This is a genomic window from Acinetobacter halobius (assembly GCF_044130335.1).
In the GTDB taxonomy this organism is placed as follows: domain Bacteria; phylum Pseudomonadota; class Gammaproteobacteria; order Pseudomonadales; family Moraxellaceae; genus Acinetobacter.
In genome coordinates, this window is the sequence record NZ_JBIQOD010000010.1 from 57672 (window position 1) to 115033 (window position 57362).

Sequence of the window (57362 nt, forward strand, 5' to 3'; positions counted from 1 at the left end):
CGTCATGCTCAAATCCTGTTAGATAATATGTTCTGATTAAAGCATAAAAACTTTTACAAGGATTTGAAAAACAGCCTGATTTGTAGAAGAAATGTGAGAAATTATTTTTTAAATGCCATAACGAAAAAAGAAGGAAATCATTCCTTCTTTTTTGTCAGTAAAGCATTTAAGCTCCCTATACTTTGCCACGGGACAAGAAGCCGACAATAGCAAGTATGACTGCAATCACTAATAAAATAATTGCAAAGTCTTTCGATAAACCTGCGACACCACCAAAGCCAAGTAAACTTGCAATCAGTGCAATCACTGCAAAAATAATCGCCCAACGAAACATAGCTCTTCTCCATGGATGTTTTTATTGATTACTTATTGAGTATAAAAAGATCCTTCAAACTCACTGTGTTGCTTTTGTTTAAAAAATGTTCTGTTTTTATTTTAAGTTTATGAATATGATGTAAATCTTGAAAATGATTTGACGCTAAAAACTAAGCTGATGATCGGTTATAATAGGTCATTGAGTTTATTGGCAGCCCCCATGGCACACGAATTACGCCCAGAGTTTTGGAAGCATTATACCCTTGCTGAGTTACATCCAGCAGAGTGGGAGGCGCTGTGTGATGGTTGTGGTCTGTGTTGTTTGGTGAAACTTGAAGATGAGGAAAGTCAGGAAGTCGCCTATACCAAAGTGTCTTGTAAGCTGTTGGATTGCCAAACGGCCAGTTGTCGTGATTACCCCAACCGCAAGCAGCATGTACCCGATTGTATCCAGCTCACCCCCGAGCTTTTAGACACGATTCATTGGTTACCACCGAGCTGTGCCTATCGTCGTTTACATGAAGGTAAAAATTTACCCAGATGGCACTATCTGAACACGGGTTCACGTGAGAGCATTCTAAAAGCCAAAAAGTCTGCGGCGGGACGCTGTATTTCTGAAGATGAGATCAATCAAGAAGAGATCGAAGACTATATTGTGCGTTGGGTTCGCTAGCGGAGAAAAGCGGCGTGAAATTGCATGAAAAGCTTGTGTCATTTACCTGAATTTGCCATAACATAAGCATTCGATGAACGCATTTAAGTCTTAGTCCTATGTCCGATAGCAATATTCCACTGCCTGAACGTTTACGCCCGCGTGATTTGTCTGAAATTATTGGGCAGGATCACTTATTGGGTGAGCAGGCACCGCTCCGTCAAATGATTGATCAAGGACATTTGCCATCTATTATTTTTTGGGGACCACCTGGGGTGGGGAAAACCACGATTGCTTTACTGTTGGCACAAGCGATCGACCGACCGTTTGTCAGTCTATCTGCACTCAATACGGGGGTCAAAGAACTCCGTGAGATCATTGCCGATGGCGGGGACTTAATGCCACCCGTGGTGTTTATTGACGAAATTCATCGTTTTAACAAATCACAGCAAGACGCGCTACTGAATGCTGTGGAGAAAGGCAAAATTACCCTCATTGGCGCCACCACAGAAAATCCATCTTTTGAAGTGAACAGCGCGCTACTGTCACGTTGTCAGGTCTATACCTTAAATGCACTCGATGCTGATGCGATTCAAACTTTATTATTACAAGCGATTAAGAACGACAAATTTTTAAAAGAGCGCTACATTCAGATCGAAGAATTTGAAGCTTTGGTGCAATTTGCCGCAGGTGATGCACGTAAGGCTTTGAATCTTATTGAGTTGATTGCAGGAACTTTCGAGCCAGACGTTGAAAATATCGTGACCAATGCAATGGTGGTCAAAGTTGCACAGCAAAATATTGCCCGTTATGACAAATCGGGTGAGCAGCACTATGATTTGGTGTCGGCTTTTATCAAGTCGATTCGTGGCAGTGACCCTGATGCTACTTTATATTGGATGGCACGCATGCTCAAAGGCGGAGAAGATCCCGTTTTTATTGCACGTCGTATGTTGATTGCTGCCTCTGAGGATATTGGCAACTCAAATCCGAATGCTTTACTTCTGGCGGGCGAATGCTTCCGCTCTGTTCAAGCTGTGGGTATGCCAGAGTGCCGAATTATTTTAGGGCAGTGTGCGGTGTATTTGGCGACCAGTGCAAAAAGTAATAGTACATATCTTGCAATCAATAAAGCCTTAGATTTGGCTGAAAAAACGGCAAATTTACCTGTGCCGTTGCATTTAAGAAATGCACCAACTAAGTTGATGAAAGAGCAGGGCTATGGTGTCGACTACTTGTATCCACACAACTATCCAGAGCATTTTGTGATGCAAGAGTATTTACCACCTGAACTGAAAGGCACCAAGCTATATGAGTCAGCACGCAATAAGCGTGAGGTTGAAGGAGAGCGCTTACAACAGCGACGTTGGCAACAACAGCAGCAACAACAGTAAATATAGCCCGATTGAAAGATCGGGCTTTTTTGTTGGAGTGGTTTATGTATGCGTTGTAGCCATGTGTAGGGATTTTTATATGCTCATGGCGTTAAACTACTCATCAATCGTAATGCAGTAGGTAAAACAGAGACCAGCAAGGCAATTGCCATCGTGATATTAAAGATAAAAGCAAACTGAGGTTTGATGAGGTGCTGACGTAAGAAAAGTCCACTCACCGCCCAAATGCCAACGCAGGGAATCGAAACCAACATTAAAATCAGGGCGGCATAAATGATCTCGCTGACAGGAGGATTTAAAGCAAAATAAGTCGAGACTGTGCTGATAGAGATGATCCATGCTTTGGGATTGACCCACTGAAATAACGCACCTTGCAGGAAGCCCATGGAGGGTTTCTGCTCTAATTCGATGTTGAGTGGCCCACTAGATGCAATTTTCCATGCAAGCCAAAGAATATACATAAAACCAATAAAACCTAAAATAAATTGAAGCTGAGGCAGAGTAAGGAAAATTTGGTTCAATCCGATGCCAATGGTGAAGAGTTGTACGGCAACCCCAAAGGCAATGCCAAGAATGAGCGGTACAGTTTTATATATTCCAAATCGTGCACCAGACAGTATGACCAGTGCATTATTAGGGCCAGGTGTGCTTGTCATAACAATACAAAACAGCAGATAAGGTGCAAAGAGAGACATATTCATAATGGCTGAAAGGTCAAAATAAATATTATTTTATTGTTGATCTAGCACAATTTGATTGTATATTGATCTTTAAAAATGAATTTTATGCAATAAATGATTGAATTAGACCGCTTGGACCGAAAGATATTGTGTGAGCTTGAACGCGATGCACATTTAACCAATATTAAACTGGCAGAACGCGTGGGTTTGTCAGCCTCGGCCTGTTTACGACGCGTGCAAGAACTAGAAAAAATAGGCATTATTCGCGGATATAAAGCGGTGATTGACCGTTCGCTTTTGGGGATTGGTTTAACGGTTTATGTGACTATCGGGTTATCTTGTCACTCAAAAGAAAGTTTGGTTCAGTTTGAGGATGTGATTTCTGCTGCGGATGAAGTGACCGAGTGTCATACCATTACGGGCTCGGTTGAGTATTTACTTAGAGTGGAAGTGGCAGATATTAAAGCGTATAAAAAGTTCCATACGGATGTTTTGGGGACGATTCCTTACATTACCTCAATCACCAGTTTTTTAGTGATGGAGACCACTAAAAATCAGTATACAAATATATAACGTGTCAATAGAACACCGAATGATCTAGCGAGGTTTTTCACATGAATCGCTATTCGCGAGTTGAACTCTTTCAGTCGTGCGTTGAATGTTGAAGTATTCTTGTCTGTTTGAGTGTACCGCGATAAAACGTTAGCTATCGGCCCTATATATGCGCCAAGTTGAAAGTGTTGGTTTAGGGTTATAATAAAATGGCCCGATTAAAAAGAAAATCTCAGCCAGTAAATACGCTCCATATTCATTTCCTTAAACTTTTAGCTCCTTTTTGCTGAGCCTTAGCGTTTTTAAGTTCAATTTTCGGTCTTTGTTTTGTTTCTGATGAAGCGAGTTTTAGTAAGAAAAAATCTTGCAATGCGATGTGCTCGACCACAGAATTTGTTCAATTTATATATGTAAAACAACTTTTGCTGTAAAAGCAGTCCATTTTTAATGCTGACGACTTCGTCTTGCACCACAGATAAAAGCAATGTTTTTATTTTTGTTCGGATGGCGGATGACATTAACCAGTATTAAATAAGATCTAGAGTTTAAAAAGAAAATGCCGGTCAGTTTCGGAACTGACTGGCATTCTGTTTAAAACGGGTTTTTCTTGAATCAGGGTTTTGAGGGCTATTCAATTATTTAAAGTTACCTTCTAAAAACTGTTTGAGGCGTTCACTTTTCGGGTGAATCAAGACTTCTTTCGGGTCGCCTTGTTCTTCAATTTTACCTTGATCTAAAAATATAACATGGTTGGACACATGGCGTGCGAAGCCCATTTCATGGGTGACCACAATCATGGTTCGGCCTTCTTCAGCCAAACTTTGCATCACTTTCAACACCTCACCTACCAGCTCAGGGTCCAAAGCACTGGTTGGTTCATCAAACAACATCACCTCAGGCTCCATTGCCAAGGCACGAGCAATCGCGACACGCTGTTGCTGTCCACCAGATAGAAAAGAGGGGTATTTTGTTTCTACACTTTCTGCGAGTCCAACTTTTCTTAAATATTTACGAGCCCGTTCTTCCGCTTCACTCCGTTTTAAACCTAAAACATGAATGGGCCCTTCAACGATGTTTTCTAATACCGTCATATGTGACCATAGGTTGAAATGTTGAAACACCATCATCAGTTGGGTGCGCATTTTTTGTAGCTGTTTGGGATTAGTGGCTTTGAGATTGCCATTTTTATCCAAGCTCGTCTCTAACTGCTCACCATTGAGTTCAATGCTACCTTGGCTTGGCTGCTCTAGAAAATTGATGCAGCGAAGAAAGGTGCTTTTACCTGAACCCGAGGAACCAATAATACTAATCACATCGCCTGCATGTGCCTCAAGTGAAACCCCTTTTAAGACTTCATGATCGCCAAAGCTTTTACAAAGATCTCGAATCACCAGTTTTGCTGAATTTTCCATTTTTTCTCCTAATGATTCGATGGTTTTAAAAACGCCAGCCAGCGTTGTTCCAATTTACGAAAGATCCAAATGAGGATAAATGCCAGACAGGCATATAGCACAGCGGCAATGCCAAAGGCGTCAAAAGTGGCATAAGTGGCAGCATTGACATCTCGTGCAATTTTGAGAATATCAGGCACGGTTGCAGTGAAGGCAATGGTGGTTGCATGCAGCATCAAAATGACTTCATTGCCATAAAAAGGCAGTGCTCGGCGTAGCATAGACGGAATAATAATGCGGGTATAGCGTTTCCACGGCGACATTCCAAAGGCTTTTGCTGCCTCAATTTCACCGTAGGGAATTGAACGTATTGCGCCAGCAAAAATCTCAGTGGTATAAGCCGCTGTATTGAGTGCAAACGCTAAAATGGTGCAATTAAGCCCTTCTCTAAAGAATTCATCGAGCCGTTCATGGGCATGGACAAATTCAAGGCTATAAATTCCCGTGTAAATAATCAGCAGTTGTACATAGAGGGGTGTACCACGAAATACATAGGTGTAAAACCAAACAGGAAGACGTAAAAAAGGATTTTCTGATACGCGGGCAACCGATAGAGGTACAGCTAAAACAAAGCCAATTGCAATAGAAAGCACCAACAACCATGCGGTCATGGCAACGCCAGTCATTTGAAAACCATCGGTCCACAGGTAGGACTGCCAATATTGTTGAATAATCTCAATCATAATTGTCCCTTTTTCACACCAGCAGAATAACGACGTTCCAGCCACATGAGTATTAAATTTGAAAGGGTGGTGATGGCCAAATAAATGACTGCCGCAACGATACTAAAATAGAACACTTGCATGCTGCTTCGACCTGCATCTTGGGTAATTTTGACAATGTCGGTCAAACCAATTAAGGACACCAAAGCGGTGGCTTTGATGAGGACTTGCCAGTTGTTACCAATGCCTGGTAAGGCAAAACGCATCATTTGTGGAAAGAGGACACGCCTGAAAACTTGAAATGGGGTCATGCCGTAGGCATATGCGGCTTCAAGTTGACCTTTGGGGACGGCTTGAAATGCACCACGAAAGGTTTCAGTAAAATAGGCCCCATAAATAAATGCCAAAGTAATCACCCCCGCCACAAAGGGATTGATATCAATTTGCTCCATCTGCAAAGATTCGGTAATGGAGTTCAGTCCAAGTTGCAGGCTATAGAATAACAACAACATGATCACCAGATCGGGAACACTACGAATGAGTGTGGTATAAACAGTCGCAACATAGCGTATGATTTTAATATGGGAGAGTTTGGCACTTGCACCAAACAATCCAATCATGATCGAAAGTACAAGGGATAACAATGCAAGCTGAATGGTCATCCAAGTGCCACTGAGTAATACGGGACCATAGCCAGACAAAAACATACTCAGTTTCTCCGAGTAAAAATATAATATTTTGTAAATCAGCTATATATAAAAAGTGTCGGTATTGAACCGACACTTTATAGGTTAATAAATGCTGAAGGAGAAGTATTTTTTCTCGAGTTTTTTATAGGTGCCGTCGGCAATAATTTCAGCTAAAGCCTTATCAATATTCTTTTTCAGATCGACGTCTTCTTTACGTAAGCCGATGGCAGCCCCTACACCGAGTGTTTTGGCATCGACCACATTATTGCCTGCAAAAGCAAAGCCTTTACCTTTTGCTGATTTCAGGAAACCACCATCAACCATAATTGCATCTTGTAATGTTGCATCTAGACGCCCAGAAACCATGTCTTGATAAAGCACGTCTTGGTTTGGATAAGGAACCACATTCACACCTTTAGGTGCCCAATAAGCTTTTGCATAACTTTCTTGGATGGTCCCTTGTTGCACACCTACACGTTTTCCTTTCAAAGAAGCGGGTGTCGGAAGTAAAGGAGAGCCTTTTTTCGCGACCATGCGGGTTGGAGTATTATAAATTTTATTACTAAACGCGATTTGTTTTGAACGATCAGCCGTCACGGTCATGGATGATAAAATTCCATCAAATTTCTTGGCTTTGAGGGCAGGAATCATTCCATCAAAGGAGTTTTCTACCCAAACACATTTGGCTTTTAATTTGGCGCAAATAGCATTTCCCAAGTCGATGTCAAAACCGACCAGCTTATTGTCAGGGGTTTTATATTCAAAAGGAGCGTATGCAGATTCTGTACCAAAACGAATGGTTTTCCATTCTTTTGCTTGAACAGTGCTGCTTAGCGCAGTGAGTACGAATGTAGTGGAAAGTAGTAATTTTTTTTGCCAGTTTTTCATTTTAAATATAGCCATCCGTAAAAAAATCAAATCTAGAAAATAAGACGAAGATAGAACTTACCCGACTGAGTACTTTTAAATAAAAGCAACATCTATACCAGTTTTCTGCTCTTAGAGGATCAATGGATCTTCTCGCCATGAGAGATGAGGAAATATGGATATTTTTCGGTTGGAATAATTTTTATCTAAAGAACGTCCTGTTCATATCGTTTTATCATATTATAGAATGAGTTCAATATATAGCTGAAATACGCTTGAAATCTTGTGCGCTATGACGTACAGCGTTGTTGATTTTTTAGCAAATTTCGATGTTCCACAAAGTGTATGCTGAGTGAAACGTGGTTTGAAAACGAGCAGACTATAGATGAAGTTTAAACAAAAAAACCGAGCGTTTAAGCTCGGTTTTTTTGAATCTGTAATAGATTAGATATCAGAAAGGTCGATACCTAAACGTGCAGCAACTTCTTCGTACGCTTCAACCACACCACCTAAACCTTGACGGAAACGGTCTTTGTCGAGTTTTTTCTTGGTTTCTTTGTCCCATAGACGGCAGCCGTCTGGAGAGAACTCATCACCAAGAACAATACGGTCGTGGAATACACCAAACTCAAGTTTGAAGTCCACAAGTAGCATGCCACCTTGGTCAAATAAGTTTTTAAGCACTTCGTTCACTTGGTAAGTGAGGACTTTCATTTGCTCAAGTTGCTCAGCAGTTGCCCAACCTAAAGCAATCGCTTGAGACTCATTCACCATTGGGTCGCCAAGAGCATCATCTTTGAAGAATAATTCAAAAGTCGGCGGAGTTAATTCCTTGCCTTCTTCTACACCTAAGCGACGGCATAAAGAACCTGCTGCATAGTTACGAATCACACATTCAACAGGGATCATGCTGAGTTTTTTCACTAAAACTTCTGTTGGTGAAAGAAGTTTTTCAAAGTGAGTCTCAATGCCAGCCGCAGCCAATTTATCCATGATAAAGGCGTTAAAACGGTTGTTCACCTTACCTTTTCGATCTAGTTGTTCGATCTTTTCACCATTGAATGCCGAAGCATCGTCACGAAAGACTAAAATCAGGTGGTCTGCACTGTCTGTTTCATAGACAGATTTCGCTTTACCAGTATAGAGCAAGGTTTGTTTTAACATGAGGGAACCTTTTTCAAAAAAAAATGCCTAGTACGACTAGGCTGGCCAATTTTGGTAAATCTGAGTTAACAATTCTGTGGCTTTTTCAGGCGCTGCAAAACTGTTATCGGCATTGAACACTGCAAGGTTATTGCTTGTACCGACAGCGGTTAGTCTTAACACATAGGTCTGTTGATCGACCTTAATGGTTGCTTCATAACCATTTTTGCCTTGGCCAACGATTTGATGGTTGAGACTGCTGAGGGTGGCAAGTGTGTATTGCCAAATTGTAGCAGAATTTCCTTCAACTTTGAGCAGCGGATTCTTATTTCCGTCAATAATCAATTGAGGGCGACCTACGGCTACAGCTACGGTTTCAGTTGATTCTGTTTGGTTGGTAATTTGAGTCGATTCTGGGCGAGGCATTGCGAAACGGTTACCACGCTTGTTTTCAAGTACTGGTGCGTGTTCTAAAGCAAGTGCCTCAACCGTTGGAGCTGGATACAACGGCGTTGCAGGTCGAACCATTGAGCCTTCAGGGTATTTAAGAGGTTCCAAGCTTGCTGTTTCTTTATAGTCCAAACTACCGTTATTGACTGCAAGAGAACTACAACCCGCTAAACTGACGACTGAAAGTGCGAGGGTAAGACCTAAACGTAATTGCATATTAATGTGCTCTTTATTGAATGACACCCGCTTTTGTGAGTGCTTCACGGAGCGGTGTGCGATATTGTTCTGCAAGTGGTGTTAATGGTAAACGAATACCCGTTTCGATTAACTCCATTTCATGAAGTGCCCATTTCACAGGAATTGGGTTCGATTCGCAAAATAGAATTTCGTGTAGATTTGCAACTTGAGTATTTAAGCTTTCTGCCTTTTCAGCTTCACCTGCAAGTGCTGCTGCACAAACATCACTCATTTGTTTTGGTGCAACGTTTGCAGTCACAGAAATATTACCTTGAGCACCTGACAAGATCAGTTGGTAGGCTGTTGCATCGTCGCCTGAATACACAGTCATATCTTTGCCAGCAAGACCCTCAAGCAGAGCTTGACCACGAGCAACATCGCCTGTGGCATCTTTAATGCCTACAATTTGTGGGATATCTGCCAAACGAATAACGGTTTCATTTGTCATATCAACGCCAGTACGGCCTGGAACGTTATAAAGAATCTGAGGCAGGTCAACCGCTTCTGCAATGGCTTTATAATGTTGGTATAAGCCTTCTTGAGTCGGTTTATTATAATACGGGGTAACAAGAAGGGCAGCATCTGCACCCAGTGCTTTGGCTTCCTTGGTCAACTCAATGGCTTCGCGAGTTGAGTTCGCACCAGTACCCGCAATAATCGGGATGCGTTTGTTTGCTACACGAATGATTTCTTTGATCACTTGTGTATGTTCTTTCATGCTTAGAGTAGACGCTTCACCCGTTGTACCGACAGCAACAATGCTATTTGTGCCTTGTGCGATGTGCCACTCAACGAGCTTCTCTAGACCCTTCCAATCTACGCTGCCATCTTCAAACATAGGGGTGACGATTGCGACAATTGAGCCTTGGATGGTCTGTGCTTGCTGAGTCATTTTAAAAAAATATCCTATTTGTCCATCCAGTTAGGCCAGAAAAACATAAGATTGGATGGGTACGTATTTTAATTTATAGCATTTTCAAAGCGCTGATGCATTGAATAATGCTTATGCAAATTATGAACGAACACAACATGAAGAACAATATGATTTAGTCAAAGTGTATAAAAACTTTATCTTTTGCTACAAAAATAAAGCCTGTTTAAATGCTGTACAAAGAACATGCTTTTCATCCAGAACCTGAAAATAGTATTACGCAAGGCAGACGTGAGTCGTTTGGGGCCATCGAAAAGTGGTTTTTTAGATGAAAAAGAGGCTTAAAAGTCTATCAAACCTGATATTCCGTGTATAAAAGTCAGAATTTAAGACCTTTTAAAACTCATACAAGATGTAAATGTGATTTCTGCAAATCTGTTTGCTACAAAAGAATCATTGCTAAAAAGCAGTCTAATCATTCATTTCAGCTATCACTAAAAGGGGGAAACTTGCTTTTATTAAATCGGTGATATGCCTATTTTCAGCATTTTAGTCTAAATTTTTTCCTTATTTTTATTGTTTTTAAGACTATATCTGAACGGATGTTAATACAGGACTAATCCACTAATTTTAGCCATTTGTATGATTTCATTCCACCTTTTGATAGTTATTTCTCCGACCTTGCTCATAGATGATGGCGTTTTTGGAACGCTGATTGAACAAGGATTTCCCAATGCAAAAATCAGATAGGCAACATGCAATTGTCACGGTTGCGATTTGCTTCTTAATTGCAGTCATCGAAGGGCTGGATATTCAAGCAGCAGGTATTGCAGCCGCAGGCATTCGTGAATATTTCGGTTTGGATAGTTCACAGTTGGGGGTGTTTTTTAGTGCAGGGATTCTGGGTCTATTGCCCGGTGCACTGGTGGGCGGGCGTTTTGCTGACCGAATTGGCCGTAAAAAAGTGTTGATTGGTTCAGTGGCTATTTTTGCGGTCTTTACACTCTGTACGGTGTGGGTCAACAGCTTTAATAGTTTATTGCTGGTGCGGTTCTTGGCAGGTGCTGGTCTTGGTGCGGCGATGCCGATTTTAATTACCTTAGCCTCTGAGGCAGTTTCACTACAAAACCGCGGTCGTGCTGTTGGATTGATGTACTGCGGTATGCCTGTGGGTGCTGCCATTCTTTCATTGGTTGCAAGTACTGAGTTTGGTGCCAACTGGAAGAATATTTTCTATTTGGGTGGTTTATTACCGATTATTGTCATTCCTGTGATGATGTGGTTGTTGCCTGAGTCGAAGGAATTTTTAAAGACTCAAAACCCAAAATCTGCCACTGAGGCTGCACCTCAAGCCGCGTTTAAAGAGCTGTTGAACGCGGATAATTTATTTAGAACCTTATTTATTTGGGTGAGCTACTTTTTCACCCTGATGGTGGTGTACATCATGCTCAGTTGGTTACCATCACTGTTTACTGAGTTAGGCTTTTCACGTAAGGAAGGTGCAACGGCGCAGTTCTACTTTATGCTAAGTGCGACAGTGGGGACCGTGATTTTAGGGATGCTGACAGACCGCTGGAAGAAAGCTTATGTCATCGTACTGATGTATGGCGGCATCTTGGCGGGGTTATTGGCATTAAATGCGGCTTCTTCACTGGATCAAATGTATTTGGCCGCAGCATTGGTTGGTGCTTTTGTGATTGGCTGTCAGGGCGTATTGTATGCTTTTGGTGGAATTGTCTACCCAACTGAAGTACGTGGCACAGGTATTGGCGTCGCTTCTGCCGTAGGGCGGATTGGCGCAATGCTAGGGCCTGCAATTGCTGGAGCATTACTAAACGCAGGTTTCGGTGCAGCAGGAGTCATTTCAGCAGCGATTCCATGTATTGTGATTTCAGCGGTGATGATGTTGTTACTGACCCGTCGTATGAAGGGCGTATGACATCATCCATAAGCATGAGTTGGAAAATAGCCTGCTAGAAGCAGGCTTTTTTTCATCAAAATGACAATGCTGCGTAGCGTACTTGTTGATTTGCTTCAATATCCATTGCACTCAAGGCTACAGTCATTTAATTTTGACCCGCGAGGATGAATACTGTTTTATAAATTAAGCTAAGCTTGGCCTTCGAGCACAGAACAAAAAGGACAGAGAAGAATGCAGAAGAATATGGCACTGATTGTGGTGGATGTACAAAATGGTTTTACCCCCGGCGGAAATCTAGCGGTGGCAGGATCAGATCAAATTATTCCTAAAATTAATCAGTTGGGCGCTTATTTTGACAATATTGTACTCACCCAAGATTGGCATCCAGAAAATCATATTTCTTTCGCAGAGAATCATCCTGAAAAGCAAGCTTTTCAAACCATTGAATTGGACTATGGCACACAAGTGCTGTGGCCACGCCACTGTGTACAAGGCACGCAGGATGCTGAATTACACCCTGATCTCGACCTTGCCAAAGCGCAGTTGATCATCCGTAAAGGATGTCATGCATACATTGATAGTTATTCTGCTTTTTTAGAAGCGGATCATAAGACACAAACCGGACTCGCAGGCTATTTAAGAGTGCGTGGGATTGATACGGTATTTATTGTTGGGATTGCAACAGACTTTTGCGTTGCGTGGACCGCAATAGATGCTGCACAACTCGGTTTTCAAACTTATGTCATTGCAGATGCCACCAAAGGTATCGACTTACAGGGATCTTTACAGCATGCATGGCAAGACATGCTGGCGCAAGGCGTAAAACGTCTCTATTGCAAAGACATTGCACAACAATATGCACAAAGGATGTATTGATCCAATCGAGACTCTGTAATCATCAACATAGAAATCATAAGGCATGCTGTAGGGAAAGGTCATGGGCACTTTTTTAAGATTTACCACTTGGATTCAAAAAACCTTTGCTTTGTGGGTCGTATTATTTGCAGGGATAGCACTTTTGAGTCCTGAAACCTTTGTCTGGATGAAAGCTTATATCACGTGGATGTTGGGCTTGATCATGTTTGGTATGGGCATGACCATGACGTTGAACGACTTTAAAAGTGTGATGCAGAGTCCAAAAGCAGTTGCGATTGGGGTGGCTGCCCAGTTTGTGGTGATGCCAAGTGTGGCATATGTGTTATGTGTGTTGTTCCGCTTACCCGCTGAAATTGCCATAGGAGTCATTTTAGTGGGCTGTTGTCCAGGAGGGACGGCATCTAATGTGATTACTTACATGGCGAAAGGCAATACAGCATTGTCTGTTGCATGTACCACAGTATCGACTTTATTAGCACCTGTACTGACTCCCGCGATTTTCTATCTGCTGGCCAGCCAATGGATTGATATAAATGCATGGTCGATGCTGAGTTCAATTTTACAGGTGGTGTTGTTTCCTATTGTTTTAGGGCTGGTGGTACGTGCTGTACTGAAACATAAAGTTGAAAGCTATATTTCAGTCATGCCTTTAATTTCAGTGGTCGCAATTGTGTTGATTGTGGCAGCGATTATTGGTGGCTCAAAAGCACAAATTTTAGAATCTGGTTTATTGATTTTAGCTGTGGTGGCGTTACATAACGTGATTGGTTATTTACTTGGCTTTGGAGCTGCAAGGATGTTTCACTTGCCGCATGCCGACTGTAAAGCGGTTTCGATTGAGGTGGGTATGCAAAACTCAGGTCTCGGTGTGGCTTTGGCGGCTGTGCATTTTGCTGCTTCGCCAATTACAGCGGTCCCCAGCGCCATCTTTAGTTTATGGCATAACATTTCAGGACCTATTTTAGCTAGCTATTGGGCAACAAAGGCAGACACAATGCTCAATAAAAAAAAGTGAAAAAGAACATATTTTGGTTTAAATACTGTACGCTGTTCAAGCTTTAAGCATAAAGTCAGGATGAACTTTCTATTTGGGCTGTGATTGTAACTAAACTGTCATAAAGACTGCCTAACATCCCTGCCAAACACTTCATAACAGACTGTTTTAAACAGCATTGAGAGGGTATGGATAATTTTCAGCATTCATCGGTGACGTATTTCAACCGAGAGCTATCGTTATTTGAGTTTCATCAGCGGGTTTTAGCACAAGCATTAGATTTGAGTTTGCCTGTGCTAGAACGTTTAAATTTTTTAATTATTTTTTCACGTAATTTGGATGAGTTTTTTGAGATTCGTATTGCGGGTTTGATGAAACAACGCGATATGAATGCCATTGCCAGAACCCCTGATGCACTCCCCACAGAAGTCGTACTACAAGACCTGTCTCAATCTATTCATACTGCGGTTCAAAAACAATTTGAAACGCTCAATCATTCGATTTTACCCGAGTTACAGGCTCACGGTATTCAATTCCTTCAGTTCCAAGACATCTTAGAAAAACATAAAACGTGGATTGCAGAATATTTTGCCAAAGAAATCCAACCTGTTTTAACCCCGATCAGTCTAGATCCTTCCCATCCTTTTCCTCGTCTCGTGAATAAAAGTCTGAATTTCATTGTGAGTTTACAAGGTAAGGATGCTTTTGGGCGAAGCATTGAGATGGCAATTGTTCCTGCGCCACGTTCTTTGCCTCGCCTGATTTCGATGCCCAAAGCAGTTTCAGGCAGTGTAGACACGCAGATTTTCTTAACTGCGATGATTCAGCAGCACATCAGCGATTTGTTCCCAGGTATGAAAGCTACAGGCTGTTATGCCTTTCGTGTGACACGTAATGCCGATTTGATTTTGTCGGAAAATGTTGACGATTTGGCGGTTGCGCTAAAAGATGAATTGTCTTCACGTCGCTTTGGGCGCGCGGTGCGTTTAGAAATTGAAGATGACTGTCCCGAAGCGGTGATTGATTATCTGCTCAAGGAGTTTGATTTAACTGAGCAGGAGCTTTATCGCATTGATGGGCCGATCAATCTTTCACGTCTTAGTACCAGTTGTGATCGACCTGAATTGAAACATCCAGTTTTTATTCCCGTTATTCCCAAAGTTTTGCGCAAACAAAAAAGTACCTTTGATACTTTAAAAGCACAGGATGTATTGTTGCATCATCCGTTTGATTCTTTTCAGCCTGTAATTGGCTTATTAAAAGAAGCCGCGAAAGATCCAAATGTACTAGCGATTAAACAAACCCTTTACCGCAGTGGGCCCGACTCTGAAATTGTACAGGTCTTGGCAGAGGCAGCACGAAATGGCAAGGAAGTCACAGCAGTGATTGAGTTACGTGCACGTTTTGATGAAGAATCGAATATTACTGTAGCCAATATTTTGCAAGAGGCGGGCGCGGTGGTGGTGTATGGCATTGTGGGCTATAAAACGCATGCCAAAATGATTTTGATTGTACGCCGTGAAAATGCTCAATTGATCCGCTATGCCCATCTAGGCACAGGCAATTATCATGCGGGCAATGCCCGTATGTATACCGACTATGGGCTGATGACTACACAGCCTGATATTTGTGAAGATGTTCACCGCATGTTTCAAGAACTGACGGGGATGGGTAAGATGGCTAAGTTAAAGGCATTATTACATGCGCCTTTTACTTTACACAGTGAACTGTTAAAGCTGATTGAGCAAGAAATTGAGTTTGCACAAGCTGGTCAGGCCGCACGTATTATCATTAAGGTTAATGCTTTAACTGAACCGCAACTGATTGCTGCATTGTATCGTGCGTCACAAGCTGGGGTGCGGGTTGATCTGATTATTCGTTCGATCTGCTGTTTGATTCCACAGGTCCAAGGTATGTCTGAGAATATCCGTGTACGTTCGATCGTGGGTCGTTTTCTTGAGCATACGCGAGTTTACTTTTTTGAACATGGCGGTGAGAAAAAGCTGTACTGTGCCAGTGCAGACTGGATGGGACGCAACTTATTTTCACGTGTGGAAACCTGCTTTCCAATATTAGATCGCACTTTGAAAAAACAAATTTATAAAGATGGGCTAATAAGCTACCTGAATGATTGTTTAAATGCTTGGGAGCTACAAGCCGATGGTCATTGGCTTAAAGTAGCCTGTACTGATCCAGAACAGCGCTATAGTGCACAGCAACATTTGGTTGCCCAAAAGCAACTGAAAATTTGAGTTCGACAGAGAAAAAAGCCTGACATGTGTCAGGCTTTTTTCTGCTCGGGCGTAATTAAGAGGCTTTAGATTGTTTTGCTTTTAGAATTTCAGTTCTTAAAGTTTGTGCCAATTCGGCAGACTCTGAACCCATACCATTGACCATAAAGGCATGACGGGTCAAGACATTGGTTGGATTCGGTAAGTTGATCAATTGATAGCTTTCGGAAATGTCTTTCAATAATTCATTGCTTAAATGCACCGCACTTTCTTTGGCAGATAGTTGTTGCACTAAACGTTCAGATGCTTGAGTGGCAGACAGTTGCATTGCATCAACTGCAGTTGAAATACCACAACGTGTTTGCAAAACAAAGCGCTTTTCTTCGCGGTAACGTTTATATAAAACGTCAGACAATAGCTGGAACACACTGCTGATCATCATGAGACATGGCACGGCATTCGGCGTGTCGGTCGACATGGTGAGGGTTGCACCATGTTCATTAAATGACTGATGTGTGCTGACGTCTGAGCTGTTTAATTTAAAGTGCTTTAAGCAAAGCTCGGTACTTTTATTCAGAAAAATTTGGCACAAGTTAAAATACGGAATTGAGACCGTGGTATTGACTGAGTCCATCAATTGTTTTGGGTCATAGAATTGAATATTGAGTGCGACCGAATGGTTGTCCACGATCACAGGTTTTTGCTCTTTCGGCTTAGCACTGGTTTTGAGTTGTTGCTGTGCTTGAGCAATCGCGACCGCAGCATGATGTTTTTCTTGTTCAAGTGTTTGCGTTAACACTTGAATTTCGTGTTTTAAGCGAGATTCATTATTGATCCGTGTTAAGTATTCAGTACGGCTTGGGCGAGCAATCGCACGATAAGCCAACCACAGTAAACCATGAATCGCCAAAGACAATAAAATTGCTAACCATTGCGTCCGTAGAATTTCGCCCATACTTGGTTTGATGAGTGTGATCTCGATACTACCCACTTTCTTTTCGTTTTGTAGCGCATCACGAACAAACACTTCACCATCTCGTGTTCGCACCTGACCACCAGTTGCCAGCACTTGATTATTGGCATCCAATATACGAATGGAAGCTACGCTTGGGTTGGTCGCATAGCGATCCACCAAAAGCGCGAGAGAAACCGTGTTGGCAGGTTCCAGTTCTGTAAGACTGTCTGTCACCAATTGAGAGGTCATCAGTTGACCTTGGCTGGCACGGTTTTCATTCAGTTGATGAGTCGTTGCCAATACCAATAAAAAGGTATGTAAAGCAAAACTTACAATTAATAGGCTAGCAAATAGCCCTTGTCTAGGCGCATTCAACGTAAACTTCCAAAGAAAATATATTCAATTTCGATTATGATTCTAACAATAGTCGTAGCTCAGACCCGAGTCAATTCATGCGAGAAATCATTCTTATTTCATTTTTAGGACCAGACCAGCCTAATCAGTTCACTCGATTAATGCAGGTATTGTCCACTCATTCACTACAAATTTTAGATGTTGGACAAGCAGTTATTCATAACCAATTGACCTTGGGTATAGTTGTTTCTTCAGATGACCAAACCGCAACGGCTTTGGCGATGAAAGAAATTCTAATTTTAGCACATGATATTGGTTTAACTGTACGTTTTAAACCAATCACTACAACTGAATACGACCAGTGGGTGAGCGAAGGTGGACGGACGCGCTATATAGTCACGGCTTTGGCGCCAGAGCTTGAGGCTGCACACTTACAAGCAGTTACAAATATTGTGTCCAACCAAGGTTTCAACATTGAAACTGTGACCCGTTTGTCAGGTCGTCCAGTCTTAAATGGCGAATTGGATGGGCCAAAGCGCGCTTGTGTCCAATTTGGTTTAAGCGGACAAATGCTGGATGCTGCAGCGATGCGTGCGGCTTGCTTACGCTTATCACATGAGTTGAATGTCGATGTCGCGGTTCAAGAAGACAATGCCTACCGCCGTAACCGTCGTTTGGTCTGTTTTGATATGGACTCGACCTTAATCGAGCAAGAAGTGATTGATGAGTTAGCTATTGAAGCAGGTGTCGGCGCACAAGTAGCTGAAATTACAGAACGTGCCATGCAGGGTGAGTTGGACTTCCAACAAAGTTTCCGTGCACGTGTCGCACTGCTCAAAGGAATGGATGCTTCTGTTCTACCTAAGATTGCGGAACGCTTGACCGTTACAGAGGGTGCGGAACGTTTAATCTCAACTTTAAAAGCATTAGGTTACCGTACCGCGATTTTGTCGGGTGGGTTCCAGTACTTTGCTGAGTATTTACAAGCGAAATTGGGCATTGATGAAGTGCATGCCAATATCCTAGATGTTGAAAATGGCGTAGTGACAGGTGAAGTGAAAGGCCACATTGTCGATGGTGCACGTAAAGCATTATTGCTGCGTGAATTAGCTGAAAAGATGGGGATTTCGCTTGAACAAGCCATTGCTGTAGGCGATGGTGCAAACGATTTACCGATGCTGTCGATTGCGGGTTTAGGGGTCGCATTCCGAGCGAAACCATTGGTAAGACAAAACGCGAATCAAGCCATTTCAAGTGTTGGTTTAGATGGTGTTCTGTATTTATTGGGCGTGCATGATAAAGATTTGAATCGTGCCTAAAAGCATTTGTGAGGATAAAAAACGCAGCCCTTGAGCTGCGTTTTTTTGTTGCAAATTTAAGCAAAAAGCGATGAGTGGTCAGTGAAAAATGTTGATAAAAACAACGATCAACAGAATCGAAAAAAATATTTTTAACTGCTGAAATTAAGGGTTTTATTTTGTAATGACACGCCAAGACCGAGCATGTCTTTGTTTTGGAAAAGTTCAAATCTTAAAAAATGTAATGACAATATAATATGGCGACAAGGTATGTCGCATTCTAAAAATACAAGCCTTTTTTTCTTTTCAAAACTGCTCATAATGCATGCATAGAGTTTGAAAGCTACACAATCCATTAATTTTAAACGGTATAGGGGATGGGTTCAGCGCAGTGTATAGATCGCTTGAACTGATCTTAGACGGAGGTTTTTATGGTAACAGCGAATTTAGCTACCATCGTTGGCTTGAGTTTAGTCGCCGCTGCGTTGATTGCTGTTTTCTTTTCGCCTTATCGTCGCTGGTTGAGTTTTATGGTGGCGGGTATGGTGTTTTGGGGAATACTGGAAGTCATTCGCCTAGGTGTGCAAGCAGTCTTTGAAATGCCAATCACTTATAGCTACTTAACTGCTTTAACTTCAGCGATGCTTATTGTGACGATGTTACTTCTACGTGAAGACCGTCGTGCAGAACGTGCATTGGCGCAGCGCCGTTGTATTGAACATACACCTGTATATGAAGATGACCAACAGCAATGTTCTAGCCGCTAAGTCATAAGTACATACCGTACAAAAAGATGCCTAGGGCATCTTTTTTACGTTCTTACATGATTGTTATACAAAGCCTAGCAGTAAAAATGGCAACTTGTGGTAGGATTGGAAACAGTCAATTTATCAACAATTACAATAGGCTTACATGTCATGAAACTATCTTCAATTCCTGTGGTTAAACTTCCATTGGTTGATGTCAGCACGGATCCGCTGGATTTAATGGTTACAGGTCTGGCACTGCGTATGAAACAACTGGCACGCACTAGCCCAAAATTTATTGAATTGGTTCATGAGCGTCAGTTCCGTATTCAGATTGGTACGGATTTGGGTATGGCCCGCCAAATTATTGTCAATAATGGACAGATTGATACCGTTTCAGGTGATGCTGAAAAAGCCGATTTTATTTTACAGTTTGCGGACAGTGAGCAGGGTGTGAAAACTTTAATCAAAGGTGATCCAACCGCATTTATGACCGGCATGCAAAACGGCAGCATTAAAATGGAAGGTGATTTTGGTCTCTTGGTTTGGTTTAACCAAGTTGCAAAATTGGTTCCGCCAAAGCTACCAAAGCCTGTGAAAGCAAAAATTAAAGCCGCTCGTGCGTTTTTGAAAGAAAAAACGGGTAAGTAAGTTTTATTGAAAAATAATATATTTATCAATATGATTGCCCCCAAATTATGGGGGTAATTTTTTTATGAAAACTTTTTTAACTGCAACATTAATGACAGCATCTTTAGCACTAACAGGTTGTGCGAGTATTATGTCTGGCTCAACGCAGACACTGACATTTAAGTCAGTTCCTGACACAGCAAATATTGTGATCACAAATAAACTGGGTGAGAAAATTCATACAGGCTCAACCCCTGCAACGGTCACTCTTAAACGTGGTAATGGGTATTTTAAACCCGCAAGTTATGACGTTACATTTTCAAAAGAAGGCTATCAACAGAAAACCGTACATGTCACTGCAAAAATGAATGGTTGGTATATAGCTAATATCGTTTTTGGTGGATTAGTTGGCTTTTTGATTGTTGATCCTGCTACTGGTGCTATGTATAGCTTAAGCCCTAATGATGTGAATACACTTTTAGAGATTTCTAATACTGAAAGTAACAAGATGCAAAACAATCAAAATCTTACTGTTATGCTCATTGATGAAGTACCTAAGGATATGTTGGCGCGAGCACAATTCATCAAGCAAATTTAATCCTATCAAAAGGCCCTCGACTGAGGGCTTTTTGATACGTTGCTTTTTTATTCGACTTCTAAATTAAAAGTCACAGGGCCATCATTGACCAAATGTACTTTCATATCGGCGGCGAAAATACCTGTCTGTACAGTTTCAAACTGGGCCTTGGCATAGTCAACCAATTGTTCATATAAGGCTTGGGCATCATTTGGTGGCATAGCGGGTCCAAAGTCAGGACGCAAGCCCTTTTGCGTCTGCGCCATCAAGGTAAACTGAGAGACCAGTAAGATTCCACCACCTGCCTGACTCACGTTCCAACCCATTTTACCTTGTTCGTCATCGAAGAAACGATATTTTAAGATCTTATCGACCAGTTTCTTCCCTTTTTCGAAGGTATCATCTTTTCCTATACCTAAGAAAACCAAGATACCGTGTTGAATTTCGCCAGTGGTTTCACCATTGACGACCACTTTGGCTTCGAGAACGCGTTGTAATAAGGCTCGCATGATTGATTTGATCTATCGCTTGATTATGCAAAGTGGAATTGTAGCAAACCTATATTGCCTGAGCAGATCATCAAGCATATTTTGCACATAAATGACTGAAGAATAGCGAATAAAGATCAAACTATTCCATAAACCGATTAAATTTATGAAAATTATCCGTTTTAACAATTTGTGTAATTTTTGTATCTTGGCTGACGCAGGAAAGGTAGGAATTTTAGTGAGATAGAAACGATGTTTAAGTTTTCTTTGTTAGTTGCAATGTTGGCAACTGCGACGGGTGTTACACAAGCAGCGACATTAACCAAAGATAATGGTGCACCAGTCGGAGACAATCAGAACTCAATAACTGCGGGCGAATACGGACCGACTTTACTGCAAGATGTTCAACTCGTTCAAAAACTGCAACGCTTTGGCCGAGAGCGTATTCCTGAGCGAGTCGTACATGCGCGTGGTACAGGGGCCTATGGTGAGTTTGTTGCAAGCAAAGATTTATCCGATTTAACCGTGGCTTCCATGTTTAAGGGAGGCACTAAAACCCCTGTATTTTTACGCTTTTCTACCGTCATTCATCCGAAAGGTTCACCAGAAACTTTACGTGATCCACATGGTTTTGGCTTGAAATTTTACACACAAGAGGGCAATTGGGATTTAGTGGGAAATAATCTTCCTGTGTTTTTTATTCGTGATGCCATCAAATTTCCAGACTTCATTCATGCCATGAAGCCAAGTCCTGTGTCAAATGTACAAGATGCCAATCGCGTATTCGACTTTCTACAAAGCCAACCTTGGTCAGTCAACATGTTGACCTATGTTTACTCAAATTTGGGTACACCTGTGAGCTATCGTAATCTGGATGGTTTTGGGGTACATGCCTTTAAGCTTTATAACGCTAAAGGTGAATATCAGTACGTGAAATTTAATTTCCGTACGAAGCAGGGGGTAAAAGGTATGAATCTAGAAGAAACGGCTGCAATGCAGGCGAAGGACTTCAACCATTTAACCAATGATTTGTATAACAATATCAATGCAGGTCATTTCCCGAAATGGGACTTGTATATTCAAGTTATTGATCCTAAAGACTTAAATAATTTTGATTTTAATCCATTGGATGCAACTAAAATTTGGCCAACTCATTTAGTTCCAGAATTCAAAGTTGGAACATTGACACTGAATCGTATGCCAAAGAACTTCTTTAATGAAACGGAACAATCAGCTTTTGCACCAGGAAATTTAATCCCAGGTATCGAACCATCAGAAGACCGTTTGTTGCAAGGTCGCATTTTCTCTTATTCAGATACGCAAATGTATCGTTTGGGAGCAAACCATCAACAAATTCCTGTCAACCGTCCGCTTGTCGCTGTCCAAAATAACAATCAGGAAGGCGCGATGAATATGTCGCATCGTGATTCTGATGTGAACTATGAACCCAGTCGTGCCGAGCCTAAGTCCGCGGTATTACATGCCAAGGCTGTGAATACACCTCTGGGTGAAAAAGTGTTGCAACAGGCGATTCAAAAAGAACAGCCTTTTAAACAAGCTGGTGAGTTATACCGCTCTTATTCAACACAGGAAAAAAATGATTTGATTCGGAACCTTGCGGCCGACTTAGGTCAAGTCAAAGATCCAGAAACCAAAAATCTGATGTTGTCATATTTTTATAAAGCGGATGCAGATTATGGCAGACGTTTAACCGCGGCAACCAAAGGAAATCTTAAGCAAGTAGAAGCTAAAGCAGCATTGCTACAAGACTAATACGTCTGAACAAAATTGGTGACTAGGGCGAGGACGTCACCTCCCAAAAGTCCTGTAAAACTCAGAACCTTTCCTGCAACCCTAGGGCGAGTTTTACAGGCATTGTATTTTTAACCGCTAAACAGTGGAAGATATGTCATGAAATTTCTATTTAACGGTTTAATGGTTGCAGTGCTCAGTCTAAGTACTTCGGTTGTCTATGCAGAACAAACGACTTCGACAGCATCTTTAGCGCAATCGCAACAAGCTTTAATAGATCTATTTTTTGCTGCAGCTCGAACTGGCAATCAAGATGTGATGAGTGAATTTTTAAAGTATGGTTTTCCAGTCAATCAGAAAAACCACGCAGGTTTTACTGGGCTCATGATCGCCAGTTATTATGGTCATCAAGATGTCGTAACGCTGTTATTAACACATGGTGCTGACCGATGTTTACGCGATCACAAAGGCAATACGGCTCTTATGGGGGCAATATTTAAGTTGGAATGGTCGATTGCCAATCAGCTACGCCAAGTTGATTGTGATGTACAGGCCAAACAGACAGGTCAAAAAACAGTACGAGAATTTGCAAAAGTGATTGGTCAAGAACAACAGCTGGAAAAATGGATAGAAACAGAGTCTCAACAAAAGTAAAAAGCACATTTCACTTTGAACCTTGGTCGAATAGCACTAGTGAATTACTAAAACATGGCTATGCAGTTTAAAAAAATGTGCTTTAATGCAATAAGTTGCTAAAAACCGAAAATGATATGTCTGCCATCATCCAATCCTTATTAGATACTGATCTGTACAAATTTACGATGCTACAGGTGGTACTGCATAAGTTCCCTCAAGCACATAGTGTGTACCAGTTTCGTTGCCGTAATTTGGATGACACGGTTTATCCTTTGGTCGACATTCTGGATGATTTAAATCACCAATTAGATTTGCTTTGCCTACTGCGTTTTCAAGATGATGAACTGCAATATCTACGCGGTTTGCGCTTTATCAAAAGTGACTTTGTTGATTATTTAGAGTTGTTTCAACTCAAACGTCGTTTTATTGTGGCCAGTATTGATCACCAAGGTCGTTTAGATATTCGGATTGAAGGGCCGATGGTTCAAGCCATGATGTTTGAAATCTTTGTGCTTGCCATCGTCAATGAGTTGTATTTCCGTCGTATTCGGACAGATGAGGTCATGGCTGAGGGCGAACGTCGACTACAAGCTAAAGTGGCCTTATTAAAACACTATGAAACATCGCAAACCCCAAATGATCCCCCATTTCTAGTTTCTGATTTTGGTACACGTCGACGCTATAGTCTGGCGTGGCAAAAACATGTGATTGAAGTGTTTAATCAAGCTGCACCACATATTTTCCGTGGTACCAGTAACGTCTTAATTGCGAAGCAATTAGGTCTTACCCCGATTGGCACCATGGCGCATGAATTCCTACAAGCCTTCCAAGCGTTGGATGTACGTTTACGTAATTTCCAAAAATCAGCACTGGAAACGTGGGTACAAGAGTACCGCGGTGATTTAGGTATTGCTTTGACGGATGTGGTGGGGATGGATGCATTCCTGCGTGATTTTGATCTGTACTTTGCCAAACTGTTCGATGGCTTGCGTCATGATAGTGGCGACCCGTATGAATGGGGTGATAAGGCCTATGCTCACTATAAAAAGCTGAAAATTGACAGTAAAACCAAAATGCTGACCTTTAGTGATGGGCTGAATTTAGAGAAAGCGTGGGATTTACACAACTATTTCAAAGACCGTTTTCAAGTGAGTTTCGGGATAGGCACCAATTTGACCAATGACATGGGGCAAACGCCACTAAATATTGTGCTTAAACTAGTTGAATGTAATGGTCAGTCGGTTGCGAAAATTTCAGATAGTCCAGGTAAGACCATGACTGATAACGATACTTTTTTGGCCTATTTACGTCAAATTTTTGAGATTACTGAGGTATAAGTTTATATAACTCCAGTGTTTGTAATGCCAGAATTCATTTTGGCATTACGCTTTTTAAATGAGACAAATAGAGATATCTATAATTCTGCTAAAGGAATGCAAAAAATCAGAATAATTGTAAAAATGAGTTGTGCTAAGATCAAAGCATGACCTGAAAATATACGAAATAATATGACACATTCTGCCTTTAATTTTGGCTTACTGATAGAAGCAGAACAGTTGGTTCCGCATTTAGGCAATGAAAAACTACGCATCGTAGATTTAAGTCGCGCCTCGGTCTATGACCAGTTGCATATTCCACATGCTTTGCATTTAAAGCCAAAATTTTTAGTACGCCAAGACGAACAGGCTACGGGTTTACTACCCGATGCTGAGGGGCTACGAGAACTGATTTCTTATCTGAATATTTCACCCGAGCATCATGTGGTGGTTTACGATGATGAAGGTGGTGCTTGGGCTGGGCGTTTGATTTGGAATTTACACTGCTTAGGTTTTGAAAATACCAGCCTGCTGAATGGTGGAATTCATGCATGGCTTGCAGCAGGATTGCCAACGACGTCTGAGGTGGAGCAGTTTGAATCTGTCAGTGCTTTGGTACAGGTCGATCAAGCCAAAATACAGCAGTATCGAATTGAATATACTGAGTTATTAGACAAAGTTCAAAGTAGTCAGGTCCAACTCTGGGACTGCCGAACAGAAGATGAATATACGGGTCTCCGCCTTGCAGCGCGACGCGGTGGTCACATTCCAAATGCATTACATTTTGAATGGAGTACTGCACTTAACCGTGAAAATCATTTAAGATTGCACCCTTTAGAACGCACGCAGCAACGCTTAGAGCAATTGGGTTTTAACTTAAATGAACCTGTGGTGGTGTATTGTCAGTCACATCACCGTTCAGGACTGGCTTATATTTTAGGTCGTTTATTGGGTTGGAATATTCAGGCGTATGACGGTGCGTGGAGTGAATGGGGCAACCGCCTCGACAGTCCTATCATTACCGGAGAGATGCCGTCTTGAGCCTCACATCACGCTTAAAAAAACAAATTTTCATTCAGGCACAACGTGTTGTACCGCAACATCAATTATCACGTGTCGTGGGTAAAGTTGCAGCCAGTGAAAACCCGATTGTGAAAAATGCAGTCATCACGGCTTTTAAAGCGCAGTACGGCATTGATATGTCGATTGCGGAGCAAAGCAATGCACTGAAGTTCAAATCTTTTAATGAGTTTTTTACCCGTGCATTAAAAGAGGGTGTGCGTGATATTGATACTGATGTGACCAGCATTGTGTCGCCTGCCGACGGGGCTATTTCGCAACTGGGTCCAATTGTAGAAGGTGATATTTTCCAAGCCAAAGGGCAGAAGTTTACTGTTGATAATTTGATTGCGGATCCGCAGTTGGCTGAACCGTTTAAAAATGGTCAGTTTGCAACAGTATATTTATCACCTAAAGATTATCATCGTGTGCATATGCCATTTGCAGGCACATTGACGGAAACGTTGTATGTACCGGGTGAATTGTTCTCGGTCAATCAAACGACTGCTGAAAATATTCCAGGCTTGTTTGCCCGCAATGAACGTATGGTCTGTTTATTTGATACAGAAATCGGTCGTATGGCCGTGGTTTTAGTCGGTGCCATGATTGTGGCGGGGATTGAAACCGTTGCAACTGGCAAGGTGAAACCTACGGGCCGTTTAGAGTTAAATCAGCATCAGCTGTTCTTGGATAAAGGTGCTGAACTGGGTCGCTTCTATTTGGGTTCAACCGCTGTGGTACTGTTTGAAAAAGACAAAATGACGTGGGATGCAGCCTTTAAAGCCAACTCGACTGTGGTGATGGGTGAAGCGATGGGACACACGCTTTAATCGTTTCAGCTCTCGGTCTCTGTCTTTGTTAAACGGAAGATGAGTGACAAAAAAGCACCGATATCGGTGCTTTTTTCATACTTTTGAAGAAAGGCTTATTCAGGATTATAGGTGCGTTCTTTGGGGAAAATCACTTTAAAAATAGAGCCTTGGTTTTCTTTAGATTCAATCTCTAAATGTGCTTGGTGCTGCATCAACACGTGTTTCACAATTGCGAGTCCTAAACCTGTGCCACCCGTTTGTCGACTACGTGCACTGTCGACCCGATAAAAACGTTCGGTTAAACGTGGTATATGTTTGGGATCAATACCGATACCTGTATCTTCCACCGTGAAGTAAGCTTGTTCACCATTGTCGTGCCAGCCCATGGTCACGGTTCCACCTTTTGGTGTGTATTTGATGGCATTGGTAATCAGGTTACTAAAAGCACTGGCCAACTCCATATCAGAACCGATCAAGTCGCAGTGACTGTCAATGTCAAGATTCAGCGTATGACCATAATCAATATTATAGGCATGTGCATCATCATAGAGTTGGTTCATCAAACTTGGCATATCAATGATTTGATTTTTTGCGATCTGCTTGTCGTTTTCTAAGCGTGACAATAACAGTAAATCATTCACTAAGGCATTCATACGTTTGGCTTGGGCTTGCATTTGGTCAAAAGCCCGCTTCCAACGTGGGTTGAGGTCTTCTTGGTCTGTAAAAGTCTCAATATAACCACTGAGTACTGTGAGTGGTGTGCGTAGTTCATGCGAAATGTTATCGACAAAGTCTTTACGCATTTGTTCAAGATTGTGCATGCGGGTCACGTCATAGGCGACCAGTAAGCGACTTTCACCCCCAAATCGAGTCATTTTGACCTGAACATAATGCTCATCAAAGCTGGATGACTTCATTTTTAAGCCGTCTGGTGCAGCATCAATATTATTGTAATAATCCACAAAATTCGGTTGGCGTAATAAAGTCAAAATATTGCGGCCACGATCATTTTGTTCAATGCCCAACAAACGCTCTGCGGCAGGGTTCCACCATTCAATTTGTTGCATGTCATCGACCAGTACCACTGCTTCTTGTAAAGCGACCAAGGATGACTGTGCTCGATCAATCAGTCCGACCATTTCCGCCTGTACGATTCGTTCTTGGCGCTGGGCACGGTAGACATTGAACAATAGTGCTCCCCAAATGCCCCCCAAGTTGGGTGGAACTTCATAGGGACGGTTAGAAATCCAGTCATTGACCAAATACAAAGAGCGCATTTGCAGAATAAAAAAAACGGCAAAGGCAACCGCGATACACGTCCAAAAATAACCAACACCAAAGCCAATCAAGCTCGCAATCAGCAAGAAAAAGGCAAGCAGACGTAAGTCCTGTTTGGCAAAGCCCCATAAACTGCTGTATCGCGTTTTTTTATGTTCGCGTGCAAGTTCTGGGACTGGGTAGGGTTCATACATAAAAGAAAATTAACCTAGAGCGATATCCGCACGTGTAGAGAATCTATAACCTGTACCACGCACTGTTTGTACAAAGCGATCAGCAGCATAAGGCTCAAGCACTTTACGTAAACGACGAATATGTACGTCAATGGTACGGTCTTCAATATACACGTTTCCACCCCAAACTTGGTCAAGAAGTTGAGCACGGGTATAAGCACGCTCAGGATGGGTCATAAAGAACGCCAATAAACGGTATTCTGTTGGTCCCATATCTAGAATATGGTCACCGAAACTCACTCGTTGGCTGACAGGGTCTAAGATTAAGCCATTGGCATCAATTGATTTTTCACCACTGAGGGCATTGGCACGACGTAGAACTGCTTTAATTCGTGAAACTAATTCACGGGTCGAAAACGGTTTGGTCATGTAGTCATCTGCGCCAGCATCCAGACCTTGTACTTTATGGTCTTCTTCACCACGTGCCGTGAGCATAATCACTGGAATTTCAGAGAGATTTTCATCACGTTTCAGGCGGCGGCATAGATCTACACCGCTGACCCCGCCAGGCATCATCCAGTCGAGTAGGATCAATGCAGGACGCTGATCCACAATCATTTGGTGGGCTTGTTTTGCATCTTCTGCTTGTAAGCATTGAAAGCCTGCCATATCCAACGAGGTGTGAATCATTTCTCGAATGGGAAGTTCATCATCGACGATTAAAATGTAGTCATCTTTCACAACGCAATATCCTATTGTAGGTAACGGCAGGCCGTTTTAATTTTATGACAGGCTTATTACAAAGATTAATTATGACAGTATCATTGCAAAAAACAGACGATTGATGAAATTTGCAAAAAAATGTGACAAAAAATCGTCATATTTGATTAAAAAATTAATGGAAGTTTAATCTAAAATTTATTTAAAAGTGCAGATGGAATCCAAATTGAGCGTCTTAGATATCTAGTTTTGCACGTGTATTGGGGTCTGAAAAGGTTTCTAAGAGTGAAATAAAAACAATACGGCTTGAAGATAGAACCTCTTCAAAGGATTGTTTAAAGCCACTGACCACCCAGCGGATTGCAATTTGAGTCACATAACCATTCAAGCCTGTCGCAACCAGTGAAATTTCACGTTCAGAACGGTTAATTTGCGGCATCATCAGCATTACAAAGGCTTGAATCATTCGGTCAAAACGGGTCATGGTTTCATGAATGGTGGCTTGATTATGTAATTCTTGGACCAACATCGCGTCAATATAAATAATCCGTGCCATGCGGGGATTGTCTTTTAGTGTGGTGAGCAGAGCACGTAGTCCAGCATCAATCATTTTATGTGGATCAGATGAGGCTTGCATGATGGCTTGCATGACGTTGTGCTGTAACTCATCAATTAGTTTTAGAAAAATGGTTTGAAACAGTTGCTCACTTTTTTTAAACGATTCATAAAAATAACGTTCGGTGAGTTTGGCTTCATTACAAATATCTTTCACTGTTACAGCAAAAAAACCGTGAGTACCATAGGCTTCGATCCCTGCTTCAATCAGTTTTTCACGACGTAGCTGTTTACGCTCAGAAAGTGATAAGCCTTTGAATTGGCGTTCTTTGGTTTTATTGTGATCGCTGTTTTGTTGTATTTGTTCAGATGCAGTCATCAGGTTTCATCGCCCTATTAAAGCCAAGATTTGCTGTAGTTTAACAATAAACAAGTTCTGTACCTATGCGTAAGCAAAGATCTTTATTGGGTTTTCATGGACTTGACACTTTTAGCTATCAAATTTATGACAATTGATATTGTCAATTATAAAAAAAGCATCTACAGTCGATGTACAAAGATAAAGGATAAGCAAAATCTCATGAAGAATTTTAAGAATAAAGTCGCAGCAATTACAGGTGCAGGGTCGGGTATTGGACAACAATTGGCACTTTTATTGGCCAAGGCGGGCTGTCATGTGTCATTGAGTGATGTCAATGAACAGGGTCTGGCGAAAACAGTTGAATTACTGCAAGGTAGCAATGTACGGGTTACCACGAAAAAATTAGATGTCTCTGACCGTTTGGCGATGAAAGCATGGGCTGAAGAAACGGTACAGAATCATGGTTCAGTGAATATGATTTTTAATAATGCAGGGGTGGCTCTGGGTTCAACGGTAGAAGGGGCATCCTATGAAGAGCTAGAATGGATTGTAGGAATTAACTTTTGGGGGGTGGTCTACGGCACCAAAGAATTTCTGCCGTTTATTAAGAAAACAGGCGATGGACATATCATCAATATTTCAAGCTTGTTTGGTTTGACTGCTCAACCGACCCAGTCTGCCTACAATGCAACTAAATTTGCAGTACGTGGTTTTACTGAGTCGCTACGCCAAGAGCTGGACATGGAAAACTCTGGTGTGAGTGCTTTGTGTGTGCATCCAGGCGGGATTCGAACCAATATTGCCAATGCTGCCAAAGTGAATGACAGCTTGCGTAGCATCGGAATGAATCCAGACAAGTCTGCACAGACTTTCAATAAACTACTACGCTGCCCACCAGAAGAAGCGGCACGCCAGATTTTAGAGGCGGTGCAAAAAGATAAACGCCGATTATTGATTGGCAATGATGCAAAAACGCTAGATTTGATCCAGCGTATTTTACCGACGGGCTACCAAAAAGTGACCGCTTTTGCGACCAAATTAAGCCAAAGAAAGTCTTAATATCGTGATAAAAAAACCCGCCTTGGCGGGTTTTTTTATGCTTCATTTTTGATGGATATCTGAAAGAATGATGCGTGGCGTGCGTGTAAGCAGGGCAGCAAAAATCCTATTTTAGATGAGCGTTTCAATAGTCTTTTTCTTCCAGACCAATTGATAGTACAGTCCTTGCATAATGCATAAGCTGACAAAGGCCAGTGCATAAGCATACCAAATACCTTGTAGTCCCCACCATTCACTAAACATATAGGCACAGGGCACTTCGATCGCAATAATCGCCACGATATTGATGACCATCGGCATGGTGACTGTACCGCTAGCCCGCATGATGGAGGCAAAAATGGCGCTGGCACCAAAGAATAAAATCGACCACAGTACAATAAACAACAACTGTTGCCCCAACTCAACTACCGCATGGTCAGTGATAAAGAGTGCCATGAGATATTTGGAGAAGAGGTAGGCCAACACCACCAAGGAGCCTGTAATGATGATGTTCATGCTGAGCGCTGTACGCGTGACTTTGGCCAATAACTCGGACTTGCCCGCACCAATGGCTTGAGCACCAAAAATGGATGCGGCAATCGCAATTGAAAGTGCAGGAAATTGAATATAGTTTAGGACTTGGTTGACTGCGCCATAAGCAGCTGTTGCATCTGCGCCGTGACGGTTAACCAGACCAACAATTACAAGGCCTGCCACGGAAGTGGTGATCATTTGAATGCCAGTTGGAATCCCCAAACGCAGAATAATTTTACTCAGCTGACGGTCAAAGCGAATATGGCTGAGCATTTGTGCATCAAGTCTTAGAGGGTGCTGCTTATAGCCCAAATAGAAATATAAAAACACCAAAACAGAAACGAAACCTAAGGTTGTTGCAATGGCAGGTGCAACAATCCCGAGTTTGGGAAAACCAAAATAGCCAGCGATGAGGATCGGTGTGACACAAAGCCCAATCAAAATGGTCATGCCAGAGGCGATGAGTGGCGTGGTGCTGTCACCGACACCACGTAAAATTGAGGTATAAATAATATAAATAAATAATAGTGGGCTTCCCGCCAACATCCATCGTGCATAAGGCAAGGATAGGTGCATGACATTTTCATCTATGCCCAAAGCCGATAAAATTGGACGTGCGAAAACTACCCCTAAAAAGGCAATAAAACTGCCTCCAATCAAGGTCATGAATAGCGTAGATCCAACCACTGCACGAACTTTCTCAATATTTTGTGCGCCCCATGCTTGGCCGATGAGGACTGTAGAACCCGCAGAAAGACCAATCACGAATGCCATTAAGCAAAACAGAATGGGGAAGAAAACAGCAACTGCAGCAATCGCCTGTACCCCCATCATCTGTCCGACGAAAACAGTGTTGATGGTTCCAGACAGATTTTGCAGAATATTGGTCGCAATTAAAGGCATCAAGAAAATGAAAAAGGCTTTCCATAGCTTTTGTTGTTGCACCAATGGGTTGTGTGCTGACATAAGTCACCCTGAAGGTCATTTTTATTACATTTTTCAGTCTTACCCTAGCATAGTTCTGTGCTGAAAAACCGATGTATTTCAGTAAGCAAAGGCGAGTTTCGAATAGAGTGTGGCGGTCAAAAAATTAGACTTTCTGCAAAATTTCGGTCGCTTGTGCCAGCGTTTGGTCAGTCTTAGCAAAGCAAAAGCGAATCAGGCGTAGTGCTTCGGGTGCCTGCTGATAAAACACCGAAACAGGGATGCCAACAATGCCATGCTGCTCTGCCAGAAAGTGGCAAAATTCAACATCGCTTAAATCGGGCCGAATGTGGCTGTAGTCCACATTTTGAAAGTAAGTGCCTTGAGAAGGTAGCCATTGAAAGCGTGAGCCAGTTAAACCCTCAATAAAACGATCGCGTTTTGCTTGATAGAATCCCGCTAAGTTTTGAATATGTTCAGGATGTTGTTGCATATAATTGGCCAAAGCCAGTTGTACAGGGGTGACTCCGCAAAAGTTGGCAAACTGATAGACCTGTCGGAATAATTGCATCAGTGCTGGTGCGGCAACGCAGTAGCCAGTTTTCCAACCCGTTACATGAAAGGTTTTGCCAAAGGAACCCACCACCACACTGCGTTCACGCAGTTCAGGAAAAGACAGTGCTGAATAGTGACGTTGACCATCAAATACTAGATGCTCATAAACTTCATCGGACAGCACTAAAATATTGGTGTCGCGAATCAGTTCAATCAGCGTCAACCAATCTTGCTGGCTCCAAATGGCACCACTTGGATTATGTGGCGTGTTGATAATGATCAGTTTGGTTTTGGCTGTAATCGCGGATTTGACCTGCTCCCAATCCACCGAAAAATGTGGTGCATGCAGAGGGATGTGAACGGCCTTACCCCCAACCAAAGCGACACTGGGTGCATAGCTGTCATAACTGGGGTCAAAGATGATGACTTCATCGCCCGCATGGACCACGGCTTGAATGGTGGCAAAAATGCCGATGGTTGCGCCTGGGGTGATGGTAATTTCAGTGATTGGATCGAGTTGAATTTGATCGCGCTGTGCAAACTGCTGTGCCAGTTTTTCGCGTAATAACCAGACCCCATCGCCCGGAGCATACTGGTTGAACCCACTTTGTGTGGCCTGTGCTAAAGCATCCAGCAGTTCAGCGGGGGCTTCGAAGTCTGGAAAACCTTGGGATAGATTTAGGGCATTTAAGCGCTGTGCCATGGCAGTCATGGTGCTGAAAATAGTGATGCCCTGTGCGGGTAGTTTGGATGTAGGTAATTGAAGCATAAATCTTTATAAGTATTTAAATATTCATCCAAAATAGCACAGTAGGCCACTTTTTCTTATGCAAATTTTGCATGTAGCTACGGCTAAAAGCCGACATTTGGGTGAATGGTTTTTACTAAAGTGTGCGTTTACAAGAGTACTTCGACCACCGCACGAATAATTCCCAGTGCTAAACCAATAAATGCGCCCACCACCACACCATTGACTCGAATCATGTGTAAGTCACCACCAACTTCATTTTCGATTTTGTCGATCATGACACTGGAGTCCCATTCGTGGATGCGTTCACTGATAAAACGAATTACTTTTTCACTGTATTGATCGCTTAGATTGACTGCAATGCCACTTAAACGCTGATTGAGTAGATCTCGCACAGCTTGATTAGAGATGATATTTTCACCAATCTGTTGAATGGATACACGGATGTTGTGTGCAATGCCTGAGTCGGTTTTTTGTAGATCTTGTTTTATGGCATCACATAAAATGGCGACGGCACCACTAATAAAATTCAGTACTTGTGGACTATCCAATAGAGCATCTTTGGTTTGGTTCAAGCGTTGGCTGGCTGTACTGTTGGCATCTGCCAGTTCGAGCATGAGTTCATGTCCCATCGCTTCAATTTTTTGACGCCATGGATGTTCTGGATCGGCCAGCATTGACTCTACTCGTTGAATGAGTGAGTCAATGGTTCTTTGCTGAACATCTATCCCAATCCAACTGGCTCCTTTGGCCAACTTCCAGACCCCGAGTTCTTTGAACAAGGTTTGAGTCAGCTCGCGACTTTGTTCAGGGTGTTGGGTCATCCAGTCATGCGCCAAGTCGAGTCCGCGTTGTAATACATCTTGATGGAAATCATTTTCCAGCACTGCACGCAGCATTTCACTGGCCAAATGATTAACTTGGGTATTACGCACCCATTGCACGCTATTACTTTGAATAAAACGGCCAATTTGTTCTTGCCCCACAAACTCAAATACTTTAGGCACGGTTTGTTGAATCACTTGGGTGATTTGTAGATTGTTTTGCGGGTTGGCGAGCCATTGACCCACTGCCAAAGATAGGTCGGTACTTTGTAAGCTTTTTTCCACCACTTGGGGTGAAAGAAAATTCTCTTGTACAAAACGCCCCATGGATTCAGCAATCCGTGCTTTGTTACGAGGGATGATTTCGGTGTGGTCGCGCAAAAACTTTGGAATGGGCATTTTCCCAAAAGGGTTACGAAACAGCACAGTAATCGCATACCAATCTGCTAAACCACCGACCACACCTGCTTCAGCAGATAACATCAAAATATGAATGATCCACACTTTGTCTGTCGGGACAAACTTAGCAACTACCATCAGCAAAAGCCATGTCACGACTGCAGTGATGAGAGCAATAGTGGCAAAGCGTTTACTGCGTTGTAGGTTAGAAGACGTCGTTTGTGTTTCATTCATAGGCGAACTCTATGTCTTACTTTGTTTTGGTTGTGGGCGCTGGCGTTGTGGGTTCAGGTGGTGGCAAAACCTCGCCTGTTGGGCTTAGGCCATACTTTCCACCCAATGACTGTAAAATCAGCGTGGCGTCAAAGGCATCACTTGGTGCCGATTTTTGGTCTTTAAAGCATTGAATGCTGTATGACACTTGCACAGGGTCAATGTTTACAAGACGTGGTGTGTCATAGAATGGGTCGGGCCAGAAACCTGGGTGGCGTGAGTAATAGCCGTAGGGATAATAAGGCATTGGGTTAGAGTAAACCACGGCCTGCCTTGGTGCTTGATTCTGATTGCTTGGGTCATTCAACACTTTAAAGAAGCGATAACCATTTTGTACGGTGGTTTGTGCGGCTTTAACCAACGTGATTTCTTCAGCTGTACCATGGCTCATATTGGGACGTGCTTGAAAGCTGATTCGGTAGGTTGAGCTATTTAAAGGTGTGTTACTAAAGCGACCCAATTGGTCGAAGGTTAAGGGTTTTGAGGGGGTAGAGGCACAACCCACTAAACTCAGACTAGTGGCCAATGCGCAGGCAATTAAAATTTTTGTCATGAGGTAGACTCCTTAGCACAGAGGGAGAAACCGAACAGTTAAAAATGGCTGTTGGGTTGCGTCAAAAATTCCAGTTCTTCTTGGCTTGAGTTACGTCCAAGGATTTGATTACGATGAGGATAACGTCCAAAACGGTCAATAATGACTTTGTGACGTTGTTCAAAGTCGAGATTGATCGGATTACCCAAGTCTTGGAACAATTTTAAAGCATATTGATGAATAAGTTTTGATTCACTATGCATAAAAGGCATATATAAGAAACTGCGTTGCGTCGCTGATAATTCGATATCTAATTTAAGTGAAATCGCTTCTTGTGCCAAAGCCAAAGCCAGCGCATCTTGAGCAAAGGCCAAAGGGCTGTTGCGATACAGGTTTCTCGACAGTTGATCGAGTACAATAATTTCAGCCAAACGTCCTTCAGCGCTACTGCGCCAAGACCAGAGCTCAGCATGTATGGCTTGCTCATAAATGCTCTTAAATTTTTCTTCGATCAGGGCATCAAAGGCATCATTTTGGCTAAACCACCAAGTTTGGTGTTGAGGATCAAACCAAAAGTCTAAAATTTCTTGATAATTCATAAAGTTTACAATTCTTTAGCATTTATTCTTCAATAGAATCACACTTTTGACATGTCTAATAGCGTAACTTTGTGATAAATATTTTCCGAAAAATAGAACAGATGGTTTACTTGAAAATAGGACTGGGTGTAATGTGCCGAGTTAAAATCACGTTATACTGATTTAAACTGATGATTTTATTTTATTCGTCGTGGTCGTTGTTTCTTCCAAAAAGTGAGATTGTAATGGGTCAACCCGCATCTAAATCTACAGCTGTGTTACCGACTTGGTTCAATTCATCACTTTTGCAAGGGATGTTACGCGGAATTGAGCGTGAAAGTTTGCGTATGCAAAGTAATGGCTTTTTATCTCAAGCTGATCATCCCCAAGCTTTGGGTTCTGCGCTGACTCACCCACACATCACGACAGATTATTCAGAAGCGTTATTAGAATTTATTACCCCACCACAGCCGACTATTACTGAGGCCTTGGATTATCTAAAAGATATCCATACGGTGGCACATCGACACTTGGAAAGCGGTGAAAAATTGTGGCCCTTGTCAATGCCTTGTATGTTGGATGACGATGACGAAAAAATCCGTCTCGCTCAATATGGCACATCTAATATTGGAAAGTTTAAAACCCTATACCGTCATGGTTTAGGTGTTCGTTATGGGCGACGGATGCAAACCATTTCAGGACTGCACTATAATTTGTCCTTTCCCGATCAGCTGTTTGAACAATTACAACAACATGAGACAGATGAAGCGCTGAAAGCCTTGTCTGCGCAGGATTATCGCAGTCATCGTTATTTTGGTTTGATCCGCAACTTTATTCGTCTCACGCCATTGGTGATGTTCTTGGTCGGGGCAAGTCCATCGGTCTGCCAGTGTTTTATGACAGGACGTGAACACCACCTATTGCCGTTGTTGCGCGGAACCTTATATTTGCCCTATGCAACTGCTCTGCGGATGGGACGTTTTGGTTATCAAAACTCAGCACAAAAGCAACTCGGGATTCATTATAACAATATCGACGGTTATCTCGAAGGTCTACAAAAAGCAGTCAAAACAGCTTATGCACCGTTTAGTCGTTTAGGCCTCAATGATGCGCAGGGCGAACCGATTCAGATTAATGATCATGTCTTGCAAATAGAAAATGAGTACTACAGTTTGGTACGTCCAAAGCAAGTACCACAAGCAGGGGAAACACCGTCCCAAGCGCTGAGTAATCGAGGCGTTGGTTATGTCGAGCTTCGCGCGGTGGATATCAATCCGTATAGCCCGATTGGAATCAATGAAGATACCGCTGGTTTCTTAGAAGTACTGGCACTGTATTGCTTACTGTTAGATAGCCCAGAACTTTTGTCCGCAGAGCAAGATCAAATCGAGAAAAACCAAGCGGAAGTGGTCAATCGTGGGCGCGCACCGAATGCCGCAATTGCTGTGGGTGAGCAATCGTTCCCGATTGAAGCATGGAGTCAGTCTCATTTAGAGGCTATGCAAGAACTGGTTGTGTTGTTAGATCAGTGCTATGACACCACACTCTACAGTAAAGCAATGACAGTCATGCAACAGAGAGTGGCCGAAGTTGATGATACTTTGTCGGCACAGATGATCGAAGATACTTTGGAAGCGGGTGGGACATGGGGCTTTGGTAGCCAAATGGCCGCACAACATGCATCAAGTTATGAGCGTCATCAGTTGAGTGCAGAGACATGGGCTTATTTTGATGATTTGGCTACGGTATCTTTACAACAGCAAGCACAATTAGAGCAAGACAGCCAACTGAGTTTTGAGCAGTATCTTGCGCAATTTAGATAAAAAATTAAGAGGATTAACCATGCAATGGAGTTATCGCTTCGTGAGTGGTGTGTTGGTTTTAGCCAGTATTATTGGTATGGCCTTTGCCTTGTATTTAGAACATGGCCCTGCACAGTTGAACCCTTGCCCACTCTGTGTGTTCCAGCGTGTGGGACTGATTGGACTTGGGTTAATTTCACTGATTGCCTTTTTACATAACCCGGCATCAAATGGTTTTAAACGTTTTTATACGTTTCTTGGTAGTGTATCGGTCTTATGGTCTGCAGGTGTGGCAGCACGTCATGTTTGGCTACAAAACTTACCACCTGATCAAGTGCCGAGTTGTGGACCAGGTCTGGATTATTGGTTAGACACCTTGCCTTTGCGTTCAGTGTTTGAACAGGTACTGACAGGTTCTGGTGAATGTGCACTTGTGGATTGGACGTTCTTGGGTCAGTCTTTACCGGTATGGTCTTTGGTGTTTTTTGTGGCACTGGCGTTGATTAGCTTGTGGCAGCTGTTCCGTAAATATCCGAACCACGCAAAGAAAAAATAATAAATATAAAAAAGCCAACGTCATGTTGGCTTTTTTATGCGCTTTATTAGGGGCTTAGGTCAGCGCAATACCCTCAAAATCATCCAGCCCAACCATGTATTCATGCACCTGACCATATTCCGTTTCAGTTGGATTTGGATAGAACCAATGTACGATTTGCTCTGCCACACTGGCATGGGTATGCAGTTCAAAATGGTTTAATCCATAGAAAATCGCTTTATGCGAATCAGGCACTTTCAATTGAAAGCGTGGATTCATGTGTTCGCCTAAAGCACTTTTTACACTAACTAGATAATCGCCAATCACATTCAGCGCGCGATATTTGCGCTTTTCAAATTCAATCGTACCTGCGATCAAGAATGTATTGATATGTGAGGGCAATGGAGCAGGTTTACGGTTGTCATCAACTTGACCAATACGTGCCTCATTGTGCTCCCAGTCGTCATCACGCACGCTGCCATGACGCAAGTCTAGAATGCCATTACTGCGAATATTGACGACATGCCCGATAATTTTGACAAATGGGAAACGCCCGAGTTTGTCTTGTAAATGAAAGCCAAAGCGTTCTAAAACTGCGCCATGGTGTGGAGAACCGATACAGACCATGTTTTCCACTACATGAATCCAGCTTTGCATGTTCTGTTTGCCATAGAACAGTGCGCTGCGTGAAACCAGTCCACCCATGCTGTGTCCAATCAGATCAATTGAGCTGATACGGGGGTTACGGTTGAGCAAGTCTTGTAAAGTATTAGAAAAGCTACGTCCATTGGCTGAAATACGACGCCCTGTGTTGTAGTTCAAATACAACATCGTGTTTTGGGCACGTTGTGCCAACAGCTTTTCCCCAATACCGCCATAACGCGCTGTACTCCAGTACAAATGATTCATGCATAGACCATGAACCATAATCACCACACGGCCAGATAACTCACCTTGTTGGACAGCGCCATAATGATCATACAGCACCATCGGTAGTGCCACAGGGTTATGGTATTTGAGTAAATAGTCACCCAAAACACCATTCAGCGCCCCAACTAAATAATGCAAGGTTGGGGTTAAGGGTTTATGGTGTAAATTGGGAAATTTTTCAATAATATGGCGTAAACTCGGTGCCAATAAATAACTACCGTAGTTTTGTAGGGTATTGAAAGAAAATTGGTAAAGCTTCTCAATGTAGCGGGTAGATAGAAACTTTTTTGAGCTGGCCTCGTTCATCCCAAACAAACTGATTAAAATTTCACGCTGAATGGCCTGAATTAAATCATGGACAACGTCGCCTAGGCGCGTGGTAAGCAGCTGAGCAACCCCTTCAAGCACATCGGCTTGGCTGGGAGGAGTACGATCCCATTTACAATAGGTCTCGTGCAGAGGCGTTAAACTTGGCATTTTTTCTACCCTTGAGTTTCTGTGTCGGCAGGGACTTTATTTTTTTCAACGATCACGGTATAAATTCTTAGCACTCTAGCTTATCTAATTCATCTCGAATAACTTTTACAATAGCGATGAATGTAAGGTTGATCTTATTTTTTTGTCTGACAATATTCGATACATACAAAAAAAATCAGTCGGTTAAAAGGATCTCCTTTGAGTGCACAATATAAATGATGATGTGGAAGAGTAAATTTACAGCATGAATATAATTTATTTACATGGCTTTCAAAGCAGTTCTTCATCAATAAAAGGTCAATTGCTGAAACACTACTGTGAAGCCCATTCAGGGTGGCAAGTACATTTACCCGACTTGAATATGCCTCCGCATTTGGCCTTGGAAAAATTAACGGCTTTGATTCAAGAGTTGGATCAAGTGGTGCTCGTGGGGAGCAGTTTAGGTGGTTTTTATGCGACACAATTGGTCGCGAAGTTGGCAGTCCCTGCTGTGCTGATTAACCCTGCTATGCAACCATGGCAATTGTTCAGAGATTTATTTGGTGTGGCTCAGTTGCCTTATAAGGTGAATGAACATTGGACGCTGGATGATGCACAGTTGGATTATCTTGAGCAGATCGAACTGCCATTTGTGCAAGATGCAGACAAAATTTTAGTGTTATTGCAACAAGGCGATGAAGTTTTGGATTATCGTGACGCAGAGCGCTATTATAATGGCGCAGCGCTTGTGATTTCGGAAACGAAAGGCAATCATGCGATGGAAGATTTCGCAGACAAAATACCGATGGCATTACAGTTTTTATCGGACTGCTTAAAATAAGGAAACAGTACAACGTGTCTCAATATACGGCCCAATCCCTTGAAGTATTATCTGGTTTAGATCCGGTACGTCGTCGTCCTGGCATGTATACCGATACCACACGCCCAAACCATTTGGCGCAAGAGGTTATTGATAATGCGGTCGATGAGGCACTTGCAGGTCATGCCAATAAAATTACTGTCACCGTTTATAAAGATGGTTCGCTGTCGGTGGAAGACAATGGTCGTGGTATGCCTGTCGATATCCACCCTGAATATGGTCAAAGCGGCATTGAAATCATTCTGACCAAACTGCATGCAGGGGGTAAATTCAGTACTGACAACTATCAGTTCTCAGGTGGTTTGCATGGTGTTGGAATTTCCGTGGTCAATGCGCTATCTAGCCGAGTTGAAGTGGAAGTTCAACGTCAGGGCAACCTTTACCAAATGGCGTTTGAGCAGGGTGAGCCGACTGCGCCCTTGGTGGTATTAGAAGGTAAAGCACCGAAGCGTGCGACAGGGACTTCTGTTCACTTTTGGCCTGAAGCCAAATATTTTGATTCACCGAAATTTGCCCTAAAAGCATTGAAGCATAATTTAAAAGCCAAAGCCGTTTTGGCTGCAGGTTTACAAATCAATTATGTTGACCAAATCAATGATGAAAAAATTGTTTGGCAGTTTGAGAATGGCCTCGTCGATTATTTGATGGATGAAATAGAAGATCGTGAGATTCTGCCTCATCCAGCCTTTGTGGCTACAGGAGATGCCGAGCGTGCCAGTGCCGAATTTGCCATTTGCTGGAATGTTGATGGCGGTGAGTTGGTTCAAGAAAGTTATGTGAACTTGATTCCAACCGCGCAGGGCGGAACCCACGTGAATGGCCTACGTTCAGGCGTGACCGATGCAATGCGCGAGTTTTGTGAGCTTCGTAGCTTATTGCCAAGAAACATGAAGCTTTCTGCTGAAGATGTTTGGGATGGTGTGAACTATATTTTGTCGCTCAAGTTCCAAGAGCCGCAGTTTTCAGGGCAAACTAAAGAACGTTTATCCAGTCGTGAAGCAGCAGGGATTGTCCAAAATATCGCCAAAGATGCTTTTGCACTGTGGTTAAACCAAAACTCTGATATTGCCATGCAGTTAGCGGAAATGGCGATCTCGAAAGCGGGTCGTCGTCTGAAAGCTGCGAAAAAGGTTGAACGTAAGAAGATTGTGGCAGGGCCAACATTACCCGGAAAACTGTCAGACTGTGTTGGACATACCTTAGAAGAGTCTGAACTGTTTATTGTGGAAGGGGATTCTGCGGGGGGGTCAGCTAAACAAGCACGCGATAAAAACTTCCAAGCCATCATGCCAATTCGTGGGAAAATCTTAAATACTTGGGAAGTCTCTTCCGATGAAGTCTTGGCTTCGCAAGAAGTGCATAATATTGCCATTGCGATTGGGGTTGATCCTGGGTCGGATGATTTATCTGAACTACGTTATGGCAAGATCTGTATTTTGGCCGATGCTGACTCGGATGGTCTACACATTGCGACGTTGCTGTGTGCTTTGTTTGTGAAGCATTTTCCTGTCTTGGTTGAAGAAGGACATCTGTATGTGGCGATGCCACCGCTGTATCGAATTGATGATGCCAAAGATGTGCACTATGCCTTGGATGATGAAGAGCTGGAAAGCATTTTGAAAAAATGTAAAACCAAGAACCCACAAATTACCCGATTCAAAGGTTTGGGTGAAATGAATGCTAGCCAACTACGTGAAACTACACTGGATCCGAATACACGCCGTTTGGTGCAGTTGGACTTGGATGATAGTCATTTCACCGCAGGTTTATTGGATAAATTGCTGGCTAAAAAACGTTCGAGTGACCGTAAAGAGTGGTTAGAGCAAAAAGGCAATTTGGCAGAGCTAGTGGTTTAAATTTATTATAAGTGCATCAAAAGCCCGCATATTGAACTGCACCCCGAAAGTTGGACACATTTAGTCTAACTTAGAGGGTGCTTTTTTATGGGCATATTTAATCTTCGGGTGCGCCTAATTTGTGCACAAATCTTAAAATAAAAGGGCAATAGTGGGCAAGATGGATTGATTTGGAACAAATGTTGTATACAAGCTTGTATGCATAAAAACAACAAAATGAGGTAAATTTAGGGTGCGTAGTGTGATTTTTTGTTTTATTTAAGATATTGATAAATATTAAAAAATATATGTTTTAAAGAATGTTAAAACCTTCATTTAGACCTGCTTGGCATAGAAATTGAATTGGCACCTATAGCGCTAATAACAATCATGCATTGAAAAATGCACCCTAAGTTTCAAGTTTGGAGAAAATGAGATGTTCCAACAAAAATTATTAACGAAGACATTCCTTGCAACTGCAATTATGGGGAGTATTGCTTTAACAGGTTGTTCAAAACCTGCAGATAAAGCGAGCACAGCAGCATCTGAACCTGTTGCCACAGCAGCGAGTGGTGACACCATTAAAGTCGGGATTTTACATTCACTTTCAGGCACGATGGCCATTTCTGAAACGTCTTTAAAAGATACGGCATTGATGGCCATCAATGAAATCAATGCCAATGGCGGTGTACTCGGTAAGAAATTAGAACCTGTGGTGGTTGATCCTGCATCTGATTGGCCTTTATTTGCAGAAAAAGCACGTCAGCTGATTACCCAAGACAAAGTGGCAGTAATTTTTGGCGCATGGACATCCGTTTCTCGTAAGTCAGTTTTGCCCGTAGTGGAAGAGTTAAATGGTTTACTGTTCTATCCTGTGCAATATGAGGGGCAAGAACAGTCTAAAAACATTTTTTACACGGGCGCTGCGCCAAATCAACAAGCGATTCCTGCAGTGGAATACTTGATGAGCGAAGAGGGCGGTAAAGCAGAGCGCTTTGTTCTACTCGGTACGGACTATGTCTACCCACGTACCACCAATAAAATCTTACGTGCGTTTTTGAAGTCCAAAGGTGTCGCAGATGCTGACATCATGGAAGAGTACACCCCCTTCGGTCATAGCAACTATCAAACTATAGTGAGCAATGTGAAGAAATTCGCTGCGGGTAAGAAAACAGCGGTGATTTCAACCATCAATGGCGACTCAAATGTGCCGTTCTACCGTGAATTGGGGAACCAAGGTATCAAAGCCTCTGACATTCCTGTCATGGCCTTCTCTGTGGGTGAAGAAGAACTCCGTGGTATTGATACCAAGCCATTGGTTGGACATTTGGCGGCGTGGAACTACTTTATGTCAGTGAAGAACCCAACCAACACTGAATTTGTCAATAAAATGAAGCAGTATGCAGTGGAATATAAACTGCCGAATGCAGACAAAATCGTGACCAATGATCCGATGGAAGCTACCTATGTGGGGATCAATATGTGGAAGCAAGCTGTTGAAAAAGCAGGAACGACCGATGTTGATAAGGTTCGTGAAGCAATGGCTGGTCAAGAGTTTAAAGCACCTTCTGGCTACACCTTAAAAATGGATGCAGAAAACCATCACTTACATAAACCAGTCATGATTGGTGAGATTCGCGCAGATGGTCAGTTTGATGTGGTCTACAAAACACCAAGTGTGATTAAAGCAGAGCCTTGGAGCCCATACATTCCTAAATAATTGTCTTAAGTACTGAGCCTATAGCTTCGGCTGTGGGCTCTTAAATAAAAACATCCCGATACGGGACTTTTTAAGCAACCTTAAGGGAATATTTTATGAATCCAAAGATTTTTTGTGTCGCGATACTCTGCTCAATGGCACAGCTCATGAGTAACAGTGTTTGGGCTGAAAATACTGAACCCACTTCTGCTACACAAAGTGCATCAGCATCTAATGACGCCATTCAACGTTTTGTTAAAGCAGAATTTGCAGAGCGTCGAGCCATGCTGAGCCAGTGGCCGGGCACGATTGAAGAGTTTGATCGTCTCGTTGCATTTATTGAAAATGATGAGTTATACAAAGACAGTGCAGGCACGACATATATTTTAAAAAATAATGAGAAATTATTGAGTTATCCTGATGAGCAAGTGATTGAAACTTGGCCGGGTGATTTATCTCAAGTGACATTGGTCAATACGTTACGTAAAGCTTTAAACTTTGGTCAGGCACAAGCAAAATTAAAATCTGAAGACTTTTCTCAACGTTTAGAAGCGATTGATATTTTAGAAAATAACCTGTCTGAATTGAATATTGCACAGATTAATCAGCTCTATTTGAAAGAGCAAAATAACAAAGTCAAACAGCGCTTAGCACAGCTTAAAGCACGTTTAGATTTTGAAAATCCAGATGTGTTGGTACAGATTCAAGCAGCAAAAGTACTCGCTGAGTCAAATCGCCCTGATGTTTTAGCCTTAGTAGAACAAACCCTCACCCAGCCTAATCTGAATCCAGATCTCAAAGCTATTTTGGCGGATGGCAAAAGTCAGATTAAAACTCGCATCCAAGCCAGTGAATGGGCTGGACATGTATTTTCTGGTTTTAGTACAGCCAGCATTTTACTGCTAGCAGCGCTCGGTTTAGCCATCACTTATGGCCTGCTTGGTGTGATTAATATGGCACATGGCGAATTGATTATGATAGGGGCTTATACCACCTATGTGGTGCAAAGCCTGTTTAAGACTTACTTAGGCAGTTATGTTGATTGGTATTTAATTGCAGCTATTCCTGCAGCCTTTGTGGTAAGTGCGCTGATTGGCATGTTGATTGAACGGACGGTAATTCGACCGCTATACGGTCGTCAGCTGGAAACGCTGTTGGCCACTTTTGGGGTCAGTCTGATTTTGATGCAATTGGTACGGATGATTTTTGGCGCGCAAAATGTCGAAGTCTCCAATATTTCATGGTTATCGGGCGGTATTGCACTGAGTCCCAGTTTAATGCTGCCGTATAACCGGATTGCCATTATTGTATTTACGGTTGCGGTGTTACTGCTGTTGGTTTACCTGCTCAATAAAACACGCTTTGGTTTGTTTGTTCGTGCCGTGACACAAAACCGCCAAATGGCACGAGCTGTAGGCATTCGTTCTAGTCGTATTGACATGATGGCTTTTGGACTGGGTTCAGGCCTAGCTGGTCTGGCAGGCTGTGCCTTAGCGCAAGTAGGTAATGTTGGGCCTGATTTAGGTCAGAATTATATCATTGATGCTTTCTTGGTCGTTGTTGTTGGTGGTGTAGGACAAGTCTGGGGAGCGGTACTGGCAGCACTCGGTTTGGGTATCAGTGGTACGATTCTTGAAATTGGCATGGGCGCTGTTCTTGCGAAAATTATTCTACTGGTTCTTGTGATTTTGTTTATTCAAAAACGTCCACAAGGTTTGTTTGCCATCAAAGGCCGTTTTGTGGAGTAAGCGCATGAAAATCACTTCTTTATTATCTGATAAACCTATCAGTGCAATGGCAATAGCGGCGTGTTTTGCTGTCATGTTATTGCTCCCATGGTTACATTTACTTCCTGCTGATTCGGCATTTTATCTTTCTGCGTATTGGGTCACCCTGATTGGTAAAATCATGTGCTTGGCTTTGGTGGCTTTGGCACTGGACTTGGTTTGGGGCTATGCAGGCATTTTAAGTTTAGGTCACGGCTTGTACTTTGCACTGGGGGGGTATGCTTTCGGCATGTATCTGATGCGCCAATCTGCAGGGGATGCACTTCCTGACTTTATGCGTTTTTTAAGTTGGACTGAACTGCCATGGTATTGGGTGGGTACCAATCATTTCTTATGGGCTTTGGCCTTGGTGGTGTTGGTTCCTGGTATGGTGGCTTTCATCTTTGGTTTCTTTGCGTTTCGCTCCAAAATTAAAGGCGTGTATTTTTCGATTATTACTCAGGCTATGACTTTTGCGGCGGCACTGTTGTTCTTCCGCAATGAAACAGGCTTTGGTGGAAATAATGGTTTTACAGGCTTTAAAACCATTTTTGGCATGGACATTACCTCAGCATCCATGCGTGCCACACTCTGTTTTCTCACCGCTGTTGTGCTGTTGTTGTGCTTTGTGGGATTGCGTCATCTTATGAATAAACCTTATGGCCGTGTACTGGGAGCAATTCGTGACAGCGAAAATCGCTTACAGTATTTGGGCTACCGCACACTTTGGTACAAGCTATCTGCATGGGTGCTGTCGGCGGTCATTGCAGGTATTGCAGGGGCTTTATACGTTCCCCAAGCAGGTATTATTAACCCAAGTGAAATGAACCCCGTCAATTCGATTGAAATGGCGGTATGGGTGGCTGCGGGTGGGCGTGGGACTTTGATTGGCCCAATTTTGGGTGCAGGGTTAATTAATGGCGTGAAAACCTATTTCACCGTGGCTTATCCAGAAGCATGGTTATTAATCTTGGGTGCTTTATTTATTGTGGTCACCATTTTCTTACCCAAAGGTGTCATTGGTCTGTTTGACCGTTTTAAAAAGGAGCGTAGCGAATGAGTGAGCTAATACAACCTCATGGTGGCCATGCTTCAGACGGCTATGGGCGTCCCAAAGAACAAGGCGCTGACTTTAGCCACGGTATTGCACTGTACTTGGAAAAAGTCAGTGTTTGGTTTGATGCCTTTCGGGCCTTAAATGATCTGTCGCTGTACATCCAAGAAGGGGAGCTACGCTGCATCATTGGACCCAATGGGGCAGGTAAAACCACACTGATGGATGTGATTACAGGCAAAACCCGACCGACCGAAGGCTCAGCTTTTTTTGGGCAAAACTATGATTTGGCCAAGATGAGTACGGAGCAAATTGCAGAAGCAGGCATTGGTCGTAAATTTCAAAAACCAACGGTATTTGAAAATTTTACAGTGATGGAAAACTTGCTACTCGCGGCACCAAAAGATAAGCGTGTCAAAAAAAGCTTCTTCAGTAAACTGGATCCAGATGCGCAGTTGGCTTTGGATGAGTCTTTGGCGCAAATTCGGCTAGAAGAATGGGTACATAAACCTGCGGGGCTGTTGTCACATGGACAAAAGCAATGGTTGGAAATCGGCATGTTGCTTATGCAACGTCCTAAGCTGATTTTACTTGATGAACCTGTGGCAGGCATGACTGATGCCGAAACAGAACGCACGGCTGAGCTGTGTTTAGAGTTGAAGAAAAATCACACTTTGGTGGTGGTTGAACATGATATGAGCTTTATCGACACCATCAGTGAAAAAGTGACGGTACTGGCTCAAGGGTCGATTTTAGCTGAAGGCACATTGGCAGAGGTACAGGCCAATGAAGATGTGATTGAGAAATACTTAGGACGTTAAGGAGCCGACCATGTTAGAAGTCAAAGACGTCAATCAGTTTTACGGTGGCAGTCATATTTTAAGAGATGTTTCATTTCAGGCCCCTGTGGGAGAGTGCTCGGTGGTGTTGGGGCGGAATGGTGTTGGAAAAACCACCTTACTGAAATGTCTGATGGGGATTTTACCGATCAAGTCGGGCCAAATTTTACTTGATGGTAAGGACATCTCGAAGATGAATCCTGAACAACGTGTTCGTGCAGGTTTGGCTTACGTGCCACAAGGCCGTGATATTTTTTCGACCCTAACTGTTGAAGAAAATATCCTGATTGGCATGGCCAAGTTTAAGGGGGCTAAAACCCGAAAAGTACCTGAACATTTGTATGAAATATTCCCCGTATTAGATGAAATGAAACATCGTCGTGGTGGAGATTTATCGGGTGGACAGCAGCAGCAATTGGCGATTGCGCGTGCTTTAGCGTCAGAACCGCGGGTGTTAATATTGGATGAACCCACAGAAGGCATTCAACCTTCTATTATCAAAGACATTGGCCGAGTGATTCGTAAACTGGCGGATGGTGGTGAGATGGCGGTGGTTTTGGTTGAGCAGTTTTATGACTTTGCCGAAGAATTGGCTGATACATATGCCGTTATGGCCCGTGGGCAAGTGATTGCACAAGGGGCAGGCAGTGAAATGCCTGCAAAAGGTATTCGAGAATTGGTGGCGATTTAAGTCTCGTTATTTTCCCCTCTGTTGAACAAGTGACAAAAAGCCTCCCTGCTAAAGGGGAGGTTTAGAGGGATTTATTGTTTCTAATTCTTTTAGAAATTGGAAAATTTAATGTTTTTAAATCTCGGTATTTTCGTTCCATAGAAAATAAATACCATATTGACCCGTTCTAAATTCGCCACCAATAGCTTTTCCTGAGTCTGTCAGAAAATGCTTACCATTTTCTGTAAGGTTTAAATAGCCTTTATTGACTAATTTTTCCAATAAGTCTGGAGTTTTAATTCCAACTTTTGCAGCGAGTTTCGCAGTCGTTAGTTTTGTAAAAATGATGTCTTCTTCATGATCTGCCACTTCTGAAACTGGAGGTATTTCTGTTTTTACTTCATCTAGGGTAATACGTACTTCATCGCTAATTCGGATAATTCGTTGAGCTTCTTCATAAGCATCTTTGAAAACTTCAGTGTCTTCATATTTACGGACTAAGATTCCCATTTCATTGTTATTGACTTGGCTGAACTCATAAAGGTTTAGACTGGAAATGATACATTCACTTTCATTGATATAGCATTTTGCATGCAAATTTTTGCAAAAGCTAACTCGGACAAAATCTAATTTTTGCATCCATTTGATTTCGTCTGGATGTAAATCACTCTTTCCATAAACAATACGGATATCAATTTTTAGGCGATCTTTATCTTCTAAAAGTTCTTTGATTCGGTCATTTAAACGTAGATAAGGACTAATTAAAATGAGGCGTTCTTTGGCATTTTTGATGAGTTCTTCAAGAAAAAAATTAGTGCCACTCGTGTTTAAAAATTTTGCCATTTATCCCTATGATTATTCTGAATAATTAAATGAGATACTAACGCATAAATACTGGGTTAGGGATGATCGAGAAGCATAATTTGAATTTTTTCATCAAACTGAAAAACATCACAATTATGTCCAGTCCCAATTCGATCAATAACGGCAAAATCACTAGGGGATTCCAGTGTTAAAAGTGGATGGTGCCATGTCCCTATATGATAATTCACACCCTGCGAACCATCTGTAATAAAAGCCTGTAATTTACAAATATCAGGTCGATCCGTATCCAAACTTGGCGCAACCAACACTAGAAATTTTTGACCGTGCATCGGGATGAATGCTTGAGAGCCTTTGGGGTGACGTTCCAACATTGAAATTTCAACAGGAAGTGTAGTGGTCTGGATATTTCGAAAGATACTAATACCAACTTTTGCATGGCCCATAATTTCAGTTTCAGCCAAGGCATGATAGCGCTCAGTGTGTGCATCATTAATATGGAAAAAATCATGCCCTCGGCAGCTAATCACATCACCAAACTCGGCAAAATTTTCATTGCTAATCGGTTGAATCAAAATATGATGGGGCATGGGTTTCTTCCAAATGAAAACTGTATTTTCAAAACTGATGTATATATGAAAATATAACAGCATAAATCTAAAATAATAATTGAGCTAATCATGTCAATTTGAATATAAATTAGACAATTTTACCCCATAGACGAATGCGACTAATGCCACCGTCGGGAATCATATTGACCCGAATATGGGACACTTTGTTCTGTGTTAAAATTTCATTGGCATAACAATGGATATGATCCATTTGCATGATTTTCGCCTCTAATAAAAAGGGCCAAAACATACTTTGTGGAATCAGTTGTGGGTCGGTAGCATCTTCAATATAAATGGCTTGAACTGAAACTTCAGCTGGGTAATTGCCTTTAAAATGTGCAGTGTCAATTTCAATTTTTTCAATAGAGCCTGCTTGCCCCAAGGCTAAAATGCACCAGTCAAAACCAGGTGCCCGACGACGTTTAGTTTCCCAGCCATCGCCCATATTGATCCCTCTACCGGGATTAATTAAATTACGGGGATGTCCAAAATGGGCATCACTATATGCAATGACGCGTCCTCCATTTTCCAATGCCAACAGATCTAATATTTGATTGTGGCCGGTAATTTGGGTTTGCACATCACCATAAACACGAAGACGCGCGATGCCACCATCAGGATAAATGTTTAAACGAATATGGGTATACACCATTTCAGTTTTAACCTCAAAAATATGGTGCTGGCTAGGTCCCAATATACTGTTTGGTAAAATTTGGTGCCATTCCACATCTTCAAAGTTACCCTTTGGTGCATAACAGGCTTCAATAGCCGCGGAAGCAGGATAATTGCCAGTAAAGAATGTCGTGTCGATATCAAAAGCTTTAATTTTTCCTGCGACTCCAAGTTTGACTATGGCCCAGTCGTAACCTGCATGGCGCTTACGCCGTGTTTCCCAACCATCCATCCATTTTCCGTGATCGTCAAATTTATCCTCCACAAAAACTGGATCGTCAAATTGCAACATGCGTTTGGCTTCAGCAAAAAAATCATCCGAGCATTCAATCACTTCAGCCCCAATACGCAGATCTGCCAGATTGGTCAATTGTTGTATATTCGTAGGAAGCTCAAAGCTAGGTGCAAATAAGGTTGCCATGAAATAGGTCCGTGTTTAGGATCATCAATAGGTGATTTTTCGTTTTAAAAATAAAGAAATTTATCTGCCAATTTTACGAAAATGAAATTACTTTCTTTCCTTTATCTAGCACAGCTTATGCCAACTTTTGATGGACATAAATGAAGGGCTCAAAGATGGCATGCTTTTCGCTTTTTCAATCTGAATGATACAAATTTGAAAAAGAGGAACAGATGGAAATTGCAATTATTGGTGCAGGGATGGGTGGTTTAACGACAGGAATCGCATTGAAGAAATTTGGGCATCGAGTCACCATTTATGAGCAAACAGAGCATATTTTACCTGTAGGTGCAGCCATTTCATTGTGGTCAAATGGTGTGAAATGCCTGAATTATTTGGGCTTAACCCACCAAGTCGCACGCCTAGGTGGGCAGATGGACCATTTGGCTTATGTTGATGGTTTAACGGGGGATGTTATGACCCAGTTCAGCCTGTATCCTTTGATTGAAGAGGTTGGACAGCGACCATATCCTGTTTCGCGTGCCGAACTACAAAACATGTTGATGGATGAATTTGGGCGTCAGGATATCAAGCTCGGTAAAAAAATGCTGTCTTTAGCAGAGCACAATGATATGGTCACAGTTCGCTTTGCAGATGGAACAGAAATCCAAACAGAATTATTGGTTGGAGCAGATGGAACTCACTCTTTGACTCGAGCGTATGTTCTTGGTGATCAAGTTGAACGCCGTTACGCTGGTTACGTCAACTGGAATGGTTTAGTTGAAATATCTAGTGATTTAGCACCAGCAGATCAATGGACGACATTTGTTGGCGAAGGGAAGCGTGCTTCACTTATGCCAGTTTCTGACAATCGCTTCTATTTCTTTTTTGATGTGCCTCTACCAGTTGGTTTGGAAAATGATCGAAATCAATATAAAAAAAAGTTGAAAGAGTATTTTCAAAATTGGTGTGCGCCTGTGCAAAGCCTCATTGATGCAATGAATGAACAACAGACTAATCGTGTCGAAATTCATGATATTGAGCCATTTACTGACTTCTATAAAGGTCGTGTGGTGATCGTCGGAGATGCAGCACATAGTACAACGCCTGATATTGGGCAAGGCGGTTGTCAGGCGATGGAGGATGCCATTTATTTGGCACGCGCACTACAAATTAATACTTTGGGCTTACAAGACTCGTTACGTCGTTATCAAAATAAACGCAACGAACGCACAGGAGAAATGGTGCTACGCGCACGTAAACGTTGTGATGTGACCCATATGAAAGATGAAAGTGTAACCCAGGCATGGTATGAGGACTTACGCACTGAGCAAGGTCCTCATATCATGAAGGGAATTATTAGTAATATTGTGGGTAATCCGCTGGATTAGGGGATATTTTTTGTGGCGTATTTAAGCTCGGAGTAAAGGACCACTGTCCTTTGCGTTTTTGTGAAAATTACTCATACAAATTGATTGAGCAGTTGGATTTCAGACGCGTTAAGCTAATGGAAAGTAACAACAATAAGAGCAGCCATATGGACACATTATTATTAAGTATTCAACCCAATGCTTTAGAAATGCTGATTTTAGAGTCGACTGCTGTGCAAGATGTATTGGATTCGCAACAGCTTGAATCACGTCTGCTTTTAGGCTCAAACTGGAAGATCTTACAAACGTTGTTGCAGGGGAGTTTTAAGTCTGGAACTTCCTTACTGGCTTTGAGTGTACAAGCTGAACATCATTTATCGGAACGTCAGAAACAACTCACAGAGGTGCGCTATAACACGGCAGTTCGTGTAGTTGAAGTCGAAGAAGCATTAGGGAAACTCGATATTGATGACTTTAAAAAGCATATGCAAACTACTTGTTTAAAGCGCCTAGAGCAGGAGCATGGGATTCGGACTGAGTCGATAGAACTGCAATTTGCGGAGTTGAGCTTGCTGTTTGCTCAACTCAAAAATTTTTATGAACAAGCAGCAAAGCATAATTACGCTGTGATCAGTGTAACCAGTGACAATTTAACGCCAATCTCACTGATTTAACATCAATTGCATCAGTACTAGATCACGCCATTGGCCAAATTTTTGTCCCACTTGTGGCATATAGCCTGTTTGTACGAAGCCGAATTTTTCGTGTAATGCAATTGATGCAAGATTGGCATGGTCAATTCCTGCAACCATGACATGCATTTGCTGTATTTTTGCTTGTTCAATCAAATAGGCTAAAAGTTGTTTACCTAAACCCTGACGTGCATAGTTGGGTGAAATATAAATAGAATGCTCAACGGTAAAACGATAGCCTGAAAAATTACGGAAAGTGGCATAGTCTGCAAATCCTGCAATCACCTTTTTCTCTTGGTCTTCCATTACACAAAATGGAAATTGCTGATTTTTAAAGTGTTGTAACTGTTTTTGAAAATGCGCTAAATCATATGCATGTTCATTCCACGTTGCCATACCATGTAGAACTTCAGCATTGTAAATATTTTGAATGGCAGGCAAATCGTGTTCAGTAGCAGGGCGAATGATAAAAGACATGGAAGGCTGAGTCGTTGTATTGGAGCTTTATCATGCTGCTTTTACATAAAAAAAAGCAAGACAGAAGTCTTGCTTTTGGATATTCACAAAAGTGAATTAGAAGTGGTATTTGATTAATGCACTAACGTCATTTTGGTCTAAACCTTTGATGCCGTATTTGTTGTTCCATACAGAGTGTTCAACACCCACATAAAGACGTGTATCTGGAGAAATGTGTTTACCAACATTCCATTTCCATTGTGTTGTCCAGTTTAATTCACTTGCATGACCTGCATTTTCACCTGTTGACCAGTCAAGGAAGCCATCAACAAGGAAATCTTCAGAACCTAATTTCACTGGAATACCATAGACAGCAGTCATTTGGTAGTCATCAGTTGTTCCTTTCTCATTATCCGCTTTATAGAAGTTCAACTGTGCATATTGGAAATAAGGAATAGCAAGATCAAAACCAATACCATAGAGGTAGTTGTTGAAGTCTGCACCTGAGTAGTTCGAGCTATTTGCTTCCCATGTTCCCGCAATTAAAATATCTTTAATTGGACCAGCTTCTAGTTTAGTTCCTGTAACAGCACTTAAGCTTAGGCGAGGCGAAAGCTCGAAATATGTGCTGTTTTCGAAATCATTGTGAGCACGGTCAGCGAAGCCGAAAAAGTCACCATATTTCAATTTAGCTGTATATTCGACAGTAGCCGTTGTTTGCTGGTTATTGTCATCCATATTTACAGGATGCGCATAGTTTTCACCGTATAAAGCAGTGAGGCTAAAGTCTTGCCAGATCGGCGCAGCTTGAGAAATTGCCGCAGCAGAAGATAATGCTACGAAAGCAGCAATTTGAGTCAGTTTCATGAATATTCCCCAAAAAATCGGATACAAGGATACCGATTATTAAGCAAAAATAAAGCCAAATTTGACGAACGTGATGGAGATGGATCATAAAAAAAGGTTATTTATTACACTTTTTTTACCAAATGGTTTAGTGGTGGGCTTCCTGAAGTATTTTATTTTTAGTGACAGACTTTCTTTTTGAAGAAGGAAGATGATTGAATAATAAATTTAATAATATCGCCATGATACAGGTCGAACTGATCCCAGAATGGAACAGGGTTTGCACCCATTTGGGGAAGTTTATAAAGAAAGAATAATCTATGATTGGAATCATGCCTGCTGCAATTGAAGTTGCAACAATAATTAGATTTTTTTGCTCATTATAGTCAACTTTAGCCAATGTTCGGATGCCACTAGCAGCTACTGTTCCAAATAAAACTAAACCTGCCCCACCTAAAACTGGGAATGGAATAGCCGCAATCAAGCGCCCCATAATCGGTAATAAACCCAAGATCACTAAAATACCACCACCTGCAGCCACTACAAAGCGACTTTTAATTCCTGTAATGGCAACCAGACCGACGTTTTGCGCAAAAGCACTTTGCATAAAGGAACCCAAAATAGGTGCTGCCGCACTCGATAGCATATCTGCACGTAAACCTGCTGCAATGCGTTCAGCATCGACCTTCGTTCCAACAATTTCTCCTACTGCAATAATGTGGGCAGTAGTTTCCGTCATAATGACTAAAGTCACAATCAGCATTGAAAGAATTGCGGTGAATTCAAAAACAGGAAGCCCAAAAGCAAAAACACTCGGGGCTTGAATCCAAGCACCATTGGTGATGTGGCTAAAGTCACCAAAACCTAGAATATAGGCGATGCATGTACCTAGAATGATTGATACTAGAATCGACAACCGCCGCATGGTCGGGCTTTGAAGCATATTCAGTCCAATCACGATTGCTAAAGTTAGGAGAGCCAAACTGATATTTTCAATACTTCCCCAGTTCGGTGCCGTTTTATTGCCACCCATCATCCAACGGACAGCGACAGGCAGGAGGGATAAACCAATGATGGTGATGACGGAACCTGTGACGACAGGGGGAAAAAAGCGAATAATTTTGGAAAAATAAGGGGCTAAGAAAAAGCCAATCAATGATGCAACGATGACTGCACCATAAACTGCGGGCAGCCCTCCACCTGTAGTGACAATCGCCACCATGGTAGCGACCCCTGCAAAAGAAACTCCTTGCACCAAAGGAAGTTGCGCCCCGATGTATTTCACCCCTATGGTTTGTAAAATAGTGGCTAAACCGCCGACAAACAACGCCGCAGCAATGAGTAAACCAATCTGTGCCGCGTTTAAGCCTGCTGCAGTACCAATAATCAGTGGGGGTGCAACAATTCCACCATACATAGTGAGCACATGTTGCAAACCGTAAGCTACACTTTTAGTCGCCCCCAAATACTCATGTTCTGGAGAGAGGCTTTTATTGAGTTTTGTCATGTTGTTTTTCCCCATATTCTGTTGGTTTGTGTTGTGCTTAGCTTCCACGGTAAGTGGAATAAGCAAAAGGGCTGATCAGCAGAGGAATGTGATAGTGTTGCTCGGTATTTTGGATATAAAAATGAATCACAGCTTTGGGGAAAAATGTTTCAAGACCTTGTTTTTCGAAATAATCCTTTGTATTGAACTCAAGTGCATACTCTCCAGAAATGAGTGCTTCTAAGCCAAAATCTGCTGCTTGAATACGACCATCTATATTGGTTTGTGCACAAGCCAATAATTCGCCAACATGATTGAATAATTTCACATCGACCTGAGTTGCAGGTTGACCTAAAGCAGTATCTAAAATATGGGTGCTGATCATGCGGTAAGCTCCTGTGTAAGGCGAAGGATAGCAATTTCAGATAACTGCTGTTTGACGATGCGTTGTTCCGTTTCAGGGTCGTTTTTTAGTCGATAGTTCAGTGCCGTTAAAATATCATTCACATTTAAACCTGAAGCCTTGATTAAGAAGATGTAGCCATATTTTTTTTCATAAGCGATGTTGGCGGTGAGCAATGCCTGTTGAGTCTCTTTATTGGTTTGGAGTTGGGCCTGTTCACGTTCTGAAAAAGCTTGTTCGGTTGGGCTAAGTTCAGTTTTGGCTCGCTTCTCTCCAATCCTTGGATGCATATCTAGAGCAGATTGAACCTCGTCCCATGTCCATGTCTGGCTAAGTTGAGCTGCGTAATCAAGTACCTTTTGTATAGATGAAAAGGGGCGGGCTGCAATAATGGCTTGCCCCCAACTTTGAATAGGCACGCAGTGTTTTAATCGGTTTTCGAGTTCGGCAGGGGGGGATTGATTAAATTCGTTCAGATGCACTATTTTGACCTGATGTTTAAAAAGAATAGCTAAAACTTTGCAATATCAGTGCCAAATACAGACAAATTTACACCCAAAAATAGCTAAATAAACGCCCAAAAGAGGCTCCTATTTACATGATGCTTCACATATTAGGGGCATGATGTTGATACCAATGTTCAGCAATCTCTGAGCGACGACAGATCCAAACTTTTTCATGGCTCTGAATGTAATCGAGAAAGCGTTGCAAGGCTTTAAAGCGACCCGGACGACCGAGAAGACGGCAGTGCATACCAATCGACATCATTTTCGGACTGCTTTCACCTTCGTTATACAACACATCAAAACTGTCCTTTAAATATTGGAAAAAATGTTCTCCTGTACTAAAGCCACCAGCGGAACTGAACTTCATATCATTGCATTCAAGTGTATAAGGAATAATCAGATGCGGACGTGTGGTGCCATCGGTTTGCGTTAATGTGGTCCAAAACGGTAAATCGTCGCCATAGTAGTCCGAGTCATATTGAATCTGTGGAAACGCTGCGAGCAATTGACGTGTATTGGGGCTGTCTCGGCC

At 42.2% G+C, this 57362-nt stretch carries 58 protein-coding genes (2 of these 58 cut by a window edge); 28 read left to right on the forward strand and 30 right to left on the reverse strand.

Annotated elements, in window-relative coordinates:
* A protein-coding gene (locus ACE01U_RS10260) for a dienelactone hydrolase family protein (protein ID WP_395579399.1) crosses the window boundary here: on the reverse strand, positions 1–6 show its start. 735 nt of this gene lie to the left of the window's left edge; 6 of the gene's 741 nt are visible here — the first part of the coding sequence; its start codon is at positions 4–6; its stop codon lies off the left edge, out of view.
* Between the two features lie 169 nt (positions 7–175).
* Positions 176–334 (reverse strand): DUF1328 domain-containing protein, encoded by a 159-nt coding sequence (locus ACE01U_RS10265; protein WP_004647174.1) that lies wholly within the window; start codon positions 332–334, stop codon positions 176–178.
* A gap of 201 nt (positions 335–535) precedes the next feature.
* Between ACE01U_RS10265 and ACE01U_RS10270 the strand changes: the two genes are divergently transcribed.
* Together ACE01U_RS10270 and ACE01U_RS10275 are read left to right on the forward strand one after the other, a co-directional pair.
* Positions 536–988, forward strand: coding sequence for a YcgN family cysteine cluster protein (locus ACE01U_RS10270; RefSeq protein ID WP_110974705.1), 453 nt, complete (start codon positions 536–538; stop codon positions 986–988).
* A gap of 98 nt (positions 989–1086) precedes the next feature.
* On the forward strand, positions 1087–2361 hold the full coding sequence (locus tag ACE01U_RS10275; protein WP_086210346.1) for a replication-associated recombination protein A: 1275 nt from the start codon (positions 1087–1089) through the stop codon (positions 2359–2361).
* A gap of 83 nt (positions 2362–2444) precedes the next feature.
* Here ACE01U_RS10275 and ACE01U_RS10280 read toward each other — a convergent pair whose 3' ends face one another.
* Positions 2445–3062, reverse strand: coding sequence for a LysE family translocator (locus ACE01U_RS10280; protein WP_110974703.1), 618 nt, complete (start codon positions 3060–3062; stop codon positions 2445–2447).
* Positions 3063–3155: 93 nt separating this feature from the next.
* On the opposite strand from ACE01U_RS10280, the gene ACE01U_RS10285 reads away from it, so the two are divergent.
* Positions 3156–3614 carry an Lrp/AsnC family transcriptional regulator gene (locus tag ACE01U_RS10285; protein WP_395579400.1) on the forward strand — a complete coding sequence of 153 codons (459 nt, stop codon included), beginning with the start codon at positions 3156–3158 and terminating at the stop codon, positions 3612–3614.
* Between the two features lie 614 nt (positions 3615–4228).
* Here the strand turns inward: ACE01U_RS10285 and ACE01U_RS10290 are convergent.
* From ACE01U_RS10290 to dapA, 7 genes are all read right to left on the reverse strand, one after another.
* Positions 4229–5005, reverse strand: a complete 777-nt coding sequence (locus tag ACE01U_RS10290; RefSeq protein ID WP_086210343.1) for an ABC transporter ATP-binding protein — start codon at positions 5003–5005, stop codon at positions 4229–4231.
* 8 nt (positions 5006–5013) lie between these two features.
* Positions 5014–5727, reverse strand: a complete 714-nt coding sequence (locus tag ACE01U_RS10295; protein ID WP_086210342.1) for an ABC transporter permease — start codon at positions 5725–5727, stop codon at positions 5014–5016.
* A complete protein-coding gene (locus ACE01U_RS10300; RefSeq protein ID WP_086210341.1) occupies positions 5724–6413 on the reverse strand; it encodes an ABC transporter permease in 690 nt (229 codons plus the stop codon). The genes ACE01U_RS10295 and ACE01U_RS10300 overlap by 4 nt, the downstream gene beginning before the upstream one ends.
* An 84-nt stretch (positions 6414–6497) precedes the next feature.
* Positions 6498–7283 (reverse strand): ABC transporter substrate-binding protein, encoded by a 786-nt coding sequence (locus ACE01U_RS10305; protein WP_395579401.1) that lies wholly within the window; start codon positions 7281–7283, stop codon positions 6498–6500.
* Between the two features lie 423 nt (positions 7284–7706).
* The gene (purC, locus tag ACE01U_RS10310) at positions 7707–8426 is read right to left on the reverse strand and encodes a phosphoribosylaminoimidazolesuccinocarboxamide synthase (RefSeq protein ID WP_004691818.1); all 720 of its coding nucleotides are present in this window, start codon (positions 8424–8426) and stop codon (positions 7707–7709) included.
* Between the two features lie 36 nt (positions 8427–8462).
* Entirely contained in the window at positions 8463–9071 is a 609-nt protein-coding gene (locus ACE01U_RS10315; RefSeq protein WP_110974700.1) for a lipoprotein-34 precursor (NlpB), read from the reverse strand.
* A gap of 13 nt (positions 9072–9084) precedes the next feature.
* Entirely contained in the window at positions 9085–9984 is a 900-nt protein-coding gene (gene dapA / locus ACE01U_RS10320) for a 4-hydroxy-tetrahydrodipicolinate synthase (RefSeq protein ID WP_086210338.1), read from the reverse strand.
* Between the two features lie 712 nt (positions 9985–10696).
* On the opposite strand from dapA, the gene mhpT reads away from it, so the two are divergent.
* From mhpT to ppk1, 4 genes are all read left to right on the forward strand, one after another.
* Positions 10697–11902, forward strand: coding sequence for a 3-(3-hydroxy-phenyl)propionate transporter MhpT (mhpT, locus tag ACE01U_RS10325; RefSeq protein WP_395579402.1), 1206 nt, complete (start codon positions 10697–10699; stop codon positions 11900–11902).
* Between the two features lie 213 nt (positions 11903–12115).
* On the forward strand, positions 12116–12760 hold the full coding sequence (pncA, locus tag ACE01U_RS10330) for a bifunctional nicotinamidase/pyrazinamidase (protein WP_395579403.1): 645 nt from the start codon (positions 12116–12118) through the stop codon (positions 12758–12760).
* Between the two features lie 61 nt (positions 12761–12821).
* Complete coding sequence (locus tag ACE01U_RS10335; protein WP_395579404.1) at positions 12822–13775, forward strand: bile acid:sodium symporter family protein; 954 nt, start codon at positions 12822–12824, stop codon at positions 13773–13775.
* Between the two features lie 167 nt (positions 13776–13942).
* Positions 13943–16006: a polyphosphate kinase 1 gene (ppk1, locus tag ACE01U_RS10340; protein WP_395579405.1), complete on the forward strand. Its 2064-nt coding sequence runs from the start codon at positions 13943–13945 to the stop codon at positions 16004–16006.
* 55 nt (positions 16007–16061) lie between these two features.
* Here ppk1 and ACE01U_RS10345 read toward each other — a convergent pair whose 3' ends face one another.
* Complete coding sequence (locus tag ACE01U_RS10345) at positions 16062–17315, reverse strand: hypothetical protein (RefSeq protein ID WP_395579406.1); 1254 nt, start codon at positions 17313–17315, stop codon at positions 16062–16064.
* Positions 17316–17392: 77 nt separating this feature from the next.
* On the opposite strand from ACE01U_RS10345, the gene serB reads away from it, so the two are divergent.
* The 4 genes from serB to ACE01U_RS10365 all read left to right on the forward strand — a co-directional run bounded on the left by serB (position 17393) and on the right by ACE01U_RS10365 (position 20566).
* Positions 17393–18613 (forward strand): phosphoserine phosphatase SerB, encoded by a 1221-nt coding sequence (gene serB / locus ACE01U_RS10350; RefSeq protein ID WP_086210332.1) that lies wholly within the window; start codon positions 17393–17395, stop codon positions 18611–18613.
* A gap of 410 nt (positions 18614–19023) precedes the next feature.
* Positions 19024–19359 (forward strand): ciprofloxacin tolerance protein AciT, encoded by a 336-nt coding sequence (gene aciT / locus ACE01U_RS10355; RefSeq protein WP_004691806.1) that lies wholly within the window; start codon positions 19024–19026, stop codon positions 19357–19359.
* 150 nt (positions 19360–19509) lie between these two features.
* Entirely contained in the window at positions 19510–19989 is a 480-nt protein-coding gene (locus ACE01U_RS10360; protein WP_004691804.1) for an SCP2 sterol-binding domain-containing protein, read from the forward strand.
* 64 nt (positions 19990–20053) lie between these two features.
* A complete protein-coding gene (locus ACE01U_RS10365; RefSeq protein WP_086210384.1) occupies positions 20054–20566 on the forward strand; it encodes a hypothetical protein in 513 nt (170 codons plus the stop codon).
* Between the two features lie 47 nt (positions 20567–20613).
* Here the strand turns inward: ACE01U_RS10365 and dtd are convergent, their stop codons facing one another.
* Complete coding sequence (dtd, locus tag ACE01U_RS10370) at positions 20614–21054, reverse strand: D-aminoacyl-tRNA deacylase (RefSeq protein WP_086210331.1); 441 nt, start codon at positions 21052–21054, stop codon at positions 20614–20616.
* A 231-nt stretch (positions 21055–21285) separates the two neighbouring features.
* On the opposite strand from dtd, the gene ACE01U_RS10375 reads away from it, so the two are divergent.
* From ACE01U_RS10375 to asd, 5 genes are all read left to right on the forward strand, one after another.
* On the forward strand, positions 21286–22806 hold the full coding sequence (locus tag ACE01U_RS10375; protein ID WP_395579407.1) for a catalase: 1521 nt from the start codon (positions 21286–21288) through the stop codon (positions 22804–22806).
* Between the two features lie 138 nt (positions 22807–22944).
* Complete coding sequence (locus ACE01U_RS10380; RefSeq protein ID WP_395579408.1) at positions 22945–23439, forward strand: ankyrin repeat domain-containing protein; 495 nt, start codon at positions 22945–22947, stop codon at positions 23437–23439.
* 116 nt (positions 23440–23555) lie between these two features.
* Positions 23556–24758 carry a nicotinate phosphoribosyltransferase gene (gene pncB / locus ACE01U_RS10385; protein WP_119063332.1) on the forward strand — a complete coding sequence of 401 codons (1203 nt, stop codon included), beginning with the start codon at positions 23556–23558 and terminating at the stop codon, positions 24756–24758.
* A gap of 171 nt (positions 24759–24929) precedes the next feature.
* Positions 24930–25778 (forward strand): sulfurtransferase, encoded by an 849-nt coding sequence (locus tag ACE01U_RS10390; RefSeq protein ID WP_395579409.1) that lies wholly within the window; start codon positions 24930–24932, stop codon positions 25776–25778.
* On the forward strand, positions 25775–26626 hold the full coding sequence (asd, locus tag ACE01U_RS10395; RefSeq protein WP_119063331.1) for an archaetidylserine decarboxylase: 852 nt from the start codon (positions 25775–25777) through the stop codon (positions 26624–26626). The genes ACE01U_RS10390 and asd overlap by 4 nt, the downstream gene beginning before the upstream one ends.
* A 95-nt stretch (positions 26627–26721) precedes the next feature.
* Here the strand turns inward: asd and phoR are convergent, their stop codons facing one another.
* The 3 genes from phoR to ACE01U_RS10410 form a co-directional block, all read right to left on the reverse strand.
* Positions 26722–28080, reverse strand: coding sequence for a phosphate regulon sensor histidine kinase PhoR (gene phoR, locus ACE01U_RS10400; protein WP_086210325.1), 1359 nt, complete (start codon positions 28078–28080; stop codon positions 26722–26724).
* A 9-nt stretch (positions 28081–28089) separates the two neighbouring features.
* Entirely contained in the window at positions 28090–28800 is a 711-nt protein-coding gene (gene phoB / locus ACE01U_RS10405; protein WP_086210324.1) for a phosphate regulon transcriptional regulator PhoB, read from the reverse strand.
* A gap of 214 nt (positions 28801–29014) precedes the next feature.
* Positions 29015–29713 (reverse strand): TetR/AcrR family transcriptional regulator, encoded by a 699-nt coding sequence (locus ACE01U_RS10410; protein WP_086210323.1) that lies wholly within the window; start codon positions 29711–29713, stop codon positions 29015–29017.
* A gap of 201 nt (positions 29714–29914) precedes the next feature.
* Here ACE01U_RS10410 and ACE01U_RS10415 point away from each other — a divergent pair, with 201 nt between their 5' ends.
* Positions 29915–30754 carry an SDR family NAD(P)-dependent oxidoreductase gene (locus ACE01U_RS10415; protein ID WP_086210322.1) on the forward strand — a complete coding sequence of 280 codons (840 nt, stop codon included), beginning with the start codon at positions 29915–29917 and terminating at the stop codon, positions 30752–30754.
* A gap of 111 nt (positions 30755–30865) precedes the next feature.
* On the opposite strand, the gene ACE01U_RS10420 is transcribed toward ACE01U_RS10415, so the two are convergent.
* The 5 genes from ACE01U_RS10420 to ACE01U_RS10440 form a co-directional block, all read right to left on the reverse strand.
* A complete protein-coding gene (locus ACE01U_RS10420) occupies positions 30866–32233 on the reverse strand; it encodes an MATE family efflux transporter (RefSeq protein ID WP_395579411.1) in 1368 nt (455 codons plus the stop codon).
* Between the two features lie 124 nt (positions 32234–32357).
* Positions 32358–33515, reverse strand: coding sequence for a methionine aminotransferase (locus ACE01U_RS10425; RefSeq protein ID WP_395579412.1), 1158 nt, complete (start codon positions 33513–33515; stop codon positions 32358–32360).
* Positions 33516–33643: 128 nt separating this feature from the next.
* On the reverse strand, positions 33644–34951 hold the full coding sequence (locus ACE01U_RS10430) for a DUF445 domain-containing protein (protein ID WP_110974596.1): 1308 nt from the start codon (positions 34949–34951) through the stop codon (positions 33644–33646).
* Between the two features lie 16 nt (positions 34952–34967).
* The gene (locus tag ACE01U_RS10435; RefSeq protein WP_086210318.1) at positions 34968–35543 is read right to left on the reverse strand and encodes a CC0125/CC1285 family lipoprotein; all 576 of its coding nucleotides are present in this window, start codon (positions 35541–35543) and stop codon (positions 34968–34970) included.
* A gap of 38 nt (positions 35544–35581) precedes the next feature.
* Positions 35582–36121 carry a DUF924 family protein gene (locus ACE01U_RS10440; protein WP_395579413.1) on the reverse strand — a complete coding sequence of 180 codons (540 nt, stop codon included), beginning with the start codon at positions 36119–36121 and terminating at the stop codon, positions 35582–35584.
* Positions 36122–36345: 224 nt separating this feature from the next.
* On the opposite strand from ACE01U_RS10440, the gene gshA reads away from it, so the two are divergent.
* Together gshA and ACE01U_RS10450 are read left to right on the forward strand one after the other, a co-directional pair.
* Complete coding sequence (gene gshA / locus ACE01U_RS10445) at positions 36346–37923, forward strand: glutamate--cysteine ligase (protein ID WP_395579414.1); 1578 nt, start codon at positions 36346–36348, stop codon at positions 37921–37923.
* Positions 37924–37942: 19 nt separating this feature from the next.
* Positions 37943–38458 carry a disulfide bond formation protein B gene (locus ACE01U_RS10450; protein ID WP_086210315.1) on the forward strand — a complete coding sequence of 172 codons (516 nt, stop codon included), beginning with the start codon at positions 37943–37945 and terminating at the stop codon, positions 38456–38458.
* 54 nt (positions 38459–38512) lie between these two features.
* Here the strand turns inward: ACE01U_RS10450 and ACE01U_RS10455 are convergent, their stop codons facing one another.
* Entirely contained in the window at positions 38513–39844 is a 1332-nt protein-coding gene (locus ACE01U_RS10455) for a PGAP1-like alpha/beta domain-containing protein (RefSeq protein ID WP_086210314.1), read from the reverse strand.
* A 244-nt stretch (positions 39845–40088) separates the two neighbouring features.
* Here ACE01U_RS10455 and ACE01U_RS10460 point away from each other — a divergent pair, with 244 nt between their 5' ends.
* The 7 genes from ACE01U_RS10460 to urtE all read left to right on the forward strand — a co-directional run bounded on the left by ACE01U_RS10460 (position 40089) and on the right by urtE (position 48587).
* The gene (locus ACE01U_RS10460; RefSeq protein ID WP_086210313.1) at positions 40089–40664 is read left to right on the forward strand and encodes a YqiA/YcfP family alpha/beta fold hydrolase; all 576 of its coding nucleotides are present in this window, start codon (positions 40089–40091) and stop codon (positions 40662–40664) included.
* A 14-nt stretch (positions 40665–40678) separates the two neighbouring features.
* A complete protein-coding gene (gene parE, locus ACE01U_RS10465) occupies positions 40679–42559 on the forward strand; it encodes a DNA topoisomerase IV subunit B (RefSeq protein ID WP_086210312.1) in 1881 nt (626 codons plus the stop codon).
* A 415-nt stretch (positions 42560–42974) separates the two neighbouring features.
* Entirely contained in the window at positions 42975–44258 is a 1284-nt protein-coding gene (gene urtA / locus ACE01U_RS10470; RefSeq protein WP_395579415.1) for an urea ABC transporter substrate-binding protein, read from the forward strand.
* Positions 44259–44353: 95 nt separating this feature from the next.
* Positions 44354–45985: an urea ABC transporter permease subunit UrtB gene (gene urtB / locus ACE01U_RS10475; protein WP_395579416.1), complete on the forward strand. Its 1632-nt coding sequence runs from the start codon at positions 44354–44356 to the stop codon at positions 45983–45985.
* 4 nt (positions 45986–45989) lie between these two features.
* Entirely contained in the window at positions 45990–47063 is a 1074-nt protein-coding gene (gene urtC, locus ACE01U_RS10480) for an urea ABC transporter permease subunit UrtC (protein ID WP_119063324.1), read from the forward strand.
* Positions 47060–47878 carry an urea ABC transporter ATP-binding protein UrtD gene (gene urtD / locus ACE01U_RS10485; RefSeq protein WP_110974599.1) on the forward strand — a complete coding sequence of 273 codons (819 nt, stop codon included), beginning with the start codon at positions 47060–47062 and terminating at the stop codon, positions 47876–47878. Before urtC ends, urtD begins: the two co-directional genes overlap by 4 nt.
* A gap of 10 nt (positions 47879–47888) precedes the next feature.
* Positions 47889–48587, forward strand: coding sequence for an urea ABC transporter ATP-binding subunit UrtE (gene urtE, locus ACE01U_RS10490; protein WP_395579417.1), 699 nt, complete (start codon positions 47889–47891; stop codon positions 48585–48587).
* Between the two features lie 114 nt (positions 48588–48701).
* Here the strand turns inward: urtE and ACE01U_RS10495 are convergent, their stop codons facing one another.
* The 3 genes from ACE01U_RS10495 to alc all read right to left on the reverse strand — a co-directional run bounded on the left by ACE01U_RS10495 (position 48702) and on the right by alc (position 51092).
* Entirely contained in the window at positions 48702–49409 is a 708-nt protein-coding gene (locus ACE01U_RS10495) for a phospholipase D family protein (RefSeq protein ID WP_110974600.1), read from the reverse strand.
* Positions 49410–49465: 56 nt separating this feature from the next.
* Positions 49466–49978: an ureidoglycolate lyase gene (locus tag ACE01U_RS10500; RefSeq protein WP_395579418.1), complete on the reverse strand. Its 513-nt coding sequence runs from the start codon at positions 49976–49978 to the stop codon at positions 49466–49468.
* Between the two features lie 109 nt (positions 49979–50087).
* Positions 50088–51092, reverse strand: a complete 1005-nt coding sequence (alc, locus tag ACE01U_RS10505; RefSeq protein WP_395579419.1) for an allantoicase — start codon at positions 51090–51092, stop codon at positions 50088–50090.
* 212 nt (positions 51093–51304) lie between these two features.
* On the opposite strand from alc, the gene hpxO reads away from it, so the two are divergent.
* Together hpxO and ACE01U_RS10515 are read left to right on the forward strand one after the other, a co-directional pair.
* Positions 51305–52462: an FAD-dependent urate hydroxylase HpxO gene (hpxO, locus tag ACE01U_RS10510; protein WP_086210292.1), complete on the forward strand. Its 1158-nt coding sequence runs from the start codon at positions 51305–51307 to the stop codon at positions 52460–52462.
* Positions 52463–52608: 146 nt separating this feature from the next.
* Complete coding sequence (locus tag ACE01U_RS10515; protein ID WP_110974604.1) at positions 52609–53115, forward strand: DUF1877 family protein; 507 nt, start codon at positions 52609–52611, stop codon at positions 53113–53115.
* Here the strand turns inward: ACE01U_RS10515 and ACE01U_RS10520 are convergent.
* The 6 genes from ACE01U_RS10520 to puuE all read right to left on the reverse strand — a co-directional run.
* Positions 53104–53610, reverse strand: a complete 507-nt coding sequence (locus ACE01U_RS10520; RefSeq protein ID WP_110974605.1) for a GNAT family N-acetyltransferase — start codon at positions 53608–53610, stop codon at positions 53104–53106. The genes ACE01U_RS10515 and ACE01U_RS10520 overlap by 12 nt on opposite strands.
* Before the next feature lie 96 nt (positions 53611–53706).
* The gene (locus ACE01U_RS10525) at positions 53707–54456 is read right to left on the reverse strand and encodes an outer membrane protein OmpK (RefSeq protein WP_119063318.1); all 750 of its coding nucleotides are present in this window, start codon (positions 54454–54456) and stop codon (positions 53707–53709) included.
* Positions 54457–54583: 127 nt separating this feature from the next.
* Positions 54584–55942, reverse strand: a complete 1359-nt coding sequence (locus ACE01U_RS10530; protein WP_395579420.1) for a nucleobase:cation symporter-2 family protein — start codon at positions 55940–55942, stop codon at positions 54584–54586.
* Positions 55943–55979: 37 nt separating this feature from the next.
* On the reverse strand, positions 55980–56306 hold the full coding sequence (uraH, locus tag ACE01U_RS10535; RefSeq protein ID WP_086210287.1) for a hydroxyisourate hydrolase: 327 nt from the start codon (positions 56304–56306) through the stop codon (positions 55980–55982).
* A complete protein-coding gene (gene uraD / locus ACE01U_RS10540) occupies positions 56303–56806 on the reverse strand; it encodes a 2-oxo-4-hydroxy-4-carboxy-5-ureidoimidazoline decarboxylase (protein WP_086210286.1) in 504 nt (167 codons plus the stop codon). Before uraD ends, uraH begins: the two co-directional genes overlap by 4 nt.
* Positions 56807–56930: 124 nt before the next feature.
* Positions 56931–57362, reverse strand: partial view of an allantoinase PuuE gene (gene puuE / locus ACE01U_RS10545; protein ID WP_086210285.1) — the end only. 537 nt of this gene lie beyond the right edge of the window; 432 of the gene's 969 nt are visible here — the last part of the coding sequence; its start codon lies beyond the right edge, outside the window; the stop codon is at positions 56931–56933.

Excerpts from the sequence above, each read along its gene's own strand:
- ACE01U_RS10415 (WP_086210322.1), top strand. The coding sequence starts at position 29,915 with ATGAAGAATTTTAAGAATAAAGTCGCAGCAATTACAGGTGCAGGGTCG.
- urtD (WP_110974599.1), top strand. The coding sequence starts at position 47,060 with ATGAGTGAGCTAATACAACCTCATGGTGGCCATGCTTCAGACGGCTAT.
- ACE01U_RS10455 (WP_086210314.1), bottom strand. The coding sequence starts at position 39,844 with ATGCCAAGTTTAACGCCTCTGCACGAGACCTATTGTAAATGGGATCGT.
- ACE01U_RS10515 (WP_110974604.1), top strand. The coding sequence starts at position 52,609 with ATGGACACATTATTATTAAGTATTCAACCCAATGCTTTAGAAATGCTG.
- ACE01U_RS10410 (WP_086210323.1), bottom strand. The coding sequence starts at position 29,713 with ATGACTGCATCTGAACAAATACAACAAAACAGCGATCACAATAAAACC.
- ACE01U_RS10280 (WP_110974703.1), bottom strand. The coding sequence starts at position 3,062 with ATGAATATGTCTCTCTTTGCACCTTATCTGCTGTTTTGTATTGTTATG.
- mhpT (WP_395579402.1), top strand. The coding sequence starts at position 10,697 with ATGCAAAAATCAGATAGGCAACATGCAATTGTCACGGTTGCGATTTGC.
- ACE01U_RS10520 (WP_110974605.1), bottom strand. The coding sequence starts at position 53,610 with ATGTCTTTTATCATTCGCCCTGCTACTGAACACGATTTGCCTGCCATT.
- ACE01U_RS10375 (WP_395579407.1), top strand. The coding sequence starts at position 21,286 with ATGTTTAAGTTTTCTTTGTTAGTTGCAATGTTGGCAACTGCGACGGGT.
- ACE01U_RS10500 (WP_395579418.1), bottom strand. The coding sequence starts at position 49,978 with ATGCCCCATCATATTTTGATTCAACCGATTAGCAATGAAAATTTTGCC.
- purC (WP_004691818.1), bottom strand. The coding sequence starts at position 8,426 with ATGTTAAAACAAACCTTGCTCTATACTGGTAAAGCGAAATCTGTCTAT.
- aciT (WP_004691806.1), top strand. The coding sequence starts at position 19,024 with ATGGTAACAGCGAATTTAGCTACCATCGTTGGCTTGAGTTTAGTCGCC.
- ACE01U_RS10495 (WP_110974600.1), bottom strand. The coding sequence starts at position 49,409 with ATGGCAAAATTTTTAAACACGAGTGGCACTAATTTTTTTCTTGAAGAA.
- ACE01U_RS10265 (WP_004647174.1), bottom strand. The coding sequence starts at position 334 with ATGTTTCGTTGGGCGATTATTTTTGCAGTGATTGCACTGATTGCAAGT.
- phoR (WP_086210325.1), bottom strand. The coding sequence starts at position 28,080 with ATGTATGAACCCTACCCAGTCCCAGAACTTGCACGCGAACATAAAAAA.
- gshA (WP_395579414.1), top strand. The coding sequence starts at position 36,346 with ATGGGTCAACCCGCATCTAAATCTACAGCTGTGTTACCGACTTGGTTC.
- ACE01U_RS10290 (WP_086210343.1), bottom strand. The coding sequence starts at position 5,005 with ATGGAAAATTCAGCAAAACTGGTGATTCGAGATCTTTGTAAAAGCTTT.
- ACE01U_RS10440 (WP_395579413.1), bottom strand. The coding sequence starts at position 36,121 with ATGAATTATCAAGAAATTTTAGACTTTTGGTTTGATCCTCAACACCAA.
- ACE01U_RS10305 (WP_395579401.1), bottom strand. The coding sequence starts at position 7,283 with ATGAAAAACTGGCAAAAAAAATTACTACTTTCCACTACATTCGTACTC.
- dapA (WP_086210338.1), bottom strand. The coding sequence starts at position 9,984 with ATGACTCAGCAAGCACAGACCATCCAAGGCTCAATTGTCGCAATCGTC.
- ACE01U_RS10335 (WP_395579404.1), top strand. The coding sequence starts at position 12,822 with ATGGGCACTTTTTTAAGATTTACCACTTGGATTCAAAAAACCTTTGCT.
- ACE01U_RS10300 (WP_086210341.1), bottom strand. The coding sequence starts at position 6,413 with ATGTTTTTGTCTGGCTATGGTCCCGTATTACTCAGTGGCACTTGGATG.
- ACE01U_RS10530 (WP_395579420.1), bottom strand. The coding sequence starts at position 55,942 with ATGACAAAACTCAATAAAAGCCTCTCTCCAGAACATGAGTATTTGGGG.
- serB (WP_086210332.1), top strand. The coding sequence starts at position 17,393 with ATGCGAGAAATCATTCTTATTTCATTTTTAGGACCAGACCAGCCTAAT.
- ACE01U_RS10450 (WP_086210315.1), top strand. The coding sequence starts at position 37,943 with ATGCAATGGAGTTATCGCTTCGTGAGTGGTGTGTTGGTTTTAGCCAGT.
- urtE (WP_395579417.1), top strand. The coding sequence starts at position 47,889 with ATGTTAGAAGTCAAAGACGTCAATCAGTTTTACGGTGGCAGTCATATT.
- ACE01U_RS10365 (WP_086210384.1), top strand. The coding sequence starts at position 20,054 with ATGAAAACTTTTTTAACTGCAACATTAATGACAGCATCTTTAGCACTA.
- ACE01U_RS10270 (WP_110974705.1), top strand. The coding sequence starts at position 536 with ATGGCACACGAATTACGCCCAGAGTTTTGGAAGCATTATACCCTTGCT.
- ACE01U_RS10390 (WP_395579409.1), top strand. The coding sequence starts at position 24,930 with ATGACACATTCTGCCTTTAATTTTGGCTTACTGATAGAAGCAGAACAG.
- hpxO (WP_086210292.1), top strand. The coding sequence starts at position 51,305 with ATGGAAATTGCAATTATTGGTGCAGGGATGGGTGGTTTAACGACAGGA.
- ACE01U_RS10425 (WP_395579412.1), bottom strand. The coding sequence starts at position 33,515 with ATGCTTCAATTACCTACATCCAAACTACCCGCACAGGGCATCACTATT.
- ACE01U_RS10380 (WP_395579408.1), top strand. The coding sequence starts at position 22,945 with ATGAAATTTCTATTTAACGGTTTAATGGTTGCAGTGCTCAGTCTAAGT.
- ACE01U_RS10460 (WP_086210313.1), top strand. The coding sequence starts at position 40,089 with ATGAATATAATTTATTTACATGGCTTTCAAAGCAGTTCTTCATCAATA.
- urtB (WP_395579416.1), top strand. The coding sequence starts at position 44,354 with ATGAATCCAAAGATTTTTTGTGTCGCGATACTCTGCTCAATGGCACAG.
- ACE01U_RS10430 (WP_110974596.1), bottom strand. The coding sequence starts at position 34,951 with ATGAATGAAACACAAACGACGTCTTCTAACCTACAACGCAGTAAACGC.
- ACE01U_RS10435 (WP_086210318.1), bottom strand. The coding sequence starts at position 35,543 with ATGACAAAAATTTTAATTGCCTGCGCATTGGCCACTAGTCTGAGTTTA.
- ACE01U_RS10275 (WP_086210346.1), top strand. The coding sequence starts at position 1,087 with ATGTCCGATAGCAATATTCCACTGCCTGAACGTTTACGCCCGCGTGAT.
- ppk1 (WP_395579405.1), top strand. The coding sequence starts at position 13,943 with ATGGATAATTTTCAGCATTCATCGGTGACGTATTTCAACCGAGAGCTA.
- dtd (WP_086210331.1), bottom strand. The coding sequence starts at position 21,054 with ATGCGAGCCTTATTACAACGCGTTCTCGAAGCCAAAGTGGTCGTCAAT.
- urtC (WP_119063324.1), top strand. The coding sequence starts at position 45,990 with ATGAAAATCACTTCTTTATTATCTGATAAACCTATCAGTGCAATGGCA.
- uraH (WP_086210287.1), bottom strand. The coding sequence starts at position 56,306 with ATGATCAGCACCCATATTTTAGATACTGCTTTAGGTCAACCTGCAACT.
- ACE01U_RS10295 (WP_086210342.1), bottom strand. The coding sequence starts at position 5,727 with ATGATTGAGATTATTCAACAATATTGGCAGTCCTACCTGTGGACCGAT.
- ACE01U_RS10525 (WP_119063318.1), bottom strand. The coding sequence starts at position 54,456 with ATGAAACTGACTCAAATTGCTGCTTTCGTAGCATTATCTTCTGCTGCG.
- pncA (WP_395579403.1), top strand. The coding sequence starts at position 12,116 with ATGCAGAAGAATATGGCACTGATTGTGGTGGATGTACAAAATGGTTTT.
- pncB (WP_119063332.1), top strand. The coding sequence starts at position 23,556 with ATGTCTGCCATCATCCAATCCTTATTAGATACTGATCTGTACAAATTT.
- ACE01U_RS10285 (WP_395579400.1), top strand. The coding sequence starts at position 3,156 with ATGATTGAATTAGACCGCTTGGACCGAAAGATATTGTGTGAGCTTGAA.
- ACE01U_RS10420 (WP_395579411.1), bottom strand. The coding sequence starts at position 32,233 with ATGTCAGCACACAACCCATTGGTGCAACAACAAAAGCTATGGAAAGCC.
- alc (WP_395579419.1), bottom strand. The coding sequence starts at position 51,092 with ATGGCAACCTTATTTGCACCTAGCTTTGAGCTTCCTACGAATATACAA.
- ACE01U_RS10315 (WP_110974700.1), bottom strand. The coding sequence starts at position 9,071 with ATGCAATTACGTTTAGGTCTTACCCTCGCACTTTCAGTCGTCAGTTTA.
- ACE01U_RS10360 (WP_004691804.1), top strand. The coding sequence starts at position 19,510 with ATGAAACTATCTTCAATTCCTGTGGTTAAACTTCCATTGGTTGATGTC.
- urtA (WP_395579415.1), top strand. The coding sequence starts at position 42,975 with ATGTTCCAACAAAAATTATTAACGAAGACATTCCTTGCAACTGCAATT.